At 68.6% G+C, this 55,413-nt stretch carries 55 protein-coding genes and 1 riboswitch (2 of these 56 only partly in view); of the genes, 33 read left to right on the forward strand and 22 right to left on the reverse strand.

Annotated elements, in window-relative coordinates; all coding sequences use genetic code 11:
- Positions 1-192 carry the beginning of a MarR family winged helix-turn-helix transcriptional regulator gene (locus AC1DGE_RS03480; protein WP_476916915.1) on the reverse strand. Its footprint begins 282 nt before the window's first position, so only the first 192 of its 474 coding nucleotides appear in the window; it begins with the start codon at positions 190-192; its stop codon lies beyond the left edge, outside the window.
- A gap of 123 nt (positions 193-315) precedes the next feature.
- On the opposite strand from AC1DGE_RS03480, the gene AC1DGE_RS03485 reads away from it, so the two are divergent.
- The 6 genes from AC1DGE_RS03485 (at position 316) to AC1DGE_RS03510 (ending at position 6,936) form a co-directional block, all read left to right on the forward strand.
- Complete coding sequence (locus AC1DGE_RS03485) at positions 316-1,269, forward strand: SDR family NAD(P)-dependent oxidoreductase (RefSeq protein ID WP_441416592.1); 954 nt, start codon at positions 316-318, stop codon at positions 1,267-1,269.
- Positions 1,266-2,159 carry an amidohydrolase family protein gene (locus AC1DGE_RS03490; RefSeq protein WP_476891900.1) on the forward strand — a complete coding sequence of 298 codons (894 nt, stop codon included), beginning with the start codon at positions 1,266-1,268 and terminating at the stop codon, positions 2,157-2,159. Before AC1DGE_RS03485 ends, AC1DGE_RS03490 begins: the two co-directional genes overlap by 4 nt.
- A 1-nt stretch (position 2,160) precedes the next feature.
- Positions 2,161-3,381, forward strand: a complete 1,221-nt coding sequence (locus AC1DGE_RS03495) for an acyl-CoA dehydrogenase family protein (protein ID WP_476916916.1) — start codon at positions 2,161-2,163, stop codon at positions 3,379-3,381.
- Positions 3,382-3,460: 79 nt separating this feature from the next.
- Complete coding sequence (locus AC1DGE_RS03500) at positions 3,461-3,916, forward strand: MaoC family dehydratase (protein ID WP_441416595.1); 456 nt, start codon at positions 3,461-3,463, stop codon at positions 3,914-3,916.
- A 41-nt stretch (positions 3,917-3,957) separates the two neighbouring features.
- Complete coding sequence (locus AC1DGE_RS03505; RefSeq protein ID WP_441416596.1) at positions 3,958-5,301, forward strand: MFS transporter; 1,344 nt, start codon at positions 3,958-3,960, stop codon at positions 5,299-5,301.
- 42 nt (positions 5,302-5,343) lie between these two features.
- On the forward strand, positions 5,344-6,936 hold the full coding sequence (locus tag AC1DGE_RS03510) for an acyl-CoA synthetase (RefSeq protein ID WP_441416597.1): 1,593 nt from the start codon (positions 5,344-5,346) through the stop codon (positions 6,934-6,936).
- Positions 6,937-6,955: 19 nt separating this feature from the next.
- Here the strand turns inward: AC1DGE_RS03510 and AC1DGE_RS03515 are convergent, their stop codons facing one another.
- The 4 genes from AC1DGE_RS03515 to AC1DGE_RS03530 form a co-directional block, all read right to left on the reverse strand.
- Positions 6,956-7,579 (reverse strand): LysE family transporter, encoded by a 624-nt coding sequence (locus AC1DGE_RS03515; protein WP_441416598.1) that lies wholly within the window; start codon positions 7,577-7,579, stop codon positions 6,956-6,958.
- Positions 7,580-7,639: 60 nt separating this feature from the next.
- A complete protein-coding gene (locus tag AC1DGE_RS03520; RefSeq protein ID WP_441416599.1) occupies positions 7,640-8,191 on the reverse strand; it encodes a dihydrofolate reductase family protein in 552 nt (183 codons plus the stop codon).
- A gap of 86 nt (positions 8,192-8,277) precedes the next feature.
- The gene (locus AC1DGE_RS03525; RefSeq protein ID WP_441416600.1) at positions 8,278-9,093 is read right to left on the reverse strand and encodes a methyltransferase domain-containing protein; all 816 of its coding nucleotides are present in this window, start codon (positions 9,091-9,093) and stop codon (positions 8,278-8,280) included.
- 63 nt (positions 9,094-9,156) lie between these two features.
- Positions 9,157-9,660, reverse strand: a complete 504-nt coding sequence (locus tag AC1DGE_RS03530) for a MarR family winged helix-turn-helix transcriptional regulator (protein ID WP_441416601.1) — start codon at positions 9,658-9,660, stop codon at positions 9,157-9,159.
- Between the two features lie 176 nt (positions 9,661-9,836).
- Here AC1DGE_RS03530 and AC1DGE_RS03535 point away from each other — a divergent pair, with 176 nt between their 5' ends.
- The 7 genes from AC1DGE_RS03535 (at position 9,837) to AC1DGE_RS03565 (ending at position 17,726) form a co-directional block, all read left to right on the forward strand.
- Positions 9,837-12,062, forward strand: a complete 2,226-nt coding sequence (locus tag AC1DGE_RS03535) for an MMPL family transporter (RefSeq protein WP_441416602.1) — start codon at positions 9,837-9,839, stop codon at positions 12,060-12,062.
- A 206-nt stretch (positions 12,063-12,268) separates the two neighbouring features.
- Positions 12,269-12,721, forward strand: coding sequence for a hypothetical protein (locus AC1DGE_RS03540; RefSeq protein WP_441416603.1), 453 nt, complete (start codon positions 12,269-12,271; stop codon positions 12,719-12,721).
- A gap of 324 nt (positions 12,722-13,045) precedes the next feature.
- Positions 13,046-14,905 carry a molecular chaperone DnaK gene (gene dnaK, locus AC1DGE_RS03545; RefSeq protein ID WP_175322345.1) on the forward strand — a complete coding sequence of 620 codons (1,860 nt, stop codon included), beginning with the start codon at positions 13,046-13,048 and terminating at the stop codon, positions 14,903-14,905.
- 2 nt (positions 14,906-14,907) lie between these two features.
- Positions 14,908-15,558, forward strand: a complete 651-nt coding sequence (locus AC1DGE_RS03550; protein ID WP_476909223.1) for a nucleotide exchange factor GrpE — start codon at positions 14,908-14,910, stop codon at positions 15,556-15,558.
- A 94-nt stretch (positions 15,559-15,652) separates the two neighbouring features.
- Complete coding sequence (locus AC1DGE_RS03555; protein ID WP_441416605.1) at positions 15,653-16,636, forward strand: DnaJ C-terminal domain-containing protein; 984 nt, start codon at positions 15,653-15,655, stop codon at positions 16,634-16,636.
- 10 nt (positions 16,637-16,646) lie between these two features.
- A complete protein-coding gene (locus AC1DGE_RS03560; RefSeq protein ID WP_441416606.1) occupies positions 16,647-17,069 on the forward strand; it encodes a heat shock protein transcriptional repressor HspR in 423 nt (140 codons plus the stop codon).
- A gap of 258 nt (positions 17,070-17,327) precedes the next feature.
- Positions 17,328-17,726, forward strand: coding sequence for a hypothetical protein (locus AC1DGE_RS03565; protein ID WP_441416607.1), 399 nt, complete (start codon positions 17,328-17,330; stop codon positions 17,724-17,726).
- Between the two features lie 16 nt (positions 17,727-17,742).
- On the opposite strand, the gene AC1DGE_RS03570 is transcribed toward AC1DGE_RS03565, so the two are convergent.
- Entirely contained in the window at positions 17,743-19,368 is a 1,626-nt protein-coding gene (locus tag AC1DGE_RS03570; RefSeq protein WP_476916917.1) for an FG-GAP repeat domain-containing protein, read from the reverse strand.
- 109 nt (positions 19,369-19,477) lie between these two features.
- Positions 19,478-22,936, reverse strand: coding sequence for a DEAD/DEAH box helicase (locus AC1DGE_RS03575; RefSeq protein ID WP_476909225.1), 3,459 nt, complete (start codon positions 22,934-22,936; stop codon positions 19,478-19,480).
- Between the two features lie 163 nt (positions 22,937-23,099).
- Here AC1DGE_RS03575 and AC1DGE_RS03580 point away from each other — a divergent pair, with 163 nt between their 5' ends.
- A complete protein-coding gene (locus tag AC1DGE_RS03580; protein ID WP_476916918.1) occupies positions 23,100-23,999 on the forward strand; it encodes a DMP19 family protein in 900 nt (299 codons plus the stop codon).
- Here AC1DGE_RS03580 and AC1DGE_RS03585 read toward each other — a convergent pair.
- Complete coding sequence (locus AC1DGE_RS03585) at positions 23,996-24,562, reverse strand: COG4315 family predicted lipoprotein (RefSeq protein ID WP_476909227.1); 567 nt, start codon at positions 24,560-24,562, stop codon at positions 23,996-23,998. The two genes, AC1DGE_RS03580 and AC1DGE_RS03585, sit on opposite strands and share 4 nt — an antisense overlap.
- Positions 24,563-24,715: 153 nt before the next feature.
- Here AC1DGE_RS03585 and AC1DGE_RS03590 point away from each other — a divergent pair, with 153 nt between their 5' ends.
- Both AC1DGE_RS03590 and AC1DGE_RS03595 read left to right on the forward strand, forming a co-directional pair.
- Entirely contained in the window at positions 24,716-25,216 is a 501-nt protein-coding gene (locus AC1DGE_RS03590) for a sigma-70 family RNA polymerase sigma factor (RefSeq protein ID WP_441416612.1), read from the forward strand.
- Positions 25,213-25,887, forward strand: a complete 675-nt coding sequence (locus tag AC1DGE_RS03595; RefSeq protein WP_441416613.1) for an anti-sigma factor family protein — start codon at positions 25,213-25,215, stop codon at positions 25,885-25,887. Before AC1DGE_RS03590 ends, AC1DGE_RS03595 begins: the two co-directional genes overlap by 4 nt.
- An 8-nt stretch (positions 25,888-25,895) precedes the next feature.
- On the opposite strand, the gene AC1DGE_RS03600 is transcribed toward AC1DGE_RS03595, so the two are convergent.
- A complete protein-coding gene (locus AC1DGE_RS03600) occupies positions 25,896-26,714 on the reverse strand; it encodes a DUF1206 domain-containing protein (RefSeq protein WP_476917051.1) in 819 nt (272 codons plus the stop codon).
- 152 nt (positions 26,715-26,866) lie between these two features.
- Positions 26,867-27,790, reverse strand: a complete 924-nt coding sequence (trmB, locus tag AC1DGE_RS03605) for a tRNA (guanosine(46)-N7)-methyltransferase TrmB (protein WP_476916919.1) — start codon at positions 27,788-27,790, stop codon at positions 26,867-26,869.
- 163 nt (positions 27,791-27,953) lie between these two features.
- Between trmB and AC1DGE_RS03610 the strand changes: the two genes are divergently transcribed.
- Complete coding sequence (locus AC1DGE_RS03610; protein ID WP_476892279.1) at positions 27,954-29,234, forward strand: MFS transporter; 1,281 nt, start codon at positions 27,954-27,956, stop codon at positions 29,232-29,234.
- Between the two features lie 25 nt (positions 29,235-29,259).
- On the opposite strand, the gene AC1DGE_RS03615 is transcribed toward AC1DGE_RS03610, so the two are convergent.
- Together AC1DGE_RS03615 and AC1DGE_RS03620 are read right to left on the reverse strand one after the other, a co-directional pair.
- On the reverse strand, positions 29,260-30,549 hold the full coding sequence (locus AC1DGE_RS03615; RefSeq protein WP_476891911.1) for an MFS transporter: 1,290 nt from the start codon (positions 30,547-30,549) through the stop codon (positions 29,260-29,262).
- 24 nt (positions 30,550-30,573) lie between these two features.
- Positions 30,574-31,836 (reverse strand): M20 metallopeptidase family protein, encoded by a 1,263-nt coding sequence (locus tag AC1DGE_RS03620; RefSeq protein WP_476916920.1) that lies wholly within the window; start codon positions 31,834-31,836, stop codon positions 30,574-30,576.
- A gap of 130 nt (positions 31,837-31,966) precedes the next feature.
- On the opposite strand from AC1DGE_RS03620, the gene AC1DGE_RS03625 reads away from it, so the two are divergent.
- The 3 genes from AC1DGE_RS03625 to AC1DGE_RS03635 all read left to right on the forward strand — a co-directional run bounded on the left by AC1DGE_RS03625 (position 31,967) and on the right by AC1DGE_RS03635 (position 36,818).
- Positions 31,967-33,001 carry an Lrp/AsnC family transcriptional regulator gene (locus AC1DGE_RS03625; RefSeq protein ID WP_441416617.1) on the forward strand — a complete coding sequence of 345 codons (1,035 nt, stop codon included), beginning with the start codon at positions 31,967-31,969 and terminating at the stop codon, positions 32,999-33,001.
- Positions 33,002-33,094: 93 nt separating this feature from the next.
- A complete protein-coding gene (locus AC1DGE_RS03630) occupies positions 33,095-34,501 on the forward strand; it encodes an MFS transporter (protein ID WP_476909229.1) in 1,407 nt (468 codons plus the stop codon).
- Between the two features lie 409 nt (positions 34,502-34,910).
- Positions 34,911-36,818: a DEAD/DEAH box helicase gene (locus tag AC1DGE_RS03635; RefSeq protein WP_476916921.1), complete on the forward strand. Its 1,908-nt coding sequence runs from the start codon at positions 34,911-34,913 to the stop codon at positions 36,816-36,818.
- A gap of 113 nt (positions 36,819-36,931) precedes the next feature.
- Here AC1DGE_RS03635 and AC1DGE_RS03640 read toward each other — a convergent pair whose 3' ends face one another.
- The 6 genes from AC1DGE_RS03640 to AC1DGE_RS03665 all read right to left on the reverse strand — a co-directional run bounded on the left by AC1DGE_RS03640 (position 36,932) and on the right by AC1DGE_RS03665 (position 41,100).
- Complete coding sequence (locus AC1DGE_RS03640) at positions 36,932-37,582, reverse strand: MBL fold metallo-hydrolase (RefSeq protein ID WP_476916922.1); 651 nt, start codon at positions 37,580-37,582, stop codon at positions 36,932-36,934.
- 20 nt (positions 37,583-37,602) lie between these two features.
- Entirely contained in the window at positions 37,603-38,613 is a 1,011-nt protein-coding gene (locus AC1DGE_RS03645; protein ID WP_476916923.1) for an aldo/keto reductase, read from the reverse strand.
- Between the two features lie 174 nt (positions 38,614-38,787).
- Positions 38,788-39,162 (reverse strand): DMT family transporter, encoded by a 375-nt coding sequence (locus tag AC1DGE_RS03650; protein ID WP_476916924.1) that lies wholly within the window; start codon positions 39,160-39,162, stop codon positions 38,788-38,790.
- Positions 39,162-39,485 (reverse strand): DMT family transporter, encoded by a 324-nt coding sequence (locus AC1DGE_RS03655; RefSeq protein WP_441416622.1) that lies wholly within the window; start codon positions 39,483-39,485, stop codon positions 39,162-39,164. The genes AC1DGE_RS03650 and AC1DGE_RS03655 overlap by 1 nt, the downstream gene beginning before the upstream one ends.
- A 9-nt stretch (positions 39,486-39,494) precedes the next feature.
- A riboswitch (guanidine-III (ykkC-III) riboswitch) is annotated at positions 39,495-39,562 on the reverse strand.
- A gap of 16 nt (positions 39,563-39,578) precedes the next feature.
- The gene (locus AC1DGE_RS03660; RefSeq protein ID WP_441416623.1) at positions 39,579-40,319 is read right to left on the reverse strand and encodes a cache domain-containing protein; all 741 of its coding nucleotides are present in this window, start codon (positions 40,317-40,319) and stop codon (positions 39,579-39,581) included.
- A 40-nt stretch (positions 40,320-40,359) separates the two neighbouring features.
- A complete protein-coding gene (locus AC1DGE_RS03665; RefSeq protein ID WP_441416624.1) occupies positions 40,360-41,100 on the reverse strand; it encodes a FadR/GntR family transcriptional regulator in 741 nt (246 codons plus the stop codon).
- Between the two features lie 249 nt (positions 41,101-41,349).
- On the opposite strand from AC1DGE_RS03665, the gene AC1DGE_RS03670 reads away from it, so the two are divergent.
- From AC1DGE_RS03670 to AC1DGE_RS03685, 4 genes are read left to right on the forward strand one after another with little or no spacing between them, the layout of a single operon-like run.
- Positions 41,350-42,423, forward strand: coding sequence for an ABC transporter ATP-binding protein (locus AC1DGE_RS03670; RefSeq protein WP_476916925.1), 1,074 nt, complete (start codon positions 41,350-41,352; stop codon positions 42,421-42,423).
- 47 nt (positions 42,424-42,470) lie between these two features.
- Positions 42,471-43,655, forward strand: a complete 1,185-nt coding sequence (locus AC1DGE_RS03675; RefSeq protein ID WP_441416626.1) for an ABC transporter substrate-binding protein — start codon at positions 42,471-42,473, stop codon at positions 43,653-43,655.
- A 1-nt stretch (position 43,656) separates the two neighbouring features.
- Positions 43,657-44,583: an ABC transporter permease gene (locus AC1DGE_RS03680; protein ID WP_476916926.1), complete on the forward strand. Its 927-nt coding sequence runs from the start codon at positions 43,657-43,659 to the stop codon at positions 44,581-44,583.
- A 24-nt stretch (positions 44,584-44,607) separates the two neighbouring features.
- A complete protein-coding gene (locus tag AC1DGE_RS03685; RefSeq protein ID WP_441416628.1) occupies positions 44,608-45,435 on the forward strand; it encodes an ABC transporter permease in 828 nt (275 codons plus the stop codon).
- On the opposite strand, the gene AC1DGE_RS03690 is transcribed toward AC1DGE_RS03685, so the two are convergent.
- Positions 45,432-46,046: a HutD/Ves family protein gene (locus AC1DGE_RS03690; protein WP_476916927.1), complete on the reverse strand. Its 615-nt coding sequence runs from the start codon at positions 46,044-46,046 to the stop codon at positions 45,432-45,434. The two genes, AC1DGE_RS03685 and AC1DGE_RS03690, sit on opposite strands and share 4 nt — an antisense overlap.
- Before the next feature lie 130 nt (positions 46,047-46,176).
- Here AC1DGE_RS03690 and AC1DGE_RS03695 point away from each other — a divergent pair, with 130 nt between their 5' ends.
- From AC1DGE_RS03695 to AC1DGE_RS03710, 4 genes are all read left to right on the forward strand, one after another.
- Positions 46,177-46,776, forward strand: coding sequence for a phosphoribosylanthranilate isomerase (locus AC1DGE_RS03695; RefSeq protein ID WP_476909232.1), 600 nt, complete (start codon positions 46,177-46,179; stop codon positions 46,774-46,776).
- A 154-nt stretch (positions 46,777-46,930) separates the two neighbouring features.
- The gene (locus tag AC1DGE_RS03700) at positions 46,931-47,482 is read left to right on the forward strand and encodes a YceI family protein (protein ID WP_441416631.1); all 552 of its coding nucleotides are present in this window, start codon (positions 46,931-46,933) and stop codon (positions 47,480-47,482) included.
- 76 nt (positions 47,483-47,558) lie between these two features.
- The gene (locus AC1DGE_RS03705; protein ID WP_476891921.1) at positions 47,559-47,960 is read left to right on the forward strand and encodes a YccF domain-containing protein; all 402 of its coding nucleotides are present in this window, start codon (positions 47,559-47,561) and stop codon (positions 47,958-47,960) included.
- A gap of 44 nt (positions 47,961-48,004) precedes the next feature.
- On the forward strand, positions 48,005-48,493 hold the full coding sequence (locus tag AC1DGE_RS03710; RefSeq protein WP_476916928.1) for an SRPBCC family protein: 489 nt from the start codon (positions 48,005-48,007) through the stop codon (positions 48,491-48,493).
- An 88-nt stretch (positions 48,494-48,581) separates the two neighbouring features.
- Here the strand turns inward: AC1DGE_RS03710 and AC1DGE_RS03715 are convergent, their stop codons facing one another.
- Positions 48,582-49,451, reverse strand: a complete 870-nt coding sequence (locus AC1DGE_RS03715) for a DUF4031 domain-containing protein (protein WP_476916929.1) — start codon at positions 49,449-49,451, stop codon at positions 48,582-48,584.
- Between the two features lie 94 nt (positions 49,452-49,545).
- On the opposite strand from AC1DGE_RS03715, the gene AC1DGE_RS03720 reads away from it, so the two are divergent.
- The 5 genes from AC1DGE_RS03720 (at position 49,546) to AC1DGE_RS03740 (ending at position 53,814) form a co-directional block, all read left to right on the forward strand.
- Positions 49,546-49,956 carry a TOBE domain-containing protein gene (locus AC1DGE_RS03720; protein WP_441416635.1) on the forward strand — a complete coding sequence of 137 codons (411 nt, stop codon included), beginning with the start codon at positions 49,546-49,548 and terminating at the stop codon, positions 49,954-49,956.
- The gene (modA, locus tag AC1DGE_RS03725) at positions 49,953-50,723 is read left to right on the forward strand and encodes a molybdate ABC transporter substrate-binding protein (RefSeq protein ID WP_476916930.1); all 771 of its coding nucleotides are present in this window, start codon (positions 49,953-49,955) and stop codon (positions 50,721-50,723) included. Before AC1DGE_RS03720 ends, modA begins: the two co-directional genes overlap by 4 nt.
- Positions 50,720-51,553 carry an ABC transporter permease gene (locus tag AC1DGE_RS03730; protein WP_441416637.1) on the forward strand — a complete coding sequence of 278 codons (834 nt, stop codon included), beginning with the start codon at positions 50,720-50,722 and terminating at the stop codon, positions 51,551-51,553. The genes modA and AC1DGE_RS03730 overlap by 4 nt, the downstream gene beginning before the upstream one ends.
- Positions 51,550-52,599: a sulfate/molybdate ABC transporter ATP-binding protein gene (locus AC1DGE_RS03735; RefSeq protein ID WP_441416638.1), complete on the forward strand. Its 1,050-nt coding sequence runs from the start codon at positions 51,550-51,552 to the stop codon at positions 52,597-52,599. The genes AC1DGE_RS03730 and AC1DGE_RS03735 overlap by 4 nt, the downstream gene beginning before the upstream one ends.
- A 132-nt stretch (positions 52,600-52,731) precedes the next feature.
- Positions 52,732-53,814 carry an SDR family oxidoreductase gene (locus AC1DGE_RS03740; RefSeq protein ID WP_476916931.1) on the forward strand — a complete coding sequence of 361 codons (1,083 nt, stop codon included), beginning with the start codon at positions 52,732-52,734 and terminating at the stop codon, positions 53,812-53,814.
- 7 nt (positions 53,815-53,821) lie between these two features.
- Here AC1DGE_RS03740 and AC1DGE_RS03745 read toward each other — a convergent pair whose 3' ends face one another.
- Together AC1DGE_RS03745 and AC1DGE_RS03750 are read right to left on the reverse strand one after the other, a co-directional pair.
- On the reverse strand, positions 53,822-54,340 hold the full coding sequence (locus AC1DGE_RS03745) for a carboxymuconolactone decarboxylase family protein (protein WP_476909240.1): 519 nt from the start codon (positions 54,338-54,340) through the stop codon (positions 53,822-53,824).
- A 314-nt stretch (positions 54,341-54,654) separates the two neighbouring features.
- Positions 54,655-55,413, reverse strand: partial view of a glycerate kinase gene (locus AC1DGE_RS03750; protein WP_476909241.1) — the 3' portion only. 231 nt of this gene lie beyond the right edge of the window; 759 of the gene's 990 nt are visible here — the last part of the coding sequence; the start codon falls outside the window, past its right edge; it ends in the stop codon at positions 54,655-54,657.

Raw genomic sequence — 55,413 nt, forward strand, 5'->3', positions numbered from 1 at the left:
TCCGCTGTTGGCCAGGGCCAGTACCGAGTAGGAGCGTTCCTTGAGTCCGAATTCGGCCAGTGCCCGGTTGTTGAGGATCGAGCCGGCGGCGTGCAGCTTGGCCAGCAGGAAACCGGCATCCAGGCTGATCGACGCCGCCACGAGCTTGTCCGCGGCCCGGGTGCCCGGCCCTTCGTCTACTTCGGTCGTCATGCCCACTCCAATAGTCCAGAAAATAAATCATTGACATTCTCAATTATCCATACTTTCATGGATGCAGAACAGCATCCCATGCCGAGCGGCAGGATGCACACGGCAGCTAGCAAAGGAGCAGCGATGAGCCTGGCAGGAAAAGTAGCAATCGTCACGGGAAGCGGCCGCGGCCTGGGCCTGGCCTACGCCCGGGAGCTGGCCCGGCAGGGCGCCGCCGTCGTGATCAACGATGTGGATGAAGGTGTCGCGGCCGATGCGGTCCGGACCATTGAGTCCGACGGCGGACGGGCGGCCGCCGTCGTCGCGCCGGTGGGCAGCTCCGAGGTCGCCAGGCAGCTGGTGCAGGCCGCCGTTACTGAGTTTGGCCGGCTGGACATCCTGGTCACGAACGCGGGAATCCTGCGGGACAAGTCACTGCTGAAGATGACCGATGACGATTTTGACGCCGTCATCAACGTCCACCTGCGCGGCACCTTCACCTGTGCCCGGGAAGCGTTCGGCTACTTCAAGGAGAACGGGATCCCCGGCCGGATCATCACCATCGGCTCTCCCACCGGCCAGCGCGGCAACTTCGGCCAGACCAACTATGCCGCCGCCAAGGCCGGAATCGTGGGCATGGTCCGCACCTGGGCGCTGGAGATGAAGAAGGCGGGCGTCACCGCCAACGCCGTCATCCCGGTGGCCGCCACGGCGATGACCAAGACCGTGCCGTACTTCCAGAAGGCCGTCGAGGCGGACGAACGCGGCGAGGCCATGCCGGCCTTCTTCCGCCACGACCTCGGCTTCGGCACCGCCGACGACGTCGCCGGGCTGGTAGCCTTCCTGGCCTCCGACGCTGCCTCCGGAATCAGCGGCCAGGCAATCGGCGCAGGCGGCGACAGGTTGCAGCTCTGGACGCATCCCGAGGCGGCGGCCACCGAGTACCGCGAGGGCGGCTGGGGCTACCAGGACCTTGTCGAGAACTTCGGCGCGCTCTTCGGCGACAAACTGCAGAGCGTGGGGGAGGAGTTCCTGCCGCTGCCGGAGGACCTGCAGCCGGAACCGGCAGCGGCACCTGCGAAGGTCGGCCAGCCATGACCGTCGCACGCTACGAACTCGGCGTCGACGCCGCAAAGCTCGCTGCGATCGACATGCACGTCCACCTCGAGGTCGACGGCCACGGCCACGGCTCCCTGCCGGACCAACTCACCGAAGCCTCGGCCAAGTACTTCAAAGCCGAGGACCGGACGCCGTCACTGGACCGGATCGCGGAGATTTACCGTGAGTTGAACATGGCAGCCGTCATCTTCACCGTCGACGCCCGCACCCAGCTCAAGCACGAACCCAACAGCATTCCCGAGCTGATCGCCGGGGCGGCCCGGAACAACGATGTGCTGATTCCGTTCGGCAGCGTTGACCCGCGCACCGGCGCCGAGGCCATCCAGGGCGCCAAGCACCAGGCCGTGGATCTCGGCGCACGCGGCTTCAAGTTCCATCCCAGCCTGCAGGGCTTCGACCCCTCGAACGAGCAGTTTTATCCGCTCTGGGAAGCCCTCCAGGAACTGGGCCTGCCGGCGATCTTCCACACCGGCCAGAACGGCATGGGCGCAGGACTGCCCGGCGGATTCGGCATCAAGCTCGCCTACTCCAACCCGCTCCTGCTCGACGCCGTCGCCGCAGACTTCCCGGAGCTTCAGATCATCATGGCGCACCCCTCGGTGCCGTGGCAGGACGAGGCCAACTCGATCGCCACGCACAAGTCCAACGTGTTCATCGACCTGTCCGGCTGGTCCCCGAAGTACTTCCCCGAGTCGCTGGTCCGGATGGCCAACTCGGTGCTTCAGGACAAGGTGCTGTTCGGCACCGACTTCCCGCTGATCACCCCGCAGAAATGGCTGGGCGCCTTCGCGGACCTGCCGCTCAAGGACGAGGTCCGGCCCAAGATCCTCAAGGACAACGCCGTCCGCCTGCTCGGTCTGGAGGCCTGAGGTGAGCGTGGACTCGGAACTCGCCGCGCAGGAGCGGCTCTACGGCGTCTGCGATTTCTACGACGCGGAATCCCTGCTCACCCCCGCCGAACGGCGGGTCCTGGGCCGGCTGCGCGCCTTCCTGGACGAAGAGGCCCGGCCGCTGCTCGCCGAGTACTGGGAGCGCGGCGAGTTCCCGGACCAGCTGGCCCGGCCGCTGATCGACCTGGACCTGATGGAGCCCGCGGAACTGACAGGCGCCCCGGGTGCGGGGCAAACACCCGCCCGCGGCATCTACCACGGCTTCCGGATCTTCGAACTCGCCAGAACCGATGCGTCCCTGGCCACGTTCTACACGGCCCAGGCCGGGCTGTTCCGGACCACCATCCGGGTCGGCGCCTCCGCGAAACAGCAGGCCGAGTGGATGCCCAAGGTCCTCGATTTCTCCCTCAAAGGCGTCTTTTCGCTGACCGAACCGGAGTCCGGCTCGGACATCGCCGGCGGGCTCTCCACGAGCGCCCGGCGGGAGGGCGACACCTGGGTCATCAACGGCGCCAAGCGCTGGATCGGGGGAGCAGCCACCGCCGACGTCCTGGCGGTGTTCGCCCGCGACGAGGCGGACGCACAGGTCAAAGCGTTCCTCGTGGACCGTGAGGCCGCCGGGGTGACCCTGGAGAAAATCCACGGCAAGACATCCCTGCGGATGATGCAGAATGCGCACATCACGCTCGAAGAGGTCCGCGTCCCCGAGTCCATGCGCCTGCACAACGTCAACTCCTTCCGGGATGTGGCCGCCATGCTCCGGGCCATGCGCTCGGACGTCGCCTGGATCGCAACCGGCGTGGCCGCCGGCGCGTTCGAGGCAGCTACCCGCTACGTCACGCAGCGGGAGCAGTTCGGCCGGTCCCTGGGGTCTTTCCAGCTCGTCCAGGAGAAGCTCGCCCGGATGCTCGGCAACGTCACCTCGGCCCTGTCCCTCGTGGTCAGGCTGACCGAACAACAAGCCAAAGGCATCTACCGGGACCAGGACTCGGCCCTGGCAAAGATGCAGACTTCCCTGCTGATGCGCGAAACGGTGGCGCTCGCCCGTGAAGTGGTGGGCGGCAACGGCATCACGCTCGAGGCCGACGTCGCCCGGTTCCATGCCGACGCCGAGGCCGTCTATTCCTATGAAGGCACCCACGAAATCAATGCCCTGATCATCGGACGCGCACTCACCGGGCACAGCGCCTTCACCCACTAAGCGTCCACCCTCTTGCCACCAGGCGGTGCCCTCCAGCCGGGTCCGCCGTCGCCCCACCCACCTACACCAGGAGCCAAAGATGCCCAACCTCGTCGTCGACTTCGACAAACTGCTCACCCTCGCCGGCACCGACCTCGGCGTCACCGAATACCGCGAAATCACCCAGGAACAGATCAACAAATTCGCCGACGCCACCGGCGATGACCAGTGGATCCACGTGGACCCGGAGCGCGCCAAGGAGGGGCCCTTCGGCGCCCCGATCGCGCACGGCTTCCTGACGCTCTCGCTCATCATCCCGTTTTGGGGCGAATTGTTCGACGTCGAAGGCGTCACCACCAAGGTGAACTACGGCTTGGACAAGGTCCGCTTCACCTCCCCGGTCAAAGTGGGGTCGCGGATCCGGATGCGCGCCACGATCGCCGAAGTGACCGAGGTCAAGGGCGGCGCCCAGATCAAGGTCTCCAACACCATCGAGATCGAAGGCCAGGAACGGCCCGCCGTCGTCGCCGAATTCCTCGCCCGCTTCTACAAGTAAACCGTTCACCCCCAGTATCCCCACCGCCCCAAGGAACAACGATGTCCCAGATTTCCCAGTTGCAGTCCATGGACGCTGGCACGCGTCGCAGGGAGGCGCGGACCGTCATCGCCTCCAGCTACCTCGGCAGCACCATCGAGTATTACGACTTCCTGCTCTATGCCACGGCTGCCGCCGTGGTCTTCCCCAAGGTCTTCTTTTCCGGCATGGACGATTGGGTGGGCGTCGTAGCCGCCTATGGCACCTTTGCCGCGGGCTACGTCGCGCGTCCGCTGGGCGGCATCATCTTTGGCCACTTCGGCGACAAGCTGGGCCGCAAGGGCATGCTCATCGTCTCGATGCTGATGATGGGGATTGCCTCCACCCTGATCGGGCTCGTACCGGACGCCTCGGTGGCCGGCCCCTGGGGTGCGGTTCTGCTGGTGATCCTGCGGGTGTTCCAGGGCATCGCCGTCGGCGGCGAATGGGGCGGGGCCGCCCTGATGGCGCTGGAACACTCGGAGTCCGGAAGGCGCGGCTTCGCCGCGTCCTTCGTCAACGCGGGCGCCCCCACCGGCGCCGTGCTTGGCACCCTCGTGATGGGCGCCTTCTCCGCCCTGCCAAACGCACAGTTCCTCGCCTGGGGCTGGCGCGTGCCGTTCCTGCTGTCCTTCGTCCTGCTGGGGGTGGGCATGTTTGTCCGGCTCAAGGTCTCCGAAAGCCCGATCTTCAAGGCTGCCCTCGAGCAGGAAATAGCCGAACAGGCCGAAGAGGGCGCCGGGCGCCGCGAAATCCCGCTGCTCCAGGTCCTGCGGCGGCCCAAGGCCCTCATCTTCACCATGCTGGCCGGTGCGGCGGGATTTGCGCTGCAGGTGGTGCTGGCGACCTTCTCCGTGACCTACGCGGTGTCCAAGGGCGCCGACCGGCAGGGCGTGCTCTACGCCTTCGCGGCGGCGTCGTTCGTTTCCATCATCTTCGTGGTCATGGGCGGCCGGCTCTCCGACAAGCTGGGCCGCCGGCCCGTGATGATCGGCGGGCTGCTCCTCTTCATCGCGTACCTCGTCCCGATGTTCCAGCTGCTGTCCTCAAACAACATCGGCCTGATCTTCGTGGCGTTCGCGGTGGGCCTGATGATCCACTCGACGCTGTTCGGCCCGCTCGCGGCCTTTGTCTCCGAACAGTTCGGCACCACCTCCCGCTACACCGGCGCATCGCTGGGCTACCAGCTCGCCACCCTCCTGGGGGCAGGGTTCACGCCTGGGATTGTGGCGCAGATCTTCAAGGATTCCGGCCAGAACACCTCGTCCGTCGTCTGGTACCTCGCCATCATGTCTGTCGTATCGATCGTCTTCATCCTGCTGACGCGGGAGCCGAAGAACAACGATCTGGAAGCCGTCCGGTCCTAACCGGCCCCGCAGGCATTACCGTCTAACTAGAAAGGATTTGCCGTGGAGAATCTTGGCATCGGCTCGTGGCTGCAACGACGCAGACCAAAGTCGAGCACTAAGACTGCCGTCATCGCCGGAACACGGGAGCTCAGCTACGAGGAGCTTGCCCGGCGGGCCGCCCGCCTCGCCAACGCCTTCCGCGATCGCGGGGTGGTCAAAGGTGACAGGGTGGCCTACCTCGGGGAGAACGATCCGTCCTTCCTGGAAACACTGTTTGCCGCCGGGCTGCTCGGTGCGGTCTTCGTGCCGCTCAACACCCGGCTGGCTCCGCCCGAGATCCAGTTCCAGCTCCGGGACAGCGGCGCCGCGCTTCTGGTCCACGCGGCGGCGCTCGCCGGGCTCGCGGAGCGCGGCTCGGCGGCGACCGAGGTGCGTGCCCGCATCGTCGTCGTCGACTCGCCGTTGCCCGACGGGGCAGCGCCCGACGGCGGTACCGAGGGCACAGGGTCCGATTCCAGCAGCGTCGAGGCTTTTGAAGACGTGGTGGCGTCCGGTTCCGAGCTGGCGCCGGATGAGCCCGTGGGCCTCGACGACGGGGCCATGATTCTCTACACCTCGGGAACAACCGGCAACCCCAAGGGGGCGCTGCTGACGCACGGCAACATCACCTGGAACTGCCTCAACGTGCTGGTGGATTTCGATTTCTCCTCCACCGACGTGGCCCTGATGATCTCTCCGATGTTCCACGTGGCCTCGCTGGATATGGGCGTGCTGCCGACGCTCCTGAAGGGCGGCACCGTGGTGCTGGAAGCCAAGTTCGATCCGCGCCGGACGCTGGAACTGATCCAGCAGCACCGCGCCACGACCATCAGCGGGGTTCCCACCACCTACCAGATGCTGTGTGAGCACCCGGACTGGGACGCCACGGACCTCGGCTCGCTGAACAAGCTGACCTGCGGCGGCTCCGCGGTACCGATGCGCGTCCTGGAGGCCTACGAGCGGCGGGGCCTGCGGTTCTCCAACGGCTACGGCATGACCGAAACGGCCCCGGGTGCCACCACCCTGCCTGCCGCGCGGTCCCGGGACAAGGCCGGGTCATCGGGGCTGCCGCATTTCTTCACGGATGTCCGGGTGGCCGACCCCATTGATCCGGAGGCCGGCCCGGCCGCGCCCGGAACGGTCGGGGAGATCCAGATCAAGGGCCCGAACGTCATCCGGGAGTACTGGAACCGTCCTGAGGCCTCGGCCGATTCCTACACCCCGGATGGCTGGTTCAAGTCCGGTGACATGGGCTACAAGGACCCGGACGGCTTCGTGTTCATCTCCGACCGGCTCAAGGACATGATCATTTCCGGCGGGGAGAACATCTACCCGGCCGAGGTGGAGCAAGCGATCGCCGAGCTCGACGCCGTCGGAAGCGTCGCGGTGATCGGCGTGCCGGACGAGAGGTGGGGTGAGGTGCCGCGGGCCGTGGTGTTGCTTCGCGACGGCGCCCGGCTTACCGAAGAGCAGTTGCGCAGCCACCTGGAAGGCCGGCTGGCCCGGTACAAGATCCCCAAGTCCGTGGTTTTCGTGGCCGAAATGCCCCGGACCGCCAGCGGCAAGATCCGGAAGGCAGATCTGCGGAAACTGACTACGGCGAACGGACAGTAGCGGCCCGGGTCCGCGGCGGCTAGTGGATCAGCGCCAGCAGCACGCCGACGGCCATGAACAGCACGCCGAAGGTCCGGTTGAGGATCCGCTGCCCGCGGGCGTCGTGGGTGAAGCGCTGGAAGCTCGTGGCGGCTGCCGCGAAGAAGAACCACATGACCAGGATGTCGATCACGATCACGGTGGCGGACAGCACGAGGTACTGCGGCAGGAGTGGCTGGTCCGGGCGGATGAACTGCGGCATGAAGGCGAGGAAGAAGACGATCGCCTTAGGGTTGAGCAGGTTGACCCACAGGCCGCGGCGGAACATTGAGAGCGCCGGCTCGTTGCGGAGCGCGGCGGCCTTCTCCTGGTCCAGATCGGGTTTGTGCCGGAACTGCTGGATGCCCAGGTAGACGAGGTAGGCGGCTCCGGCGTAGCGGATGATGTTGAAGGCCAGCGGCGAGCTCGCCACCAGCACCCCGACGCCAAGGGCCACGATCAGGATGTGCACCACCAAGGCGGCCTGCTGGCCAAGGATGCCCCAGATGGAACGCCGGAAGCCGGAGTTCAGGGAGTTGCTCATGGTGTTGATGGCGCCCGCACCCGGCGTGAAGCTGATCAGGACGCCGGCGCCGGCCAGGGCCAGCCAGAGGGAAAGTTGCACCTACCAAGTCTACGGTTCCGGCCCCGGCTGCCCTGCCTGATGACGCGGCTCTGCCCGTCGTCAGCCCTCGCGGAGGCCGTAGCTGAGAATCATGTTGCCCTTGCTGGTCTGCTGGGACGACTGCAGTTCAAGCCGCGTCAGGGGATCGCCGTCGTTGAAGAGCCGCCGGCCGCTGCCCGCGATCACCGGATGGACGATCAGCATCAGGCTGTCCAGCAGGCCGGCGAACAGCAATTGGTGGACCAGCGAGATGCTGCTGAAGATGCCGATGTCGCCGCCCTCGCCCTGTTTCAGGTCCGCGACGAAGTCCTCCAAGGGGCCTTCGATCAGCCGGGAGTTTTGCCATTCCAGGTCACCGGTCAGGGTCCGGGACGCCACAAATTTGGGCAGCGGGTTGATGAACCCTGCGAAATCCGCGTCCGCTTCGGCGTTGGGCCAGTACTGCGCCCATTGCTGGTACCCGACCCGGCCCAGAAGCCCGGTGTCGATCCGGCCCATCATCTCGCCCATCCCGGCCCCCAGTTCCTCGTCGAAGCTGTCGAACTGCCACAAGAACGGGTCTTCAACCACTCCGTCCACGGAACTGAACAGGCCGGCCGTCACTTTGCGCATGGTTTCTCCTCGCTGCTGGGTCTTTGAGTGCACCCTAGCGGCAGTTTGGAAAGCAGGGAATGGCTGGCGGGAACCTGCTTTGTGGCTCAGGCCCGGGCGATCACTTCGCCGTTGGGGATCAGGAACCAGCCGTCGTCCGTGGAGCCCCAACGGTGCCAGCCCGCGGAAATCCGGGCCAGGTCCGCTTCGGTGGCGAAACCGTACTCGAGCGCTTGGTCTGCGAAGGCCGAGTGCAGCACGCGCTCGCCCCAGACCCGGGCCTGCCAGCGCCGCTGCTGGCCGGTTGCGTAGAGCCAGTTGCTGCTCGACGGCGCGACGTCGGTGAACCCGGCGGCCTGCGCCCAGGACACGAGCCGCCGTCCGGCGTCGGGCTCGGCGCCGTTCCGTCGGGCGATCCGCTGGTAGAGCTCCATCCACTCGTCCAACTCCGGCACGGCCGGGTACCAGCTCATGCCGTGGAAGTCGGCGTCGCGGACCGCCACGATCCCGCCGGCCTTGGCCACCCGGCGCATTTCCCGCAGGGCGGCCACCGGATCAGTGAGGTGCTGCAGCACCTGGTGCGCGTGCACGACGTCGAACGTCTCGTTCGGGAAGTCCAGCTCGTAGAGGTTGCCGGCGACAAAGCGGACGTTGGCCACGCCGCGCTCCGCGGCCAGGGCGCCCGCGTGGGCGATGACCTCGGGGGAGCGGTCCACTCCGGTGACCTCGCCGGGGGCGACGAGCGCGGCGAAATCGCAGGTGATGCTGCCGGGCCCGCAACCGACGTCGAGCACCGAAACTCCGGGGGTCAAATGCGGGAGGACGAACGCTGCGGAGTTCTCCGCCGTTCGCGAGGCGTGCGCGCGGACCACCGACTCGTGGTGGCCGTGGGTGTAGACATCGTCAGGCTGCTCGGCACTCATAAGGAAACGCTACGCCTCCCGCAGCCGGGGCGGGCCCAACTGACCGGCGCCAGTTGCCGGCGACTACTGCGAGTCAGTCGGGGCCGCGGCGGCTTCCTCGCCGGCGCGGACCGTGGCATCGATCATCGCGTGCAGGAACCGGGTGGCGATTTCCAGCTCGGCCGGGGTGAACTCCTCCAGGGCGGCCCCCATGTGCCGGGCGAGCGGCAGGAACATGGCGCCGCCGTCGCGGTACGCCTTGGGGGTCATCCTGAGCTGGACCTGCCGGCGGTCCGTGCCCTGCCGTTCCCGGACCACGTGCCCGGACTTGTCCAGCCGGTCGATCAGCGCGGTGGTGGCGGGCGAGCTGAGATGGAGCTCCCTACGCAGCACGCCCGGCGTGACCACCTGGTTCTTCGCGGTGTGCTGCATGATCACGGACAACGCGTTGAGGTCGGTGCGGTGCATGTCGTTGCGGGCGCCCGCCGAGTCCGCGTAGCGGTTGGCTTCGAGGCTGAACTCCTGAAGCAGACTGACCAGCGGGGACGGGCCGGCGGCGTCGGGGATTGCCGGCATCTCTGTTGACATTTCACCCTTCCTGCTCGGCGCCTCGGGAGGCCTGCGCGGTTCGCGCCTTCCGGAGTTTACTCCAGCCCGTAAGCCTTCACGGTCAAAATCTTTCTAGGCTGTCACTTATATCGATCATGGAGATAATCTATGATTTACTAAAGTCTACTCCGCACCGCCACCCCGAGAAGGACACCATGAAACGCAACCGGCAAAACTCCACCCGTGTCCCGTTCTGGCTGCGCTGGCTGGTGCCCGTGGTGCTCGTCGTCGCCTGGCTCGCTATCGCCGGGATCGGCGGCCCCACGTTCGGGCGGCTAAGCGAGGTCTCCTCCAACGACCAGGCGTCGTTCCTTCCCGCGGGCGCCGAGGCCACCGAGGCGCAGGACTGGCAGGCTAAATTCCGGGACTCCAAGGAGATCCCGGCCGTTATTGTGATCGAAAGCGATACCGAGTTCACCCGGGCCCAGCTCGGCGAGGCCGCTGCGCTGAAGGGCAAACTCGAAGCCCTGCAGCTTGGCAGCACCGTGATCGGACCCATCCCGTCGGAGGACGCGAAGGCGGTGCAGTTCGTGGTGCCCATCGCGTCCTCCGATGAAGTGAAGACCGTCATCAAGGAACTTCGGGACGAGGTGAAGTCCTCCGCTCCGGAGGGAATGCAGACCTTTGTGACCGGCCCGGCCGGGCTGACGGCGGACCTGGTCAGTGCTTTCGCCGGCATCGACGGCATCCTGCTGCTCGTGGCACTGGCGGCGGTCTTCCTGATCCTGCTGGTCGTCTACCGCTCGCTCTTGCTGCCGATCGCCGTGCTGTTCACCTCCGTGTTCGCGCTCTGCGCCGCCATCCTGCTGGTCTTCGGCATGGCGAAGCTGGGCTGGATCCAGCTCAACGGGCAGAGCCAGGGCATCCTCTCCATTCTGGTGATCGGCGCCGCCACAGACTACGCACTGCTCTACGTGGCACGCTTCCGGGAAGCCCTGACGCACACCGCCAACCGCACGGCCGCGGCGCTCACGGCGTGGAAGGCCGCCTGGGAGCCGATCCTGGCCTCGGGCGCCACGGTCATCATCGCGCTCCTCTGCCTGCTCTTCTCCGACCTCAACTCGAACAAGGCCCTCGGCCCGGTGGCGGCCGCGGGCATCCTGTGCTCGCTCTTCGCGGCACTGACCCTGCTGCCGGCGATGATGGCGCTGCTGGGCCGCGTCGCCTTCTGGCCGTTCCGCCCCAAGCTGCTCCCGGAGACAGAGCGCGAACCCGAACTCGTCACCGGCCTGGAGGGCCAGAAGGGCATCTGGCGCGCCACCGGGTCCCTGGTGTCCCGCCGGCCCCGCACCGTCTGGATCGCCTCCGTACTGCTGCTCCTGGTGGCATCCGCCGGCGTCCTCCAGCTCAAGGCCAACGGGGTACCGCAGACCGACGTCATCCTCGCAGCCTCCAATGCGGTGGACGGCCAGGACGCCCTGGCCCGGCACTTCGACGCCGGCTCCGGCAGCCCCGCCGTGATCGTCGCCGACCAGGCCAAGGCGCAGGAGGTGCTGGACAGGACCAAGACGAGCGACGGCGTCGGGGATGCCTACCTGCTGGCCGAAGGCAACGTGCCGATCATCCCCGGCGCGCAGGGCGCCCCCGGCGCCCCCGCAGCCCCCACCGCCCCGGCGGTCAGGGATGGCAAGGTGCTGATCAACGCCACGCTGAACTACGCCGCGGACTCAAATGAGGCCGAAAATGTCGTGCTAAACCTGCGGCAGGAACTGAAGAGGATCGACGGCGGCGCCCTCGTCGGCGGTGTGACCGCCACGGCCCTGGACACCAACACCACGGCCCAGCGTGACCTCGTCACCATCATCCCGGTGGTCCTCGCGGTCATCCTGGTAATCCTGATGCTGCTGCTGCGCTCCGTGCTGGCGCCGGTCCTGCTGGTCGCCTCGGTGGTGCTCTCCTACGGGGCCGCGATGGGCGTCTCCGCCGTGGTCTTCAACCACATCCTCGGATTCCCGGGGGCCGATGCCACGGTCCCGCTCTTCGGCTTTGTCTTCCTCGTGGCGCTGGGCGTGGACTACAACATCTTCCTGATGAGCCGGGTCCGCGAGGAGTCCCTCAAACACGGCACCCGTCCGGGCATCCTGCGGGGCCTCGGCGTCACCGGCGGCGTGATCACTTCGGCCGGCGTGGTCCTGGCGGCCACCTTCGCGGCGCTGAGCGTCATTCCGATCATGTTCCTGGTGCAGCTGGCCTTCATCGTCGCGTTCGGCGTGCTGCTGGACACCGTCCTGGTCCGGTCCCTGCTGGTCCCTGCCCTGGCCTACGACATTGGCCCGCGGATCTGGTGGCCGAGCAAGCTGGGACGGCCCTCATCCGATGCCGCGGCACGCGAGCTGCCGGCCGCCCCGGAGCCGGAATCCGCCGAGGCGGGGCTCCGCTAGCCGGAACCCGGCGAACCCCCTGCCGCAGCCGCCGTCACCGTCCCTGGCCCCCACCAGGTGCGGTGGCGGCGGCTGCTTCGTTAAGCGGCGCCGGGGGGCAGCCGGGGTGCCGCACGCTCGGGCGGACCCCTGTTGCCTCCCCGCGGCGCTCGATAGACTGCGACTGCGCCCGCGCGGGCGCCCACGCTTGCAGGAGGGATCCAAACATGTCTGAAAACAGTGAGTTTGATCGAACGGCAGCAGAGAAGCAGCACGGCACCGCCCCGGTTCCGGCTGCCGCCGAAGAACCGGCGACCGAGGGCGACGCCGGCCAGTACGTCGAGGGCGACTACGGCCGGGCGGGCGTTGCGGGGGAGAATCCGGCAGCGGCCCCCGAGGGTGAATATGCAGAAGGGGATTACGGCCGGGCCGGAGTAGCCAGCGGCTCCACCGTCGGCGCCGAAGAGGGGGACTACCCCGAAGGCAACTACGGGGCGGCGGGCGCAACCGGTCCGGACGCCGCCGGCGTCGAGGAGGGCGAATATCCGGAGGGCGACTATGGGGCCGCCGGGGCCGCGGGCGCCCAGCGCACAGGCCGCCGCACCCAGGATGCCGCCCACGACGAACCGGCAGGGCGGGATGGCACCGTCCGGGACGATGCGGGCCGCGAGGAGCTCTAGTTCCGCTGCCGCACCTGGCGCGGGCCCGTTCTCGCACAGCGAAATCACGGCTGCGGAGCGTTTGCGCTGCCCTAAATCCGCTCAAATCCGCGGCTTTGCGGCGCTTCCCGGCCCGGAAGCACCACTCGTAACTCCAAGTTGAGTCGAATGGACTCAACTTCGGATTGACATCCATCCCGGGCTGGGTAAAGTTGAGTGCAGAGCGCTCAATAAGTGGGCGCGCCTCGTTTTCGACGGGCTCGATCGCCGGGTATGGCCCGGCCGCCGGGCACCCGCCCGATTGCCGGGGGCCAGCAAGTTTCCAAGGAAAGAAGGAAGCAACACATGTCACGTGCAGTAGGTATTGACCTCGGAACCACTAACTCCGTCGTCTCCGTTCTCGAAGGTGGCGAGCCCACCGTCATTGCCAACGCCGAGGGTGGCCGCACCACGCCGTCGGTTGTTGCATTCTCCAAGTCCGGCGAAGTCCTGGTCGGCGAGATCGCCAAGCGCCAGGCCGTCAACAACATCGACCGCACCATCGCCTCGGTCAAGCGCCACATGGGCACCGACTGGAACGTCGCGATCGATGACAAGAAGTACACCGCCCAGGAAATTTCCGCGCGCATCCTGATGAAGCTCAAGAACGACGCCGAGTCCTACCTCGGTGAAAAGGTCACGGACGCCGTGATCACCGTTCCTGCATACTTCAACGACGCCGAGCGCCAGGCCACCAAGGAAGCCGGCGAGATCGCTGGCCTCAAGGTCCTGCGCATCGTCAACGAGCCCACTGCGGCTGCCTTGGCCTACGGCCTGGATAAGGGCAAGGAAGACGAGCTCATCCTCGTCTTCGACCTCGGCGGCGGAACCTTCGACGTGTCCCTCCTCGAAGTCGGCAAGGACGAAGACGACTTCTCCACCATCCAGGTGCGCGCCACCGCCGGTGACAACCGCCTCGGCGGCGACGACTGGGACCAGCGCGTCGTGGATTACCTGCTGAACCAGCTCAAGGTCAAGGGCATCGACCTCTCCAAGGACAAGATCGCCCTGCAGCGCCTGCGTGAAGCTGCCGAGCAGGCCAAGAAGGAACTCTCCTCCTCCTCGAGCACCAACGTCTCGCTCCAGTACCTCTCCGTCACCCCCGACGGCCCGGTCCACCTGGACGAGCAGCTGACCCGCGCGAAGTTCCAGGACCTCACCAAGGACCTGCTGGAGCGCACGAAGAAGCCCTTCCACGACGTCATCAAGGAAGCCGGCATCAAGCTCTCCGACATCGACCACATCGTGCTGGTCGGCGGCTCCACCCGTATGCCCGCCGTCTCCGAGCTGGTCAAGGAACTCGCCGGCGGCAAGGAGCCGAACAAGGGCGTCAACCCGGACGAGGTCGTCGCCGTCGGCGCCGCACTGCAGGCCGGTGTGCTGAAGGGTGAGCGCAAGGACGTGCTGCTGATCGACGTCACCCCGCTGTCCCTGGGCATCGAGACCAAGGGCGGTGTCATGACGCACCTGATCGAGCGCAACACGGCCATCCCCACCAAGCGCAGCGAAACCTTCACCACGGCGGACGACAACCAGCCGTCCGTGGCGATCCAGGTCTTCCAGGGCGAGCGTGAGTTCACCCGCGACAACAAGCCGCTGGGCACCTTCGAACTGACCGGCATCGCACCCGCCCCGCGCGGCGTGCCGCAGGTCGAGGTCACCTTCGACATCGATGCGAACGGCATTGTGCACGTCTCCGCGAAGGACAAGGGCACCGGCAAGGAACAGTCGATGACCATCACGGGCGGCTCCAGCCTCTCCAAGGAAGACATCGACCGCATGGTCCGCGACGCCGAGGAGCACGCAGCAGAGGACAAGGCCCGCCGCGAGGCGACCGACACCCGCAACACTGCCGAGCAGCTCGCGTACTCCGTGGACAAGCTGATCGCCGACAACGCCGACAAGCTGCCGGAAGAGGTCAAGACCGAGGTCCAGGCCGACGTCGACGCCCTCAAGGCAGCGCTCGAAGGCACCGACGACGCCGCCGTCAAGACCGCGTTTGAGAAGCTGCAGGCTTCCCAGACCAAGCTCGGCGAGGCCATCTACGCCCAGCCCGGTTCCCCCGACGGTGCCGCTGGCGCCCAGGGTGCTCCGGCCGGCGAGCAGGCGGCTTCCGACGAGGACATCGTTGATGCCGAGATCGTTGACGAAGACGAGAAGAAGTAATCATGCCGCACCACGGTAACGAAGAAGAGCACGGCGACGAGAGCCGTGATGACAGCCAGAAGCCGGTGATCCACGACAACCGCAAGGTTGATCCGAAGACCGGCCAGGCACGCCATCCCGACCAGGAGCGCGCCGCCGCAGGGGAGCCCGATTCCGGGGACGCACTGTCCCAGGCCGAGGACATCCTCAATAGCGTCGAGGTTCCGGCAGCGGAGTCCGTGGCGCAGGGCGCAGGTGCCGGGGAGGCGGAGGAACTGAAGAACGACCTCCGCCGCCTGCAGGCCGAGTACGTCAACTACCGCAAGCGCGTTGAACGTGACCGCGCCGTGGCAGGGGAGATGGCCGTCATCGGCGTCCTCAACGCCCTGCTTCCGGTGCTGGACGACGTCGACGCCGCCCGGCAGCACGGCGACCTGGCGGACGGACCGTTCGCCGCGATCGCCGCGAAGCTGGAGAACGCGCTGAAGACGTACGGCCTGGTGCGCATCGATGAGACCGGCGTGGAGTTCGATCCCACGATCCACGAGGCCCTCATCCAGCAGCCCGGCCCGGATGTCGAGACCGACACCGTCAGCCAGGTCCTGCGCTCGGGCTACAAGTCCGGCGACCGGGTGCTCCGCGCGGCCCAGGTCATCGTGGCCGTCCCTGCCTAGCAGCACGTCATCGAGATGACAGTTCGCGCCGGTGTTTCCCGCAAACATTGGCGTGAACTGTCATCTCGGCACACACTTTTGAAAGGAAACGCCATTGGCTAGCCAAGACTGGGTGGACAAGGACTTCTACAAGATCCTTGGTGTCGCCAAGGACGCTTCCGACGCCGACATCAAGAAGGCCTACCGGAAGCTCGCGCGGCAGCATCACCCGGACACCAACGCCGGGGATACTGCATCGGAGAAGAAGTTCAAAGACATCTCCGAGGCCTACTCGGTGCTTTCCGACGCCGACGAGCGCCAGCAGTACGACGCCATCCGGGCCATGGGCGGCGGCGCCCGCTTCGCCCCCGGCGGCGCCGGCGGGGCGGCCGGCGGTGCCGGCTTCGAGGACCTTTTCGGCGGACTGTTCACCGGCGGCGGCGGACGCCACTCCGGCGGCTACAGCACCGCCGGCGGCATCCCGCCCGAGTTCGCCGACCTGTTTGGCGGCGGCGGCTTCGGCGGCGGTGGCCAGTCCTTCCAGCGCGCACCCCAGAAGGGTGCTGACCGGACCGCGTCCACCAGCATCTCCTTCGCCGGGTCCATCCGCGGCACCACCATCGGGCTGCGCGAACCGGACGGCGAAGTCATCGACGTGCGCATCCCGGCCGGCATCAAGGACGGCCAGAAGGTCCGCGTCCGCGGCAAGGGCCAGTACGGTCCGGCCGGCAACGGCGACCTCATGGTCACCGTCACGGTGAAACCGCACGACTTCTACACCCGCGACGGCGACAACCTGCGCATCCATGTCCCGGTCACCTTCGCCGAGGCCGCCCTGGGCGCCGACATCGAGGTTCCGACCATCGACGGGGACAAGGTCAGGGTCCGCGTTCCCGCCGGCACCCCGTCAGGGCGCACGCTCCGCGTCAAGGGACGCGGCGTCAAGCACACCAAGGCCACCGGTGACCTGCTGGTGACCATCGACGTCGCCGTGCCGAAGAAGCTGAGCAAGGACGCCGAGGAAGCCGTGAAGGCTTTCGCCGCGGCCACCTCCGGCGAGGACGTCCGCGCCGGCCTGGCAGCCAAGGCCCGGCTGTAGGAGTCCTGCCATGGACATCGAGTTCGACCAGCCGATCTTCGTCATCTCCGTCGCCGCGGAACTGGCGGACATGCACCCGCAGACGCTGCGCCAGTACGACCGGCTCGGCATCGTCTCGCCCAGCCGCGCCCCCGGCAAGTCCCGGCGGTACTCGCAGCGCGACGTGAACATGCTCCGCGAGGTGCAGCGGCTCTCCCAGGAGGGCGTCTCACTCGAGGGCATCAAGCGGATCCTGCAACTGGAAAACCAGGTTGCGGCGCTGCAGCGCCGGGTCACCGAGCTGACCGAGGAACTGGGCCGGCGCCGGCAGCCGCTGGACTCCCGCATTTTCGCCGCGGGGGCAGCCGGCGACGTCGTCACATTGGCCCGCGGACAGCGGCCCCGCGCCCGTTCGCAGGCCCTGGTGGTATGGCGGCCGCATGAGACGCCCTGACCGCCTCCAAGTAGTCGGCCCGGGCGAACTGAGTACTCGGTCGCAAATTCGGGTGGCCTAATCCGCATAGTCGGGTACCGCCAGGCAGTGACTTCCCGCCTGCGCGGCCGGTTGAATGGTCTTGGCAGCCGGGTGGCCGCCGAGTGGACAGCCGATATGACTCGGCTCCAGTGCAAAATGTCGGGGGGCACAGCACATGCTTCAGTCAACTATTCCGGACGCAGCAGCGCCGGCGTCCGCAACGATCGCGGGCCGGCCATGAACAGCGGACTGTACGCCGTCGCACTCTTCGGACATTCCCTGCCGGGCCTGCTCCTGCTCACCCTTGGCCAATCCGTTGTGGTGGTCTGCGTCTGTTTCGATATGGTCCGGGCAGTCTCGGTGCCGCGCTCCAGGCGGCGCTACGTAGCCAACACCGTGTTCCGGACGCTGGCGCTTCCGTCCATCCTCTGCATGTCCCTCGTTGTGCTGGTCCATGCCGCGTCCGGCGCCTGGGAACAGGTGGCCGCCGGGGTCTTCGTCCTGGTTGCGGTGATCTTCCGCTGGCACCACGACACGGACGAGGACAGCTGGTGGACGGGCAAGGGCAAGGCCCTGGGACGCTGGCTCCGCAAGAGCCTGCCGGCGCCGCGGGCTGTGGCATCCGCCGCCGTGTGATCCCCGGGGCGCCGGCTCAAAAAATCGCGTTGAGGGTGTTCCAGCCGCCTCCGACCCGCACCCGCACCAGCCACGTGCCGCCACTGCTTCGCGGGTAAAGCCAGAGGCTTCCGGCGCTATCGCGGGCCAGGATGTCCGGTGTGCGGTCACCGTTGAGATCCCCGGGACTCATCAGGGCGGTCATGCCGTTCCAGCCGCCGCCGAGCAGCACCCGGGGGAGCCAGCCGCCCGTGCCGCTGCCGCGGTACAGCCACAGCCGGCCGGTGGCAGTCTCCCGCGCCACGACATCCGCGGCGCCGTCGCCGTCGAAATCGCCCGGGGCCACCAGCGCATTAAAGATGTTCCAGCCGCCCCCGACCCGCACCCGCGGGAGCCAGCCGCCGGCGCCGTTGCCCGGGTAGAGCCAGAGGAAGCCGGTCGCTGCCTCGCGGGCCAGCACGTCGACGCGCTGGTCGCCGTTGAAATCGCCCGGGCCGAGGATGCCATTCATGATCTGCCAGCCATTGCCGGCCAGGATACGGCTGAGCCATCCGCCGGTGCCGTTGCCGCGGTACAGCCACAACTTGCCGGTCGCGGCCTCCCGTGCCAGGACGTCCAGGGGGCCGTCGCCGTTGAAGTCCCCGGGAGTCTCGAGGGCGTTGTACGCGGCCCAGCCGGCCCCAATCCGGATGCCCGGAAACAGCCCGCCGCGCCCCGTCCCCGGGTACAGCCGCAGCTCGCCGGTGGCGGCGACCCGGGCCAGGACATCGTTGTTCCAGTTGCCGTTGAAATCCGCGGTCGCCCCCGAGAGCGCGGAGGCCGGCACGGGCAGCGCGGTAAACGCGTAGGGGGCGCAGGTGAGGTCGTAGTCGCGGACGTCGTCGTACCACTGTGACAGGAAGACCCGGCCGCCGGAGAAGCTGGCCTGCCGGCACCGGTCCAGGGCTTCGGACGGGTAGTCGAGGCGCCCGGCGGTGGCCCAGACCGGCACCCCCGGCAACCTCCACGAGCCGGTGATGTCCTGCCAGCCGGAGGCGAAGGAGTAGAGGCCGTAGGAGTATCCCGCGTCCCGGAGGCCCCGCATCAGGCCTTCCACCACGTACCGGTTCTCGCGCCGTTGCACCGCGGTGGCGGCGGGCCAGGGCTGGGCCGGCCGCGGCTCCACATCGATCCAGACGACGGGTGGCCGGAAGCTCACCCGCTGGAGGCTGGCGAGGGCGTAGCGGGCTTCGGCGTAACCGACGTTGGAGAGCTCTCCGGCCCGGGTACTGGCGGACCACGGCCCCTGCGCGCGGTAGGTGGCAAGCTGGGCGGCGGTGGGGAAAGCCGCCATGGTGTAGGCGTGGGCGCGCTTGTTATTGGTGCCGACCCAGGCCACCTGGCTGGCCAGGCACGGGTTCTCGGTGAAGGGCAGTCCCCGGGTCAGGCCCAGCACCACGAACTGGGTAGTCGCCGGAGGAAACGGCAGGCCCAGGCCGCCGACCGCCGTCGGGCATTGCGGCCAGGAGATGTCATGTCCGTACAGGGTGGCCGCCTGCGCCGGCGGAGCGGTGGCCGGCAGCAGGCCCAACACCAGGGCCAAGGCTGCCACCACCGACGCCAGCGCCGATGCGGGCCGCCGCGGGTGCGCCGCGGTGTCAATGAACCTCATACGCGCGGCCATGGCCACCCGCTCCTTCGCCCAAGCTCTTCCCGATACGCACCATTGGACACCCGGATCGACGCCCTCCGCTAGGGCTGGACGCCCCTGCGCGGACGGGCCGGACCAGCCGTCAGTCGGTGAACAGCCCGGCCAGATCCTCCGCCGTCAGTGCGCCGCCGGAGAGGGCGTCGCCTTCCATCACGTCGGCGAACAGCTGGGACTTCTTGGCCTTGAGCGCCATGACTTTTTCCTCGATGGTGTCCTTCGCCACCAGCCGGTAGACCATCACGTTGCGGGCCTGGCCGATCCGGTGCGTCCGGTCCACGGCCTGCGCTTCGGAGGCCGGGTTCCACCACGGATCCAGCAGGAACACATAATCCGCCTCGGTCAGGTTCAGGCCGAAGCCGCCTGCCTTGAGGCTGATCAGGAACACCGGTGCGGCGCCGTTCTTGAACTCGTTGACGACGTCGGTGCGGTTGCGGGTGCTGCCGTCGAGGTAGCAGAACTCGATATTTTCCTCGATGAGCCGTTCGCGGACCTTGCCGAGGAAGCCGGTGAACTGGCTGAAGATCAGCGCGCGGTGGCCCTCGGCCACGAGGTCCTCCAACTGCTCGAACAACACGTCCAGCTTGCTGGAGCGCACCCCCGAGAGCGAGGGGTCGATCAGGGACGGGTCCAGGCTGAGCTGCCGCAGCAGGGTCAGCGACTGGAAGATCGTGAAACGGTTCTTGTTGACGTCCTCGATCAGGCCCAGGATCTTCTGCCGCTCGCGCTGCAGATGCGTCTGGTAGACCTTCTGGTGCCGCGGGTTCAGCACGACCTCGAGGACCTGCTCCTGCTTGGGCGGCAGGTCGTGGATGACCTGTTCCTTGGTGCGGCGCATCATCAGCGGCCGGACCCGGCGCCTGAGCTTCTCCAGCTGTGCCCGGTCCCCGTTCTTCTCCACGGGCTTCTGGTAGTACTCGGCGAAGCGCTTGGGGCTGGAGAAGAGTCCCGGCGCCACGATCGAGGTCAGCGCCCAGAACTCCATCAGGTTGTTCTCCAGCGGTGTGCCGGTGATCGCCAGCTTGAAGGCGGCCGGGAGCTTCCGGGCGCACTGGTAGGCCTTGGATTGGTGGTTCTTTACGAACTGCGCCTCGTCGAGCACCAGCCCCGCCCACTGCCGGGAGGCGTAGGCCTCGTAGTCGATCCGGAACAGCGCGTAGGAGGTGATCACAATGTCGGCCCCGGCCATTGCCTCGGCCGGCACCGAGCCGCTTTTCGCGAAGGTCTCGCTGATGGCCCGCACCGTCAGGCCCGGCGCGAACCGCGCGGTTTCAGCCTGCCAGTTGCCGACCACACTGGTGGGCGCGACCACCAGGAAGGGCGCCCCGCCGGGTGCGCCGCCGGGCGGGCTGACGACGACGTCGGCCGCGGCCCCGGGGGCGACAGTGGCGGCGACGGCGGACGCGGCGGTCTCGGCGGCGGCGACCTTGGCGGCGCAGATCAGCGCCAGCGCCTGGACGGTCTTGCCCAGGCCCATGTCATCGGCCAGGACGCCGCCGAGCCCGTGGCGGTAGAGGAAGCTGAGCCAGTTGAAGCCCTCGAGCTGGTACGGGCGCAGCTCGGCGTCCAGGGTGTCGGGCAGCGGCAGGCCCTTGACGCCGCCCTCGAGCAGCCCGCCGACGGCCTCGCGCCACGCGGCGGCCTGTTCGTCGACGATGCCCAGCTGTGCCAGCTCGTCCCAGAGCCCGGCCTGGAACCGGCTGATCTGCAGCGGCGCGTCCTTGTTGTCCTGCAGTTCCCGCGCCTCTTCGATCAGGGCGCGCAGCTGGTGCAGCTCGGGCAGGTCCAGGGAGAAGTACGCGCCGCTGGGCAGCAGCATCTTGGTTTGGCCCGACGCCAGGGCGGAGAAAACGGCGGCGAAGGACACCGGCTGGCCCTCGAGCGAAATCTGGATGCCCAGGTCGAACCAGTCCCGCTGGTCGGTGGCCTTGGTGGAGATCGACACCACCGGGGCTTCCTCGGCCTCGCGGTAGTCGGCAATCTCGCCGGCCGTGTCCACGGAAACTTCCGAAAGCTCGCGCAGCTTAGGGAGGACCTCCTCCGTGAAGGCGAGGGTGTCCAGGCCGCTGAGCTCCGCGGACGCCGCCAGCCGCGGAGTGCCCCAGCCTCCGGTAGCCGATTCGCCGAGCTTCGGCACCATGTCCCACGGCTGGCCCACGGTTTCCAGGATGCGGGCCTCGGCGGTGTCGTCGCGGTAGCCGTGGTCGCCGGGGTGCCGCCACAGCGGCTGGGCCGTGACCAGGGTTCCGGCCTTGTAGTGCCACTCCCAGTGCAGCCGGACCCGGTGGTCTGCGCCGTAGTTGGCCAGCAGGGACAGGGTGGGGACGGCCAGGGCGGGCAGCTCGACGGATTCGTCGGAGGCGGTCACCCGGGCGGTCTGCTTGAGCTTGGGATAGAACCCGGTGAGGAAGCGCCCCTCGTCCCGGGACGGAATATGCAGCGTGGTGCCGGCGGTGACGAAGGTCAGGAGTTCCTCGCTGAGTCCGGCCTCCAGGGGTGCGAGGGTGATCGCGGAGTCGCCCGGGGCGACGCCGGGCAGCGCGTCGGCGCCGGAGGTCAGGAAGATGCCGTGGGCCGGGCGGCCGATGGTCCCGACCGATGCCGGATCCACCACCGCGCCCTCGACGGTGATCGTCGGTGCGAGCGCCAGCCCGCCGCCGTCGGCCTCCTCGGCGCCGAGCCGGGTCAGGTTGAGTCCGACGGCGGCTGGCTCGTCGGCCAGCCGTACGGGTTCGTCGCCCCGGCCGTGGACCAGGGCGAGGCCGATCTTCCGGGCCTCGGCCAGCAGGCTCCAGAGGTTCTTGCCGGCGTAAGTGTTCAGTCCCAGCCAGGGCGCGGTGCCGGCGTGCTGTCGGTTGGCCAGGGCCGTGTGCGAGGCGAGGAATTCCTGCATCCACTCCACGTGGGCTTCGTTGCATTCGCGCCGGTAGTTCAGGTAGCTCAGGGTGTTCCAGGAGACGTCGCCCCGGATCCACTTGCCCTTGGCCCCCATGATGACGGGCCGGGCCTTGAGCTGGCGGACGCTGCGCAGCGGGTCCCGGCGGCCCGTGTAGGAGAAGTGTGGGGCCGGTTCCTCGATCTCGAACTGCAGTGCCAGCGGCACGCCGTTGGTCGACTGGGTGATCCCAGGCCGGGCGATTAGCGGGCTCAGGGCCTGCTCCCAGTCCGGCAGGTCCAGCGCCGAGGGCTGGCGCGACAGCCGGGAGGATTCCGCGGGCGCGAGCAGCTGGACGCGGGTCGCCGGGTTGTCCTCGGCGGCAAACAGCAGGGCCGCCACGTGCTTGCAGTCCTTGCGCACCGGGCAGCTGCAGACACCGACGGTGCAGCTCCAGCCGCCGCCCTTGCGGACCAGCTTCGCCGTCGTCGAATACGGCACGTCCGCGCCGCCGCGGACCTTGCCCAGCATCAGCCCGGTGGCGGCGTCGAAGGAAATCCCGGAAACCCGGCTCCCCATGGCGTAAGCAAGTCCGGCCGCGAGGGAGCGGTCGTTGATTGCGGGGGTCTGTATTGCCAGTGCCGCACTCTCGTCCGGATGGGATGGCATGTGCGCACTACTTCCAGCAGTTGGTCATCTGATCCATCTTAGCCAGCCTGGCGGTGCCCGGAAACTTCGCCTGACGTTCACCTCGCGCTCGGACGCCCCGGAACCGGGCGGGCCTACCGTGGAAGGGACCGGAGCAGCGCCCGCCACCACCGTGAGGATCCCCATGAGCACCAGCCTGACCCAGAGCCCGACCGCCACCAGCCATGCCCCGGTGCTGACCAGGGAGAGCCTCAACGGCGGCAACGTGGACATCGTGGACAACAACGTCGACGTCGTCAACGCCATGTACGCGGAACTGCTGGATGCCGAGGAAATCGCGGCCAACGCCTTGCGCAGCTATTACGTGGACTTCTATCTGACGCAGTCGCTCGGCGGCGGCTTCGCCCAGTACGTCTTCACCGTGCCGGAGCGCGAGGAGATCGACGAGTACGTCCGCGAAGGGCTGGCCGGCATGGGCGCCGCCGCGCACCTGGACCTGTTCAACCGCAGCGTGGCTGCCTATGACTCGCTCTCGGAGGAGGAAGCGGAGGCCTATCTCGACGGCGACGCCGAGCTGGGTGGTGAAGACGGCGGTGCGGCGGCGGTACCCGAGGCGGTCCAGCTCCTGGAGCAGCTCGACGACGGATTCGAGCCGCTGCTGGAAACCGAGGACATTGTCGCGCTCAATGCCGCCTGGCTCCGCGGCCAGCCGGACCTGCTGGTCCTGGACGAGGACGAACTCGACCGGCACATCCACGAGCGGGTGTCCCGGATCCCGAACCTGTCGGAGCGTCAGGCAGCAGCGGCCGAGGAGGAACTCAGCAGCGCGCCGGAGTTTGAGCTGATCATCCGGGAGCTCTGCGAGCTGGCCGGACACACCTTGCTCAAGATCACCATGGGCGACCCGAACCATGACCACCACGGCGAACGCGTCCTGGCCTGGCACTTCACCACGGACCAGGGCGAGTTCCTCATGCTGGAGGACGACGAGGAGGCGTACATGATCCACCCGGAGACCCGGGAGATCGTGGCCGCCGTCGAGTTCGAGGACGAGTCCGACGACGGCCTCGCGTCCGGGGCCTAGTAGCCGCCGCCAGCGGCGGAAGTGATCATTTCACCGGCAGGGTTGACGAGGTACCAAACGTTCCCGACGCCCTGGCCGGTGGTGTCACCGGGCGCCCGGTCCTTGGCGTAGTAGTACAAGGGCATCCCGTTAATGGTCAGTTGCTTCTTGCCGTCCGGCGTGGGGATGGTGCCCACCTTGCCGGTGACGCCTTCCGCCGCCGGTGCGTCGGAGCCGGCAAGCACCGGCGGCCAGGCGGCGATGCAGGAACCGGTGCAGGCACTCGTGCCGGAGTCCTTGGTGTCCTTGGTGAAGAGGTAGACGCTCATGCCCTTGGCGTCCACGACCACCTGCCCGGCGCTGGTCGCGGCAGTCTTAAGCTCAGCGGCCGACGCCGGGGCGCTGGACCCGGAGGTGCCGGTCGCCGAAGTTGCCGGCGCCGGGGAGGCAGCCGCTGTGGTGGCGGAGGCCGCCGTTGTGCCGGCAGCCGGCGCCGGCGTCGTGGTCCCGCTGCCCCCAGCGCAGCCGGAAACGACGACGGCAAGAGCGAGGGCAGACAGGGTGGCGCCGAAGTGCTTTGTCATTGTTGGCTCCTAGGCTAGGTGCCGGCCATCTCGCTGTCCGGCTAGCTGTTACGACGGCGGCGGGTGAAGAATGGTTCAAGGGTGTTCCGTTGAACTTTCGGGCCGGCGTGTACGTCCTAGTGGGGCAGAGGGACCAAGCCCGGGAGGTGCCGCATGCCGCTGGATGAAGACGTGGTGGCCGCGATCTATCGCGAGCACGGAACGGCGCTGCGGCGGTTCGTCCTGGGCGCGTGCCACGACCCGCAGCTGGCGGACGACGTCGTGCAGGAAACGGTGCTGCGCGTCTGGCAGCAGGCGCCGCAGATCACCGGCAGCCTGCGCAGCTATCTATTCCGGACCGCCCGCAACATCATGATCGACAACTACCGCAAGGCCCAGCGCCGGCCGCGGGAGGCCGCCGAGCGTGAGGTCGCCGACCCTGCGGGCGCCGCGGAACGCGTCGATGAGCTGCTCAACCGGGTCCTGATGGAGGAGGCGTTGCTGCGCCTCAGTGCCGAGCACCGGGACGTCCTGGTCGCCCTCCACTACCGCCGCTTCACCGTCCAGGAAGCCGCCGCGCACCTGAACATTCCAGCCGGTACGGTGAAGTCCCGGGCCTTTTACGCGGTGCGGGCCCTGCGGACGATCCTCGACGAAATGGGGGTGCAGCAGTGAACGGAACCGAACTCCACCAGCTGCTTGGCGCGTATCTGCTCGGCGGCCTGGAACCCGGTGAGGCTGCGGCTTTCGAACGGCATCTGGCCGATTGCCGGGACTGCCGCACGGCCCTTGACGAACTCGCCAGCCTCCCGGCGCTGCTCGACGCCGTCCCCGTGCCCGACGCCGTCGCGCTCACCACACTCACGCGGCCCGCCCCGGCCGCCGAGGCTGCTCCGGTGTCCGTCCCTCGGGGGCTGCTGGCCGCGCTCGCGGCCCGCCGGCGGAAGGCGCGACGGCTGTGGTCGGCGGCGCTGGCGGCGGTTGCCGCGGCCTGTCTGGCGGTAGGTTTCCTGGCCGGGCCGCTGCTGGCACAGCAGCCCCAGCCGGACGCCAGTTATTCCGTGGCGGCCGGCAACGGGCCGCAGTTCACCGTCGGCCTCGTGAAGAAAACGTGGGGCACCGAGTTGGCAGTCGATGGCAGGAGCATGCCAGTGGACGGCACCCTCTCGCTCTGGGTGAAGGGCCGCGACGGCGGCGAGGACCGGGCGTGCGCCTGGACGGCCACCCCCAGCGGCAAGGTGCGCATCACCGGGGCCACGCCGCTGCAGCTGGCCAGCATCGCCAGCATCGAGATGCGTAACGGCCAGCAGCAGACCGTCGCGGTCATCACCGTGCCGCCGCGGTAGGGAAGCCCCTACATCCGGGCGAGCCGGGCCCGGACGGCCAGGAAGATGCCGTAGCAGATCAGGCCCGCGCCGACGGCGGCGAGCATGTACATCCCGAGCGGCTGCTCGCGCAGGGCCTTCAGGCCGCCGTCGAGCCCCGTTGATTCCGCCGGGTTCGCCTTCACGGTGGCGATGACTATCAGCAGCCCGGTCAACAGCAGGGCCACACCCTTGGCGGCATAGCCGGCGACACCGGCGACCGTCACCGCGGTGCGGGTGTGCTCGTTGGCGGGCAGGCGCAGGTACTTGAGGAACGATTTCCGGAAGCCACGGATGGCGTACACGACGCCGGTGACCGCGATGGCAGCGCCGATGACGATCAGCAGCAGCACGCCGCCCGGGGCCTTCATGAGCTGGACCGTGAGGTCGCTGGTGGAGCGGCGGTGGTCTGCGTGGGCCCCGAGGGCCACGGACGCCAGCGTGAGCCCGAACCCGGCATAGACCACGGCCTGGAGGGCGGCCTTGAGCTTCTTGCCGACCTTGTCCTTGGTGGGCAGGCGGTTGAAGTCGAACACCGCGTCGCTGGTCTGCCAGATGGCCAGGGCGACGCAGGCCGCGAAGGCGCTCCACAGCAGCGCCGGTCCAGCCGGCTGCTTGGCGAGTTCCTCAACGGCGCCGCTGACATCAGCCTGCCCCTGCCCGCCCATCGCGAGCCGGATCGCGACGAGCCCGATCAGGAAGTGCAGGACGCCGGAAACGGCGAACCCTGCCCGTGCCGCGTACTCGAGCGGCTTGGAGTTGGTGACGTCCTCGGCGACTTCCGCGGCGTCCTTAAGTTCTTTTTTGATGATCGGTCCTTCGCGTCTTCTGGCTCGGCTGGCGCCTTCGTGCCGCCGCTAGCCATGCATCTTCGGTAATCGTGCCACGGGAACCTGCTGCGCAACAGCACTTGTGCCACGCCGGCCGCTGTCCCGGCACCGGGACCGGGCGGGTGCGTGTGTCAGCGGCGCCGGTAGCAGAGGTCGAAGATCAGCCGGCCCGCTTCGTGGGCTTTGTTCTCGAAGCTCGTCAGGATCCGGCCCTCGAACCGAGGCGCCCAGCCGCCGGTCTCATCGACGCCTTCGTTGGGCCCGGTGTGTTCGGTGCTGACCGGCGCGCGGCCCTCCTTGACCGGGGCCCCGCCCACAACGGACTCCACCCCGGACTCCCAGACCTGCGTGAGCGGGCTGTCAGCGCCGCTGCGCTCGCCCTCGTGCAGGTTCTCGAAGTCGGCGGAGCCGGCCAGGACCTCGCGCACGTGCACGGCGTAGTTGGACCAGTCGGTCGCGATCCGCCAGATACCGCCGGGCTTGAGCGCCCGGGCCGCGAGCTCGGCGAAGGCCGGCTGGATAAGGCGCCGCTTGTGGTGCCGCGACTTGTGCCAGGGGTCGGGAAAGAAGACCCAGATCTCGGTGACCGAGCCCGCCGGGAGCATGGTGGCAAGCACCTCGGGGGCGTTGGCCTCCACCACCCGGACGTTGCTCAGCCCGCGGCTGTTGATCTTGATGAGGGTGTTGGCCAGGCCCGGGGTGTAGACCTCCACGGCCAGGAAGTCCTTGTCCGGGTTCTCCTCGGCCGCGTGGCAGACGGCGTCGCCCAGCCCCGAGCCGATCTCGACAATCAAGGGAGCCGTCCGGCCGAACTCGGCCTCGGCGTCGAACACGTAAGCGGGGTGCACGGACGTGTTGGCGATGTGCCGGGGGACCTCCACCGCCCACCGGTCCGAGTGCTCTTCCCACGCGGCCTGGCGGCGTCCCTGCAGGCGGGTGCCGCGGCGTACGAAGCTGACCGGCCGGCCGCCGTAGGTGCCGAACGATGCCTGGCTGCCGGGAGTAACCGGGCGGGGAGGCTGCGGCGTCTGGGGGGATTCTGGGGATTCGCTCATCACTCCCAGAATAGTGGAGTTCGCGCAGGCCCGACGGACCGGGGAACCACCATACGGCCACGCGGAGGACGGTCCGGGCGTCCATGCGTCGCTCCGCCATTCTTTCGAAGCGGCGCCCCGCGCCTGCCAGAATGGGTCGGTGACGACACCTGGAAACGCACCCGTGCCCGCCCGCACCGCTGCCGGCGGCCACCCGCACCAGCGGCTGGATCCCCTGGTGGACGCGGAGATCGACGACGTTCCCGCCGCGGAGCCCACCCTGCTCGGCAGCCGCCGCGCACTGGCCTATTTGGGCGTGTGCCTGGTGCTGATCGGACTGAACCTGCGCACCGTCTTCTCCAGTTTCGCCGCGGTCCTTCCGGAAGTGACGGCCGACGTCGGCCTGCCCGGCTGGGCCGTCGTCGCGCTGACCACGGCGCCGGTGACCCTGCTTGGTGTGTTCGCCCCGCTCGCGCCGCGGCTGGCCCGCCGGTTCGGGGCCGAACGGGTGCTGCTTGGAGCCATGGCCGTGCTGACCGCAGGCCTGCTGCTGCGCCCCCTGGACGTACCCGGCCTGGGCCACCTGCCCGCGCTCCTGGCCGGCACGGCAGCCTGCGGCGCTGCCATCTCACTCTGCAACGTCCTGCTTCCGGGCCTCGTGAAGCGCGACTTCCCGCACCGGCTCGGCCTGATGGGCGGGCTCTACACCACCGCGATCTGCGCGTCCGCGGCCCTCGGCGCCGGCTTCACCTACCCGCTGTTCAGCGCGAGCGGCCAGTGGACGGCGGCGCTGTGGTTCTGGGCGCTGCCGGCCGGCGTCGTGCTCCTGCTGTTCCTGCCGCTGGCGGCGGCCCAGCGCCACGGGCGGCACCAGATCGCGGCCAGCGGGATCAACGTGTGGCGCTCGGCGGTCGCCTGGCAGGTGACCGGGTTCATGGTGCTCCAGGCCATGATGTCCTTCAGCGTTTTCGCCTGGCTGGCGCCGATCCTGCGCGAGCGCGGGGTCGACGGCGGTACGGCCGGCCTGATCGTGTCCGCCTCGATCGTGCTGCAGATGCTCGGCTCCCTGTTTGCCCCCGCCCTCGCCGCCCGGCTCCGGGACCAGCGCGCCATCAACACGGTGGTGGCGCTGATGACCGGCGGCGGGTTCGCCCTGAGCATCTTCGGCCCCCTGGACCTGGTCTGGGTGTGGACCGGGCTGCTGGGGTTGGGACAAGGCAGCCTCACCGCGGTGGCCCTGACCATGATCATGCTCCGCACCCGCGACGGCCACACCGCCGCCCACCTGTCCGGCATGATGCAGGGGGTGGGCTACGGCGTCGGCTCGGCCGGAACCCTGCTGGTCGGACAGCTGCACCAGGCCACCGGATCCTTCGCCGCGGCGGGCGTGCTCTTCCTGGTGGTCGGCTCGCTGGCCGCCGTGTTCGGGTACCGGGCCGGCAAGGATCGTTTCGTCGGCGACTGACGCAGGCACGCCCTGGTGCGCCACCTCAGAGGGTGAGGTCCTTGCCCTTCGTTTCCGGGATGGTGAAGACGAAGACGGCGGAGATGGCGAGCAGCAGCACGGCGTAGACGTTGAACAGCTGCGGCATCTGCAGGCTGGTTCCGAGCCACTGCTGCAGGTAGGGCGCGGTGCCGCCGAACAGTGCCACACAGATCGAGTAGGGAACGCCGACGCCGACAGTGCGGATGCTCGTGGGGAACAGTTCGGCGTAGACGGCCGGAACGATCGCAGCGCTGGCGGCGATGAAGACCAGCATCACGGACATGCTGACGGCCAGCTGCCAGGCGGAGTCCTTGAGCAGCGCGGTCATCGGGAAGTGCATGATGCCTGCGCCGATCGCCCCGGCCCACAGGACCTTCTTGCGGCCGATCCGGTCTGAGAGCTTGCCCCAGAAGGGCAGTGCCGCGATGAAGACGATGTTGCCGATCACGCCGGCCCACAGGGCTTCGCCGCGGTCAATCTTCAGGGCCGTGGTGGCGTAGCTGGGAGCGACAACACCCCAGATGTAGTAGATCACCGTCAAGCCGACCGTCAATCCGATCACCTGCAGGGCCTGCTTGCGGTGGCGGACGATCTGCGGCCAGATCGGAGCGTGCTTCTCCGCCGAGGCTTCGCCGGCAAAGACGTCCGTTTCGTGCAGCCGGGACCGCATGATCAGTGCGTAGAGGCCCATGGCTGCGCCGACCAGGAACGGGATGCGCCAGCCCCACGCGTTCATCACTTCGGTGCTGAGGACCATGTTCAGCACGGCGCCCAGCAGGGTTCCGAACAGGATTCCCACCGTGCCGGAGGTGTAGATCAGGGTGGCCCAGAAGCCGCGGTGTTCCCTCGGCGCCATCTCGGACAGGTACGTCTGCGACGACGGCAGCTCGCCGCCGTGGGCCAGCCCCTGGACCAGGCGCGCCACCAGGAGCATGAGCGAGGCCCACGCGCCGACCGCAGCGAAGGTCGGCGCGATGCCGATCATCAGGCTGCCCACCGAGGCGAGCCCCACGGCCAGGGTCATCGAAGCCTTGCGGCCGATCCGGTCACCGATCCAGCCGAACAGGAAGCCGCCGAAGGGCCGGGCCACGAAGCCGACGGCGAAAATCGCCAGCGTCGACAGCACCGCCGAAGCGGGATCGGCCTTGCTGAAGAGCTGGCTGGCGATGAATGGCGTGAACGTGGCGTAGATGGCCCAGTCGTACCATTCGACGGCGTTGCCGATGCCGGTGCCGATGATTGTCTTGCGGGTGGAGGTCCGGGTTGCCGTCGGCATGGACGCGGTTGCTGTCATGGTCTTCTCCCTCAGGGGATGGGGCTAGGAAAGGGTTGAGCCGGCGGCCGTGGCCGCGGCGGGGACGTTGGCTGCCGCAAGTGCGGCAAGCCGGGAAATGGCGAGCTCCGCGTAGAGCGCGGCACCGTCGGCCAGCACACCGTCGTCGAACGTCGCGTACGGGGAGTGGTTGAACGCGGCGGTGGCGTGGTCGGCGTCGCGGGGGACGGCGCTCAGCCCGATGAAGGTGCCGGGGACCTCGGCGAGGACCCTCGAGAAGTCCTCGGAGCCGCTCAGCGGGGTGGCCCAGCGGGCGAGCCGGGAGTCGCCGAACAGGCCCTCGATGACGGTTTCCGCGGTGCGCGTCTCGTCCTCGTCGGTGATGGTGAGGGGGTATTCCTGCTGGTAGTCGACGTCGACGTCGAGGCCGTGCGCCGCGGCGATGCCCTTCAGCAGGCGCGGCACGGTGTCCATCATTTTCTGCCGGGACTGCTCGGAGAAGGTCCTGATGGTGGCCTCGATGCGCGCGGTTTCCGGGATGATGTTGCGCTTGGTGCCGGCCTGGAGCACCCCCACGGACAAGACAACGGGGTCGAACATGTTGAACTGGCGGGTGACCATGACCTGGAGGGCGGTGACCATTTCGGCGGCGGCCGTGACCGGGTCCTTGGCGGAATGCGGGGCCGAACCGTGGCCGCCGGCGCCGAGCACGGTGACCATCAGTCCGTCGGAGGAGCTGAGCATGACGCCCGGCTTGGTGCAGAAGGTGCCGTGCGGTTCCAGCGCGGAGAACACGTGCATGCCGTAGGCAGCGTCCACGCGCCGGCCGGCGGCATCGAGCACGCCCTCGCGGATCATGTGGCCGGCGCCGTCGAAGCCCTCCTCGCCGGGCTGGAACATCAGCACGACGTCGCCAGCCAGCCGGTGCCGCCGCTCGGCCAGGAGCGTTGCGGCGCCGGTGAGCATGGCGGTGTGAAGGTCGTGGCCGCAGGCGTGCATGGCGCCGTCGACCCTGGACGTGAAGTCCACGCCGGTTTTCTCCTGCACCGGCAGGCCGTCCATGTCCGCGCGCAGGAGTACCGCCGGTCGGGTATCCACGCCGTTCCCGGCCGCCTGGCCGCGCAGAACCGCGGTGATGGACGTCGTGTCCGTGCCGAGGGTGACCTCGTAGCCGAGCCCGTCGAGTGCCTGGAGCACCTTCTCCTGGGTGCGGGGCAGGGTCAGTCCGATCTCGGGCTCCTGGTGCAGCTCGTGGCGGAACCGGGCAAGGTCAGCCTGCATTTCCCGGGCGTCTGCGGTGATCGGCACATGTTCTCCTATGTGGTGGGTTCGGCTTTCTCGTCTATTCTGAAGTGACGTGGTTCACAGGCGGCCAAAGGGCTGGAAATATGCAGGAACTGATCTGCATCACAGTTTTTGTGCATGAGTGAAGGAGTGAATGGTGGAACTCAGCGAGGACGACCTCGCCCTGATCAACGTCCTGCAGATCGCGCCGCGCCTGAGCTGGGCGGATGCTGCGGAGGTGCTGGGCGTCCACGCCACCACCCTGGCCGCCCGCTGGGAACGGCTGCGGGCTTCGGGCGTCTCCTGGATTACCGCCCACCTGATCGGCGACCCCCATCAGATGTGCCTGGCGTTCGTTGCCGTTGACTGCGAAATGCACCGGCGCGCTGAAGTCACGGCCAGGCTCGCCAGGATGCCGGAAATCATCACGGTCGAGGAGGCGGCCAGCAACCGGGACCTGATGCTGACCGTTATCACGCCCTCCCTGGACGAGTTCAGCACGAAAGTGATCCAACGGCTGAAGGAGATTGACGGCTTGCTCAAATATCAGACCGCGCTGTGCACCAGGCTGCACGCAAGCGGCGGGTCCTGGCGGCTCAACGTGCTCAGCCGCGCACAGCAGGCCGCCGTGAAGGCAATGGCCGGCCCCGAGGCCACCGGCGTCGCCCCGACTGCCGCCAGGGAGAGCCTGCCGGCCAGCCACCTGGCGCTCCTGCCGTTCCTCGCCAAGGACGGCCGGGCGACGGCGGCGGAGATCGCGCGCGGACTGGGCAGGCACCCGGCCACCGTCCAGCGCCAGCTGAACCGGGTGCTCGCGAGCGGGATCCTGTCTTTCCGCTGCGAGGTTGCCCAGAGGTTTTCGGCTTTCCCCGTCACTTGCCAATGGTTCGTCAACGTCCCGGCCGGCCGGCACGAGGCGGCGGCCGCCGAGCTGAAGACGATGCGGAATGTGCGGCTCAGCGCTTCCACCACGGGTCCCACCAACTTCGTGATCATCATGTGGCTGCAGTCCCTGGCGGATGTCATGGGCATCGAGTTGGCGCTTCAGGAGAAGGTGCCCGGGATCGAGCTGGTCGAAAGCGTCGTCATGCTCAGCACGGTCAAACGGGTGGGCTGGATGCTGAATCCGGATTCCAGGGCGAGCGGCGCCGTGGTGGTTTCGGCCCAAGGGCTCGACGCGCCCGGGTGAGCATTTCGGTGATGGCCGGGGACCGCCCGGCGGGCTGGGCGCTCCGTCCCGGCTGGGGCACCCGCCCGGCACCCCTCTAGTAGGCTGTGGCACGTGCCTCAAATAGACCCTCCCGTACCGGGCACTGATACCGCCCCGGATACCGGCGGCATCTTCCACCGCCGCTACCTGCTGGTGACCCTGGGCGCCCTGGCCCTCGTCTTCCTGGCGGCCTTTGAATCGCTGGCGGTAACCACCATCATGCCGCTGGTCAGCCGCGAACTGGATGGCGCCAGCCTTTACGCCCTCGCATTCGCCGGGCCGCTGGCGACCGGCGTCATCGGGATGGTGGCCGCCGGGAACTGGTCGGACCGGCGCGGCCCGGTGGGCCCGCTCTATGCTTCCGTGGCGCTGTTCGTCCTGGGCCTGCTGATCGCCGGATCGGCCGGGACCATGGCCATGCTCCTGGCCGGAAGGCTGGTCCAGGGGCTCGGCGGCGGCGCGGTGACGGTGGCCCTCTACGTGGTGGTGGCCCGCGTCTATCCGCCCGTGCTGCACCCCAAGATCTTCGCCGCCTTCGCCGCGGCCTGGGTCATTCCTTCGCTGGTGGGCCCCTTCGCCGCCGGGCTGGTCGCCCAGTTGGCCAGCTGGCACTGGGTCTTCCTAGGTGTGGTGGGGCTGGTGGTGCCGGCCCTGCTGATGATCGTCCCGGCCCTGCGCGGACTCTCCGGCGGCGCCGAGGACGGCGCGGCGTCGCCCAGACCGTGGGACTACGGCCGGCTGGCCTGGGCCGGCCTCGCGGCGCTCGCCGTGCTGGGGCTGAACCTGTCCGTGGAGCTGCCGGCGGCCGGCTGGGTGCTGGCGGCGGCCGCCGTCGTCGTCGCGCTGGTGGCCGTCCGCCCCCTGGTGCCCAGCGGGACGCTGACGGCCCGCCGCGGCCTGCCCGCCGTCATCCTCGCCCGCGGGCTCGCGTCCGCGGCGTTCTTCGGCGCCGAGGTGTACCTGCCCTATCTGCTGGTGGAGCGCTATGTCTTCTCGCCCACCTTCGCCGGCCTGACCCTCACCGGTGGAGCGCTCGCCTGGGCCGCGGCCTCCGCGATCCAGGGCCGGCTCGGGGCCAGGCTGGACCACCGCCGCGCGATCAGGATCGGCTCGGCGCTGGTCCTCGGCGCCGTGCTGCTGGCGCTGGCGACCACGCTCCTGGCGTGGCCGGCCGCCGTCGCGATCACCGGCTGGATCTTCGCCGGCGGCGGGATGGGGCTGATGTACCCGCGGCTGAGTGTGATGACCCTGGCGCTGTCCACGAAGGACACCGAGGGCTTCAACAGCTCGGCAATGTCCATCTCCGACTCCCTCGGCGGCGCCCTGGCGCTGGCCGCGACGGGGATCGTCTTCGCGGCGTTCACGACGGCGGCCGGCACCGGCGTCGCGCCCTTCGCGGGGGTCTTCGCGCTTACTGCGGCGATCGGCGTGGCGGGCGTGGCGGTCGCTCCCCGGGTGTCCGGATCCGGGCGAGCCTAGGCGCCGCAGGCCCGCCCAACTGACTCGCAATTGTTGTCGTTATGAGCACGCAAAACGACAACAACTGCGAGCTAGTTGGGAGGCCCTGAAAACGGGAGGGCACGCGCAGATGCTAGACTGGAGGAACTTGATGTGCAGTGATGCCCACTTTGGATTCGGTTTGGTCAGCCTCGGTTCACCGGCCGGATCCCCTGCAGGATTCCTCCGGACTCCAAATGCAGGCCGTGGGCTTTATTCATGTGAGAGGCACATCCTGCGTCGATGAACGCGTTCTATTTGGTCCCGGCGGCCTGCAAAACTTTGCAAGCGGCCCGGTTGATCACCTGACTTTTCTTCGGCGAACCCCTGGGCCAACCGGCACCGGGGGCCGATATCCGCTTGGATACCGCCTGAAAGACCTTTGAAACACATGACTACTTTTGCTGCCCTCGGCACGCCCAAGGCCCTCGCCGACACCCTCACCGCCCAGGGGATCGTTGAACCGTTCCCCATCCAGGTCAAGACCCTCCCGGACACCCTGGCCGGACGAGACGTCCTGGGCCGCGGCCGTACCGGCTCCGGCAAGACCATCGCCTTCGCCATTCCGCTGGTGGCACGGCTCGCCGAGCGGGAAGCCGCGCACTTCCGCAAGCCCGGCCGCCCGATGGGCCTGGTCCTGGCGCCCACCCGCGAGCTGGCCACCCAGATCAACGCGACCATCGAGCCGATGGCCAAGGCCATGGGCCTGACCACTACCGTCATTTTCGGCGGCATCTCCCAGGCCCGCCAGGAAAAGGCGCTGCGCTCCGGCGTCGACATTGTCATCGCCTGCCCGGGCCGCCTGGAGGACCTGATCCGCCAGCGCATCCTGACCCTCGAAGCCGTCGAGATCACCGTCCTGGACGAGGCAGACCACATGGCCGACCTCGGCTTCCTCCCGGTGGTCAAGAAGCTCATGGACATGACCCCCAGCCAGGGCCAGCGGCTGCTCTTCTCCGCCACCTTGGACAACGGCGTGGACAAGATCGTGCAGCGCTACCTCTCCAACCCGCTGACCCACGCCGTGGACGAATCACAGGCTGCGGTCACCACCATGGAGCACCACGTCCTGGTCGTCAACGACCAGACCGTCAAGAAGCAGCTGATCGTCGAGCTCGCCTCGGGCGCCGGCCGCCGGGTGCTCTTCATGCGCACCAAGCACCACGCCCGCAAGCTGGCGAAGACCCTGACCGACGCCGGCATCCCCGCGGTCGATCTGCACGGCAACCTCTCGCAGAACGCCCGTGACCGCAACCTCGCCGAGTTCTCCTCCGGCGACGTCCGCGTGCTGGTGGCCACCGACGTCGCCGCCCGCGGCGTCCACGTCGACGACGTCGAGCTGGTCATCCACGTGGATCCGCCCACGGAGCACAAGGCGTACCTGCACCGCTCGGGCCGTACCGCCCGCGCCGGTTCCGACGGCACCGTGGTCACGCTGACCCTGCCGGAGCAGCAGTCCGACGTCAAGAAGCTGATGAAGGCTGCCGGCGTCGAGGTCAACTTCGAGCGCGTCACTGCCAACTCCCCGCTGGTTGCCGAGCTGGTCGGCGAGATGGCCGATAAGATCGATCCGCGCACCCGCGCCGCGCTGCTGGCCACCAAGGCCAAGCAGCAGGGCGGCGGCACCTCCACCGGTGCCAACGCCGAGCGCAAGCGCGCCCGCCGCACCACCCAGGCTGCACCCACCGCGGGTGGCCGTGGCGGCCGTGGCGGACGAGGACGCGTCGGAGCCGAGGCTCCCCGTACCGATCTTCCCCGTGCCGAGCGCCGCGCCGTGGCCTACGAAGGCCAGGCCGCTGCCCGAAACGCCGCAGAGCGCGTCGCGGAAAAGAACCAGGACCGGGCCGACGCCGAGCGCGCCGAGCGTCGCAACGCCCGGGGCCGTGGCCGCACCACGGCCTACGCGCACCACAACGATGTTCCCGCAGCCGGCGGCCGCGCCTCGGCTGGCCGTGGCTCGGACGGTCGCGCTGCGGAGGGTCGTAGCGACTCCCGCGGCGGTTCCGCACCCCGCACCGGTTCGGCACCGCGCACCGGCGGGGCACCCCGCGCCGGTGCAGGCCGTACCGGCGCCTCGGCCGGCGGCCAGCGCGGCGGACGTCCCGCAACCGGCCAGCGTGCCGCGGCAGGCGCCAAGTCCGGCGGCTCCGCAGCGGTTTGGTCCTCCAATACCGGCGGCACCTCCGGCGGATCCTACGCAGGCGGCGGCAACGGCCGCTCCGGCGAAGGCCGTCCGGCCCGCAGCGGCGGACCCCGCCGCGCGTCGGCCCCGGCGTCGAACGAACGCCGCAGCCGCTAAGGCCGCTTGTGCGCTAGATAAAGTAGCTGATGACGCGCAAAATGCCGGTCGCTACGGGAATTCCCGCAGCGACCGGCATTATGCGCAGCGCAAGTCACAACCTCTAGCGCCAGTTACCAGCCGCGGGCGCGCCACTCTTCCAGGTGCGGGCGTTCCGCGCCCAGAGTGGTCGGCTTCCCGTGGCCCGGGTGCACCACGGTGTCGTCCGGATACACGTCGAACAGCCGCTCGCTGACATCCGTGAGCAGCTGGGCAAACCGCTCCGGATCCTGCTGTGTATTGCCCACTCCACCGGGGAACAGCGAGTCGCCGGAGAAGATGTGCGCCGGTCCCTCCGGGTCCTGGTACACGAATGCCACCGAACCCGGGGTGTGGCCGCGCAGGTGCACCGCCGTTACGTCGAACCCGTCGAAGTTGCCGACGTCGCCGTGATCGAGCAGCACATCGACCTTCACCGGCAGTTCCGTGGCGTCATCCGTCCCGGCAGCCGTCTTCACCCCGGTCGCTTCCACCAGGCCCGGCAGCGCACGGACGTGGTCCCAGTGCTGGTGGGTGGTGGCGATCAGAGCAAGTTTCGGCGTCGCGGTGGTATCCGCGGCGGCGTCGGCCAGCAGCCCCTGGATGGCGGCCAGATCATCGGCCGCATCGATCAGGAGCTGCGCGCCGGACGCCTTGGCGGTGAGCAGGTACACGTTGTTGTCCATCTCGCTGACCGAAATCCGGCGGATGGTGATGTCACGAAGTGAATGAATGAGCGAGTCCATGGGCATTAGTCTAGGACGGCCTATTCGCGGCCCTGGGAGACCCAGTTGGGGTCTGCCGAGCGGGAGCCGACGACGGCGTCCGCGGCGGCGTCGAGCCTCTCCAGTTGCGCCGGGGTCAGGTCGAGCGACAGGGCGCCGAGGTTTTCATCAATCCGGGCCGCCTTGCGCGTCCCGGGGATCGGGACCACCGGCAGCCCCAGTTTCCGGGCCTGCGCGAGCAGCCAGGCCAGCGCCACCTGGGCCGGCGTCGCGGCGTGACCGGGGCTGCTGAGCTCCGCTGCGACCGACTGGACCGCGGCGACTACGGCCTGGTTGGCGTCCAACGCGGTCTCGGCGAAGCGCGGGATGTTCCGGCGGAAGTCGTTGCTGCCCAGCTTCGAGGCGTCGACTGTGCCGGTGAGGAATCCCCGGCCCAGCGGCGAGTAGGGCACAAAACCCACGCCAAGTTCGGCGGCGGCAGGAACAACGTTGCGTTCCACGTCGCGGCTCCAGATGGACCACTCGCTCTGGACTGCGGCGATCGGGTGGACGCTGCTGGCGTCCCGCAGTTCCTCGGCCGTCACTTCGGACAGTCCAAGGTGCCGCACCTTCCCGGCCTGCACCAGCTCCGCCATGGCCTCCACGGTTTCCACAATCGGAACGCGGAGGTCGCGGCGGTGCATGTAGTACAGGTCGATGGTGTCGGTGCCCAGGCGCTGCAGGCTGCGGTCGACCGCCTGCTTCACGTAGGCGGCGTCACCGCGGATGTCCGAGTAGCCGGTCGACGGGGTTCCCACCAGGCCGAACTTGGTGGCCAGTTGCACCTCGCCGCGGCGATCCTTGAGCAGCTGGGCGATCAGTTCCTCGTTGCTCCCGCCGCCGTAGATGTCCGCCGTGTCGATGAAGCTCACGCCCGCGTCCACCGCGTGGTGCAGGGTGGCCAGGGCCTCCGCAGGATCCACTTCCCCGTAAACCGGGGTCAGGGCCATACCGCCGAACCCCAGCGGGCTGACGCTGAGTCCGTCGCCGAGCTGGACTGTTGCTGAAGTCATCTTTGATCTCCTATCGCTGCCGGAATTTGCCGTCCCAGCCAAGAACCCCGGCAGGCGCGCGGCTATTCCGGCGCTCCCGCCCAGTTCATGCCGGCGGGCGGTCCGGAGCCGCGGCGTGTCGCCCGGGATTACCCCTCGGGGCACGCATTGACTGGGCGGGAGCGCCTAGGATGCCTAGGATTTCCCGGCCGGCAGCAGCTTCAGCCCGGCCGCGCAGCCCACAATTCCGGCAATAAACACCAGCTTCAGCGGGCTGGCGGGCTCGACGCCGGTCGCCATCGCCCAGCCGACCGTCAGGGCCGCGCCGATCCCCACCCAGACGGCGTAGGCGGTGCCCAGCGGGATGCGCTTCACGGCCAGGCCCAGCCCGGCCAGGCTCAGAGTGGCGGCCAGGGCGAAGATCACCGTCGGCAAAAGGCGGGTGAAGCCGTCTGATTCGCCCAGGGCCGTGGCCCAGACAGCCTCCAGCACGGCGGAGGCGAGCAGGATCAGCCAGGCCAGCGTCGCCGCCGGTGCCTTTGCCGCCGCGGGTGTGCGGTCCGCTGCCATCACGCCACGACCTTCAGGCCGGCCACGCAGACAACAATTCCGCCGAGCAGCAGGATCCGACCGCGGGTTGCCGACTCCACTTTCGTGACCATCGCGTAGACGGCGGTCAGCACGACGCCGACGCCCACCCAGACGGCGTAGGCGGTGCCGGTCGGGATGGACTGCATGGCGATGGCGAGCCCGCCGGTGCTGGCCAGCACGGACACGAGGAAGACGGCGGCCGGCGCGATCCGGCCGCGGCCGGTGGCCTGCGAGGTCCGGTGCAGGGCTGCGGCCCACACGGCTTCCAGCGACCCGGAAAGGATGAGAATCAACCACGACATGACTGCTCCTGTGGCCAGTCTTGTCGCGTGCCGGGTACTGAACCGTCGTCCGGAGGCCGCCGAAGGAGGGGCCTTGATTCCAGCGTAGCAAGCTTAGATACCCGCGGCGCCGCTCCAGATACTGAAGCGTCGGCCCACCCCGAAGACCCGGCATCCCTCAGCGGCGACGGCGAGATCCCCGGCGTCGATATCGGACGCCGCGGACACGATTGCACGGCCGTCCTGGTTGACGAGAGTGGCGCGGTCCCCGATGCGCCTCAGCGCCGGCACTGCACCGCGTTCCAGGCGCTGAACGGTGACGTCCATGCCCACAATGCCTGCCACCGGGCCGTCCGGGCGGCAAAACACCGGGTGGGTGAAAGTCAGGACATTTTCGTCCGTGCAGAGGAAATCAACGTAGGGTCCCGTGACGTGTGGCTGGCCGGTTTCCACCGGAATTCGGAACCACTCGGCCCGCACGTAGCGGCTGATGGCGTTCGGGCTGAAATTGGCCAGGGCGTCCACATGCTCCATCTCGGTTCCCTGCCACCAAGCGATGTAGCTGCGCTCGGGACCAAGCAGCCCGGCATTGGCAAGGAAGCCGGCGCCCGCGGCGTAGCCCTCCGGGGTGCGAACCAGTCCCTCCACCACCGGCCGGATAAGCTTGTCCACCGCAGTTCCGGACACTTTGCCGTCCAGTGCCGCCAAGGCCGCACCTGCCTCCCGGGCCCAGACCGAGAGCCTCGACTCGATTTCGACGACGACGGCGTCCAGCTCGCACGCCGCGGCCCGGGCGGCGTCGTCGGTAGCGGCAGAATCGGCACCGCCGGAGCTGAAAGTGGAGCTATCCGTCATTGGGATCCTTCCCTCGGTCTGGAGATGGCGGCGCAGGCATTCAAATGCGCCTGGCGTGCTCGGCCAGGAGCCAACTAGTCGTTGTCGAAATGAGCGACTTGACTCCGGTTTCCGCCTCGGCCGGCTGGTGTGCCTCGATGGCGCCGGCGGTCCCCTCCAGAATCCGGGCGGACGCGTTCCGGTAGCCGGCGTCGGCGCACGGCAGGAGTGTCAGCGTGCCCAGATCGGCCTGTAGGCGGATGAGTTCGCGGGCCAGTCGTGCGGAGCGGGCTATGGCGGCCACCTCCAGCAGGAACTCCGAGAGCGCCAGCCGCCAACTCAGCGGGTCGGCGTCGGTGGCCGGGATGAAGGAGCGCAGGGTATCCACGTCGGCCGCGTCGGAGCGGCGTGCCGCGAGGCTGGCGCAGACGGAAGCGATGGCCTGATAGTGCAGCCCCAGGTCGCTGATCTGGAGCCGGGTCAGCTCATCGAGTTGCTCCAGGGCGCGTTCCCGGGATGGCAGGACATTGTCAGCGATAAAGCTTCCGCCGCTGCGCCCGCGGACGGTCCGGATGATCCCCGAGGAACGGAGTTGGGACAGGGCCTCGCGGGCTGTAACGGCTGAAACGCCGAGCGCGGAGGCGAGTTCGGTCTCGTTGGGAAGCCGCTGACCGCTGGTGAGCAGTCCGGTCTCGACCGCCTGCTCGATTCTCCCGCACACCTCGTCGACCAGGCCGCGGGACTTGATGGGGGTAAACACCGCTGCAAGGCTGCGGGATGCGCCCTGTGGTGAAAGCAGCATCCGTTCCTCCCTCGCACTCCGGTCTGGCGTCTCCCGTCCGGTCCGCCCGCGGTTTCCGGAAGCGGTGCGGTTGCCGGCCGCGCGGCGGGTGATGCCATCCTATGGCCGCCCGTGGCCAGGGTCTATACACAAAACCTATGAAGTAATAGTATTTGGCCCAATACCGCATTGTGGCGTGAATCACATCACGCGGCGTCACCTTACCGGAGGTCCGGCAACGGTCTTCCGGCAACTGAGTTAGGCATCCACATGACCGAAACGCGCACGGCCGGAACGTCGACCGCCTCCGGCAGCGTCCCGGCTATCCGCCTGCGCAAACTCACCAAGGTCTTCGGAGACACGGTCGCCGTCGACGGCATCGACCTGGACATTCGGCAGGGCGAATTTTTCTCCATGCTGGGCCCGTCCGGCTCCGGGAAAACCACCGTGCTGCGGCTGATCGCAGGATTCGAACTGCCGACCTCGGGGAGCATCGAACTGGAGGGCCGGGACGTCACGAGGCTGGCTCCCTTCGAACGCGACGTCAACACGGTCTTCCAGGACTACGCCTTGTTCCCGCACATGTCCCTCGTGGACAACGTCGCGTACGGCCTGAGGGTGCGGGGAGTGCCGAGGGCCGAGCGCCGTGAACGTGCCCGCGAGGCCCTGGAACGAGTGCAACTGGGCAAATTCGTGGGCCGCAAACCGGCCCAGCTCTCCGGCGGCCAGCGCCAGCGGGTAGCCCTGGCCCGGGCGCTCGTGGTGGAACCCAAAGTGTTGCTTTTGGACGAGCCACTCGGCGCGCTCGACCTCAAACTCCGCCAGCAGATGCAGGTGGAACTCAAGGCACTGCAGCGCTCGCTGGGCATCACCTTCATCTTCGTCACCCACGACCAGGAGGAGGCGCTGACCATGAGCGACCGGATCGGCGTCTTCAACAACGGCAGCCTGGAACAGATCGGTACCGCCCATGAGATCTACGAACGCCCGGCGGGGACCTTCGTGGCCAACTTCGTGGGGACCTCCAACATCTTCGACGCCGCACACGCCCGGCAGCTCTACGGCCGCCCCGAGCCCGTGTGCGTCCGCCCCGAACGGCTGCGCCTGTCCTGGTCGGGCGCGCCGGAGACGGGCGTCGGTGTCACGGCTCGTCCCGGCACTGTGACCTCGCTCGTGTACGTGGGGCACGCCACGCAGGTACGGGTACAGCTCGACGACGGCCCCGTCGTCGTTGTCCTAGAGCCGGATTCGCTGCCGGGCAGCGATGTCGAGCTGCTGGGGCGCCGCGTGTCGGTGAGCTGGGACGACGACGCCGTCGTCTGGCTGCCGTCCGACGTCGCCTGAGGCCGGACCGCAGGTAACTTTCCACCCCGCAACGAAAGGTAAGAATCATGGCTACAAGAATGAAGGCCTCCCTCGTGGCCGGGGTGGCCGCAGCCGCCCTCGCCTTGGCGGGTTGCGGAACCAGCGGCGGCGGCGGGGCCGCCCCGTCGGCGCAGCCGCTCAAAACCGAAATCGGCCAGGGCGAAGGGCAGCTCTCGATCCTCGCGTGGCCCGGCTACGTCGAGAACGGGAGCAACGACCCCGCCGTCGACTGGGTCACGCCCTTCGAAAAAGAGACCCAGTGCAAGGTCAGCTTCAAGCCCTTCGGCACGTCCGACGAAGCGGTGACGCTGATGCGGACCGGCCAGTACGACGTCGTCTCGGCCTCCGGTGACGCCTCCCTGCGCCTGATCGCCGGCAACAACGTGGAGCCGGTCAACATGAGCCTGCTCAAGAACTACGCCGACGTTTACCCGTTCCTCAAGGACAAGGCCTGGAACACGGTGGACGGCAAGAACTACGGGATGCCCCACGGCTGGGGCGCAAACCTGCTGATGTACTCCACCACCAAGGTCACGCCCGCCCCCACCTCCTGGAGCGCCGTCTTTGACGACGCCGACAAGTACACCGGGAAGGTCACGGCCTACGACTCACCCATCTACATCGCCGACGCCGCCGTGTACCTGATGGCGCACAAGCCGGAACTCGGCATAAAGAACCCCTACGCCTTGGACAAGGACCAGCTTGCCGCCGCCGTGGATCTGCTCAAGCAGCAGCGCAAGCACATCGGCGAATACTGGAGCGACGTCGTCAAGGAGGTCCAGGCTTTCGCCGGCGGTAGCACCGTGGTCGGAACCACGTGGCAGGTGGGTGCCAATATCGCCGCCGCTAACGGGACCAAGGTAGCGACCGTGCTCCCGCAGGAGGGTGCCACCGGCTGGTCTGACACTTGGATGATCGGGGCGCAGTCCAAGAACAAGAACTGCGCGTACAAGTGGCTGGACTACATCGCCAGCCCGAAGGCCAATGCTGCGGTGGCCGAATACTTCGGTGAGTCACCAGCAAACCCGAAGGCCTGCGAGCTGACCAAGGATAAGAAGCACTGCGAAACCTACCACTCGGGTGACGCGGCGTACGCAGAGAAGATCTGGTACTGGACCACGCCGGTGGCCGAATGCCTTGACGGCCGCAAGGACGCCAAGTGCACGGATTACTCCGAATGGACCAAGGCCTGGACCGAGATCAAGGGCTGACATGGCATTGCAGACGCTGCACCCGGCGCCCGGCTCGCCGCCGGCCGCCGGCGTGCCGCGGGCACGTCCCAACAAGTTCTCAGCGATGTTGCACCGCTCGCCCGGATTACGGCTGGCGGGGCTGATCACGGCTCCCGCCGGCTGGCTGGTGCTCGTGTACATCGCCGCGCTCGCGGCCCTGCTGATCACCTCGCTGTGGACCGTGGACACGTTCACCGGGAAGGTGTCCACGGTCTGGACAACTGACAACCTGGTGACGGTGGTGACCGATCCGGTCTACCAGCGGATTGCGCTCCGGACTCTGTGGATCGCGGCGGCCGTGACCGTGATCGACATKGTCATCGCGCTGCCGATGGCGTTCTTCATCGCCAAGGTGGCCAGTGCCCGCTGGCAGAAGCTGCTGGTAATCGCGGTGCTGATGCCGCTGTGGGCCAGTTACCTGGTCAAGGCCTACGCCTGGCGCAATGTCCTCGCCGAGGGCGGCCTGCTGGAGTGGGTGGGAGCACCGATCGGCCTGGCGTCGCCCGGCTACAGCGAGACCGCCGTCATTCTGACCCTGTCCTACATCTGGCTGCCGTACATGATTCTGCCCATTTACGCTGGCTTCGACCGTGTCCCGGACTCGCTCCTGGAGGCGTCCGGCGACCTCGGCGCGAAACCTCTGGCGACCATGCGGCTAGTCATGCTGCCACTGCTGGTGCCCTCCATCATCGCCGGGACGATCTTCACGTTTTCGCTCTCGCTGGGCGACTACATCACGGCCCAGATTGTCGGCGGAACCACCCAGATGCTGGGCACCGTGGTGTACGCCAATGTCGGCGCCGCGAACAACCTGCCGCTGGCCGCGGCGGTGTCCCTCGTTCCGATCGTCATCATCATGGCTTACCTGTTCATCGTCCGTCGCTCGGGCGCCCTCAACAACCTTTGACGACCGCCGGAAATAAGGAGCACCGTGAGACTTTCCCGAAGCGCCAAGGCCATCCTCGGCGTCGTCACCGCACTGGTGCTGCTCTTCATTTACCTCCCGCTGCTGCTGGTGGTGGTGAACTCCTTCAACTCGGACCGGACGTTCGGCTGGCCGCCCAAGGGTTTCACCCTGGAGTGGTGGGGCCGGGCCCTCGATTCCACCGGCGTGCGGGAGGCTCTGCTGTCCTCGGTCTGGGTGGCGGTGGTGTCCACTGTCATTTCGCTGGTGCTGGGGACCCTCCTGGCGATCGCCCTGCAACGCTACAAGTTCTTCGGCCGGGACGTCATCAGCCTGCTGGTGATCCTGCCGATCGCCCTGCCCGGAATCGTCACTGGCATCGCCCTAAACAACATGTTCACCACCATCCTCGGCGTATCGCTCAGCCTTTGGACAGTGGTGATAGCGCACGCCACGTTCTGCATGGTAACCGTGTTCAACAACGTTATTGCCCGGCTCCGCCGGATGCACGGCGGCCTGGAGGAAGCCTCCGCTGACCTGGGCGCCGGGGTGTTCACCACCTTCCGGCTGGTGACTTTCCCGCAACTCCGCTCGGCGCTGCTGGCCGGAGGCCTGCTCGCATTTGCCCTGAGCTTCGACGAGATCATCGTGACCACGTTCACCATCGGCGCCGGCGATACGACGCTGCCGATCTGGATCCTGCAGAACCTCTTCCGGCCTAACCAGGCGCCGGTGGTCAACGTCGTGGCCGTTGTGCTGATCGTTGTTTCAATCGTCCCGATCTGGCTGGCGCAGCGGCTCTCGGCCGAATCCGTGGGGGTCGGTGCGGCGAGGGCGAAGGCCGACGAAAGCTAGCCGGTGCCCTCGCCGGCCGGCTCAGCCGGGTCGATTGAAACGACGGCGAGGAAGCCGCGGCCCAGGATTTCCGGGGTGTCGCTGTCGGAGCCGACGACGGCGTCGTACCGGCCGAGCGGTTGCGGCGCCGGGTCGGCTGTGTCACCGACGCTGACGGTGGCCTGTCCCTGCATCAGGATGCCGAACTGGCCGGCAAAGACCGGGTGGGCGCGCTTCTTGGAGAGTTCGATGATGGAGGTGTAGCCCTTGAAGGCGCCCGTGCGGGTGATCACGTTCAGGTCCCGGATGTCGCCGGTAGGCAGGGCGCCGGCGGCATCCGCGTCGCCGGAGAACCGGAACGGCCGGTATTTCTCCAGCGGATGCTCGGAGCCGTCCACGGTCAGGAGCAGCAACTCGCCCTCGACCACCGTGAGCACCCGCTCCATCCCGGCAAAGCGGGAGAAAGCGCCGGCCCGCGCCACCTCGGCGATGCTCACCCGCCAGTCCCAGGCGTCGTCCGCAGCGGCAGCCCGCCCGGCGGCAGATTCCGGGAACCTGGCCAGTTCGCGGGTCACCCCGCCGCCGTTGCTCCAGGGGCGGGGCTTGAGCTCGGCATACCGGATGATCTCCATCAACCCAGCCTAGCCGCCGGCCGCAGGCCCCCGGGAACCCTCCGGCGCGGGGCCCAATGAACGTAACGTCAGCACGGCCGGTGCGGGCTTGCTAACGTCAAAGCAGCGAAAAACAGCGGAGGGAGCCGGAATGTTCGTCAAAGTGTGCGGCCTCAGCACCCCAGAATCGGTGCTGGCCGCGGTCGACGCCGGGGCCGATGCGCTCGGCTTCGTGCTGACCCGCAGCCCGCGCGAGGTGTCCCCGGACCTCGTCCGTGAACTCCTCGCCGCGGTGCCGCGCGGGCTTCCCGCGGTAGGTGTCTTCCGGCACGAGGCGGCGGCCGACGCCGTCGCCGTGGCCCGCGAAGCCGGGCTGGAATGGGTGCAGCTGCACGGCGACCGCACCGCCGATGATGTCCGCACGGTGCACGACGCCGGCCTCAAAATTATCCGCGCCGTCACCATGTCCGCGGCTCCGGACGCGTTTGCGGACTGGGGCGAGGAGCTGCTGCTCATCGACGCGGCGGTTCCCGGTTCCGGTGAGGCCTGGGACTACGCGTCGGTCCGCGCCTTGGGGCTGGATGACCGGGAATGGCTGCTGGCCGGCGGGCTGGACCCGGAAAACGTGGCCGGGGCGGCCGCGGCGGCCGGCGCCTGGGGCGTGGACGTCTCCTCCGGCGTCGAGCAATCCCGGGGGGTCAAGGACCTCGCGAAAATCCGGGCTTTCGTGGCGGCGGCCAAAGGGTTCTGACGGCCAGTTGACGTCCCGACGGCGGCCCGACGGCGTGAGGCGGCACCATCCGGCGGACGGACCTATCGCCGTGCGGGCTTCCTCGTTAGCATGCTTCTTAGGCCCTCCGAATCCAGGCGAGCCCCCTCGTCACCCACGTGAAGGAGAAACGGCGATGACCCTGCCCAATGGATTGACCCCCGGCGTCTGGACGCTGGACATGTCCCACAGTGAGATCGGCTTCAGCGTTCGGCATGCCGGGATCAGCAAGGTCCGGGGCCGCTTCAACGAGGCGTCGGCGGAGGCCCGGGTCCGGGATTCCCTGGCCGATGCCAGCCTGCACGCCACGATCAAGACCGCCAGCTTCGATTCCGGCGACGCCAACCGCGACGGCCACGTGCGCGGTCCCGACTTTTTCGACGTCGAGAACTTCCCCGAGATGACCTTCCGCGCAACGTCCGTCCGGGGCGACGGCGAAGACTACGTGCTCACCGGCGACCTCACCATCCGCGGCGTCACCAAGCCGGTGGACCTGGAAGTCGAGTTCACCGGCGTCGCGGTGGATCCCTTCGGCGCGACCCGGGCCGGCTTCAGCGCCGAGGCGGACATCAGCCGCAAGGAATTCGGCCTGACCTGGAATGCCGCCCTCGAGGCGGGCGGACTGCTCGTCAGCGACAAGGTCAAGATCAACGTCGAAGCGGCCATGGTCAAGCAGGCTGATACCTAAGAACGGTCCGAAGATCAGGGATTGATCAGGGCCAACCCCTGATCCGAATCTGCGGCTCGCGGGAGACAATGAAGCCATGAAGACACTGCTCAACATCATCTGGCTGCTTTTCGGCGGCCTCTGGCTGGCGCTCGGGTATTTCCTTGCCGGCATCGTCTGCTGCCTGCTGGTCATCACCATTCCGTGGGGGCTGGCCTCGTTCCGTATCGCGTCCTACACCCTGTGGCCGTTCGGCCGCATGGTGGTGGACAAGCCCGGCGGAAACGGCGTGTTCACCCTGCTGGGCAACGTCATCTGGCTGCTCGTGGCGGGCATCTGGATCGCGATCGGGCACGTTGTCACGGCCTTCGCCATGGCCATCACGATTGTCGGCATCCCGCTGGCCATCGCCAACCTCAAGCTCATTCCGGTATCCCTGATGCCGCTGGGCAAGCAGATCGTGCCCACAGACCGGCCGTTTGCCGTCAGCTACCGCTAGGGCGCGCCCGGGCCGGACAACCACAGGAAGCCGAGGGAAGAGCAATGCCAGAGCCAACAATCCCGGAGGCAGAGACCAGTAACGATGAACTGATGCTGGTCATCACCCGCGAGTTCCAGGTCCCGATTTCGGCGGTATGGTCCGCCCTGACCGACCCGGAGCAGGCGCCCGCGTGGTGGGGGCCGCGCGGTTTCCATACCCCGCGGGAGAGCATCGATGCCGACCTGGAAATTGGCGGCCTCTACCGCGCCTGCATGGTCCAGGACGCCACTGGCCAGCAGTACTGGTGGAGCGGCGTACACACGGACATCGAACCGCCGAACCTGTTCGTGTTCACCCATGCCTGGGACAAGGCCGACGGCACCCGCGGCTTTGAGACCGAGGTGACTTTCCGGCTGGAGGAGATCGACGGCGGTACCCGGATGACGTTCACGCAAGGACCCTTTGACACGGCGGAGAACCGGGACAGCAACGGCACCGGCTGGCGGGAGTCCTTCGACCGTCTCGCCGACCACCTCCGCAAGGCGGCCTGAAACAACCAAGCATCGCGGGGTCACTTAGCGCCATCCCGAGGGGATTAATAGGCGCTAAGTGACCCCGCGATGTGGTGGCGGGACCGAGTCAGGCAAGTTCGCCCTGCAGGTTCCGGCGGGCCGTGTCCTGCCACAGTTCGCGGCCGCGCGCGGTGTGGAAGAGGGGGTCCAGTTCAAGGAGCTGGCGGACGACGGCGGCGCGTCCGGCGGCGAAATCGGTGTCTCCTATGTGGGCGAAGTCTTCGCGGACGGCCGCAAGATAGCGGGCGTACGCGCCGGGATCGCCGGCCAGGACGGAGAGGTCGGCATCGCTGAGCAGGGCGGCGGGTTCGTCGTCGGGATCCGGCCGATGGTCCGCCGTCATCCTGACCAGCCGCGCGACCTCGTCGACCTCGTCGGCGGGAAGCCCCGCGCGCTCCAGCCGCTCCTCGGCGAGCCGGGCAGACTCCTCCTCGTCTTCGCCGGCGATGCCGAGGTAGACGGCGTCGTGGAACCAGGCCGCGAGCAGCACGGTCCGCGGTGGCCGTGCCGGCGCGGTCAGCCGGTCCAGGGCCTCCAGCACGGCGAGCAGGTGGGTGCGGCCGTGGTACTTACGGTGCTCCTCGCCCCAGCGGTCCAGCAGGTCGAGGAAGAGCGCGTCGTGGCCGGGGAGGGCCTCGTTCCAGCGGGTCAGCAGCGGCAGTTTCAGCGATCCGTTGCGTCGCCGCGCAGGAATCCGCAGGCCGCTTTCGATCAGTTTGCGGACCAGGATCCGGCCCTCGACGGGGACGGCGCCGGCCGCCACCAGGGCGTCGTAGCGGGCCTCGGCCACGTCGTAGTGGTCGCCGTCGAACGCCCGCTCCGGGATGCCCGCGGCCCGCGCGAAGGTGTGGAGCTCATCCAGCGAGCTGTCCGAGATGAGGTGCGAAAAGTGCGTTCCGTGGGCGGGCCAGAGCGGGGGATCGAGGTATACGGCCATGCAGGAAGTCTACGAGGCGGCCGAATTGGGCGGTGACCCGGAGATGAAAAGGAAAACGGCCGGATTCTCCGCAAATGCGGGTTACAGTGTCTCTATGCCTACTTTTCGCGTCTCGGAAGCCGCCCGGTTCCTCGGCGTCAGCGACGACACCGTCCGCCGCTGGACCGAAAACGGGAGCCTCACGCCGCTCAGGGATGAATCGGGCCGGCTCGCCGTGGACGGGCTCGAGCTCGCCACCCTGGCCCGGGAGCAGGCGAAACTGCCCGAGGACCCTGCCCGTGCCGGGAGTTCGGCCCGGAACCGCTTCGTCGGACTGGTCACGGCCATCACGGCCGACACCGTCATGGCCCAGGTGGAGCTGCAGTGCGGGCCCTTCCGGGTGGTGTCGCTGATGAGCAGCGAGGCGGTCCGCGAACTCGGCCTGGAACTGGGCTCCGTGGCCACCGCCGTCGTGAAAGCCACCACGGTGATCATCGAAAGCCCGCATGGAAGGGCCCTCGTATGAGCAGGCTCCGGAAGGCCGCCGCCCTCCTGCTGGCGGGAGCCCTCGCAGCGGGGACCGCCGCCTGCGCCGCACCGGCCGGCGGGGGAGGGGCGGAGAAGAACCTGACAGTGTTCGCGGCGGCCTCGCTCAAGGCGCCCTTCACTGCCCTGGCCCGGGAGTTTGAGGCCGGCCACCCCGGAACCAAGGTGGTTCTCAGCTTCGCCGGGTCCGCCGACCTCGCCACGCAGCTCAGCCAAGGCGCACCCGCGGACGTGTTCGCCTCCGCGGACCTGAAGAACATGGCCAAGGTCGCCGACGCAGGCTTGGTGGCAGGCGCGCCCCGGAACTTCGCCAGCAACGTCCTGGCCATCGCCGTGCCTCCGGCCAACCCCGCGGGCATCGGCTCCTTCGCGGATCTGGCGAAACCCGGGGTCAAAGTGGTGGTGTGCGCGGCCCAGGTCCCGTGCGGAGCGGCGGCGAAGTCGGTCGAGGGGAGGAGCGGCGTGGCCCTGAAGCCCGTCAGTGAGGAATCCTCCGTCACCGACGTGCTGGGCAAGGTCACCTCGGGAGAAGCCGACGCCGGACTCGTCTATGTCACCGACGTCCGGGCGGCCGGGAGCAAGGTCAGGGGGATCCCGTTCCCCGAGGCGGCCGCCGCCGTCAACCATTATCCGATCGCCGCGCTGAAGACCAGCAGAAACCAGGAGCTCTCGGACGCCTTCGTTTCGCTGGTCACCGGAGCCGGGGGCCGGAAGGTCCTCGCCGACGCGGGCTTCGGCAGCCCGTGACGCGCCACGGCTACAGCGGCATTCCGCGCTGGGTGCTGGCCATCGCCGCGGCCGGGGCGCTGTTCGTCCTGCTGCCCCTCGCCGCCATGGTCGCCAGGGTCAACTGGCCGCAGTTCGTCCCGCTGCTCACCTCGGAAGCCTCGCTCACGGCCCTGGGGCTCAGCCTGCGCACGGCGGCGGCGAGTACGGTGCTCTGCGTGCTGCTCGGCGTCCCGCTGGCCCTAGTGCTGGCCCGGGGCGCCTTCCCGGGCCAGCGGCTGCTGCGCTCGTTCGTGCTGCTGCCGCTGGTGCTGCCGCCGGTGGTGGGCGGCATCGCGCTGCTCTACACCTTCGGCCGGCAGGGCCTGCTGGGCCGGAGCCTCGAGGTGGCCGGCATCCAGATCGCGTTCTCGACGACGGCGGTGGTGCTCGCCCAGGCCTTCGTCGCGCTGCCCTTCCTCGTGGTGAGCCTCGAAGGTGCGCTGCGCTCCGCGGGCAGCCGTTACGAGGCGGTGGCGGCAACCCTCGGCGCCCGTCCCACCACGGTGCTGCGCCGTGTCACCGTACCGCTGGTCCTGCCGGGCCTCGCCTCAGGGGCCGTGCTCTCCTTCGCCCGCAGCCTCGGCGAATTCGGCGCTACCCTCACCTTCGCCGGCAGCCTCCAGGGCGTCACCCGAACCCTGCCGCTGGAAATCTACCTGCAGCGCGAGACCGACGCCGACGCCGCCGTCGCGCTGTCGCTGCTGCTCGTCGCGGTGGCGGTCATCGTCGTCGGGCTCAGCTACCGCGGACCGGCCGCGGCCGGCCGCCGGGCGGGCAGCCCCGCGGCCGCCGGGCAGGTGCGGGGATGACGTTCACGCTCGACGCCGCCGTCGCCGCCCGCGGATTCGACGTCTCGCTGAGCCTGGCGGACGCGGAGACGGTGGCCGTGCTCGGGCCGAACGGGGCCGGGAAGTCCACCCTGCTCTCCGTGGTCGCGGGCCTGCTCCGCCCCGATGCCGGGCGGGCGCAGGTGGACGGCCGGATCCTCTTCGAGCTGGGACCCGGGCAGAACACCTGGACCGCGCCGCACCGCCGCGGCATCGCCCTGCTGGCCCAGGAGCCGCTGCTGTTTCCGCATCTGACGGTCCTCGAAAACGTTGCCTTCGGCCCCCGGAGTGCCGGGGCCCCGAGGGCCCACGCAAGGCGGACGGCCCGGCGCTGGCTGGCGGAGGTCGATGCGGCGGACCTCGCCGGACGGCGGCCCGGGGAACTTTCCGGCGGTCAGGCCCAGCGGGTCGCGGTGGCCCGGGCGCTGGCCGCCGATCCCGGGCTGCTCCTGCTGGACGAGCCGATGGCCGCCCTAGACGTCCATGCGGCCCCGCTGCTGCGGCGGCTGCTGAAGCGGGTCCTGGCCGGGCGCCGGGCCATCATCGTCACGCACGATGTCCTGGACGCCTACATGCTCGCCGACCGCGTGATCGTGCTGGAACAGGGCCGGATCACCGAGGACGGCCCCACCCGGGACGTGCTCCAGCGGCCCCGCAGCCGCTTCGCCGCCGGGCTGGCCGGGCTGAACCTCGTGGCCGGCACCGTCACCGCGGCCGGGCTCCGGACGGCCGCGGGCCAGGAATTCGCCGGCCGGCATGAGGATCCGGCGGTTCCCGGCCAAAGCGGCGTGGCGGCCTTCCCGCCGTCGGCCGTCTCAGTCTTCCTCAGCGAAGCACACGGCAGCCCGCGCAACTCCTTCCCGGTCACGGTCACCGACCTGGAACCGCACGGCGACCAGATCCGGGTCCGGGCCGGGGAACTGTCCGCGGACGTCACGCCCGCCGCGTCGGCGGACCTTGGCCTGGCGCCCGGAGTGGGCGTCTACTTCGTGGTCAAGGCGGCGGCGGTGTCGATTTACCCGGCGTAGGGGCACTGGAGTGCCGGCCGGGTCTAGGCCACGCCCCGGGCCCGGCGCCTCTGGGCCACGCCCCGGTATCAGCCGGGCCGGCCCCACGGCCTAGGCTGGAGAGAGGCCCGCCCCGCAACCAGGAGGAATCTCGTGCAGAACAACCCAGCCCCAGCCCATGGACGCACCGCACTGGTGGTCGGAGCCAGCGGCATCGCCGGGTCCGCCCTCGTCACCCTCCTTGGGGAAGCAGGCTGGGACGTCTTGGCCCTGTCCCGCGGCGTCGTTGCCCGTCCCGGGGTGCGGCCCGTTAGTGCGGACCTCAGCTCACCGGAGAGCCTTACGGCCGCGCTGGCGGGCGAAAGCCCGACCCACGTGTTCTTCACCGCCTGGTCGCGGCAGGACACCGAACGGGAAAACATCGAAGTCAACGCCGCGCTGCTGCGGAACCTGCTTAACGCCCTGCGCGACAGCCCGGTGGAACACGTCGCCCTGATGACCGGGCTGAAGCACTATCTGGGCCCCTTTGAGGCCTACGCCGCGGGGGAAATGCCGGACACGCCCTTCCATGAGGAGGAACCGCGGCTGCCGGTGCCCAACTTCTACTACGCCCAGGAGGACGAACTGTGGGCCGCGGCCGAACGCCAGGGGTTCAGCTGGTCGGTTCACCGTGCGCACACGGTCATCGGCCACGCGGTGGGCAACGCCATGAACATGGGGACGACCCTCGCGGTACAGGCGTCACTCTGCAAGGAGCTGAACCGGCCGTTCATCTTCCCCGGCTCGGAGACGCAGTGGAACAGCCTCACCGATATGACCGACGGTGGACTGCTGGCAGAGCACATGCTCTGGGCAGCCACCGCGGAGTCGGCAGGCAATCAGGCGTACAACATCGTCGACGGCGACGTCTTCCGCTGGCGCTGGATGTGGCCGCGCCTTGCCGCATATTTCGGCGTCGAAGCCGTTGGCTTCGAGAACGAACCCAGGCCGCTGGAAGAGCAGATGCGGGGCATGGAAACGGTGTGGGCAGATTTGGCCGCCCGGCATGGACTCGCCGAACCGGACCTCGCGCGGGTCTCCTCGTGGTGGCACACCGACGGCGACCTGGGACGCAACATCGAGGTGCTGGCCGACATGAGCAAGAGCCGCCTCGCGGGCTTCACCGGATACCGCCGGACCCTGGACTCGTTCACAGTGCTCTTTGACCGGCTCCGGGCGGACCGGCTGATCCCGTAGCCGCCGGTTACTTGGGTTGGGTTTCCTGGTCCTTGCTGCCCTGGGCCTTGTTCCGCACCGGGTGCTGGCTGACGATCGAGACGCGGTTGAAGGCGTTCATCGTGATCGCCAGCCAGCTGATGGCGGAGAACTCGACGTCGGTGAGGTGCCTGCGCGCCCGGCCTCCGTCGCGCTCGCGGGCCTCGGCGTCGGAGATGTTGGTGATCGCCTCGGCCAGAGTCAGGGCCGCACGTTCCTTTTCGCTGAAAAGGGTGGTGTCGCGCCAGGCCGGGAGCACCGCCAGGCGCTGGGCTGATTCACCGTTCTTGACCGCGTCCCCCACGTGAAGGTCCAGGCAGAAGGCACAGCCGTTGATCTGCGAGATGCGGACGTTCAGCAACTCGATCAGCGTCTGGTCCAGCCCTGCCTCCTCCGCGGCTTCCTTGGCCTTCAGGCCCAGGCCGTTGAGCGCGCGCCACGCGGCGGGGTGCGCCTTGTCCAGGAAAACGCTGCGGGTGCTGTGCCCGGGTGCCGGAGTCTCATCCATGACTCCCAGATTACAGAGGTCCGGCCAGTACCGCCCGCGCGTCATGTGACAAAGTTGTCAAACGTGTGACAAGCTTTGCGTGTAGCCATAATTCGATCCGGTGGTCGGTTCCTTGGGGGAGCCGACCGCCGGATCGCTTCTTTTTTGCGGGACATGTCCAACCCTCGACGCCTGCCGCCGCGCATGCCCCCTCTCCCCGCGGCCGCCCCGGGGACATGCCCAACCCTTGGCACGAAGAATGGACATAGTGGGATTATGCCCACCGTTCGAGGCCGGGGATGGGCATGTCCGTCCTCCGGGGGAGCAGCCCGGGGTCAGGGCAGGGCGTGTCCGGCGATGCGTGCCACTTGCGACCCCGCGGCCACCAGGGCTTCCGCATCGCTGGCCACGATTACGCCGGCAAAGTTGTCGGCATAGTCGCCCAGGTCCTCGTGGACGGAGCCGACGACGGCGTACACGGGCGTCGTGCCGCTGCGGGCCAGGATGGCGGCGATGATCTTGCCTTGGCCGGTCTGGGAGTCCAGCCGGCCCTCCCCGACCACCACCGCGGTGCTGGCGGCGGCGTGGGCCTCGAAGCCGAGCAGGTCCAGCACATGGTCGGCGCCTGAGACCAGGCTGGCCCCGTACTTCGCCCACATGCCGCCGGAGAAGCCGCCGGCGGCCCCGGTTCGCTCCAACGGCCGGGGGTCACGGCCCAGTTCGCGGGCAAACCCGTCCGCCAGCTCGTCGAGCCGCCACGTGAGTACCTCCACCGTGGCCGGGTCCGCGCCCTTCTGCGGGCCGAAGACCCGGGCGGCGTCGGCGAAGCGGGTGGTCACGTCGCTGAGCACCACCACCTCGGCGCCGTCCAGGCCGCCGCGCTCCTCGATGGCGGCGATGGCCCCGGCCCCGCCGTCGGTGGTCGCGGAGCCGCCGGCCGCCACCAGCACCCGCCGGCCACCGAGCCGGACGGCCTCCGCCATCATCACCCCGGTGCCGTACGTGCTGGCGCGGAAGGGGTCCCGGTCGCCGGTGCTGGGCAGGTTCAGGCCGCTGGCGAACGCGAGCTCGACGACGGCGGTGCCGTCCGGCGC

This window comes from Arthrobacter sp. 05N425, assembly GCF_056397125.1.

Bases quoted from the DNA above. Each gene is read 5' to 3' on its own strand.
- trmB (WP_476916919.1), bottom strand. From the start codon at position 27,790: ATGAGCGAATCCCCAGAATCCCCCCAGACGCCGCAGCCTCCCCGCCCG.
- AC1DGE_RS03575 (WP_476909225.1), bottom strand. From the start codon at position 22,936: ATGCCATCCCATCCGGACGAGAGTGCGGCACTGGCAATACAGACCCCC.
- AC1DGE_RS03720 (WP_441416635.1), top strand. From the start codon at position 49,546: ATGCCTACTTTTCGCGTCTCGGAAGCCGCCCGGTTCCTCGGCGTCAGC.
- AC1DGE_RS03715 (WP_476916929.1), bottom strand. From the start codon at position 49,451: ATGGCCGTATACCTCGATCCCCCGCTCTGGCCCGCCCACGGAACGCAC.
- AC1DGE_RS03735 (WP_441416638.1), top strand. From the start codon at position 51,550: ATGACGTTCACGCTCGACGCCGCCGTCGCCGCCCGCGGATTCGACGTC.
- AC1DGE_RS03745 (WP_476909240.1), bottom strand. From the start codon at position 54,340: ATGGATGAGACTCCGGCACCCGGGCACAGCACCCGCAGCGTTTTCCTG.
- AC1DGE_RS03570 (WP_476916917.1), bottom strand. From the start codon at position 19,368: ATGGCCGCGCGTATGAGGTTCATTGACACCGCGGCGCACCCGCGGCGG.
- AC1DGE_RS03585 (WP_476909227.1), bottom strand. From the start codon at position 24,562: ATGACAAAGCACTTCGGCGCCACCCTGTCTGCCCTCGCTCTTGCCGTC.
- AC1DGE_RS03655 (WP_441416622.1), bottom strand. From the start codon at position 39,485: ATGTCGTGGTTGATTCTCATCCTTTCCGGGTCGCTGGAAGCCGTGTGG.
- AC1DGE_RS03700 (WP_441416631.1), top strand. From the start codon at position 46,931: ATGACCCTGCCCAATGGATTGACCCCCGGCGTCTGGACGCTGGACATG.
- AC1DGE_RS03710 (WP_476916928.1), top strand. From the start codon at position 48,005: ATGCCAGAGCCAACAATCCCGGAGGCAGAGACCAGTAACGATGAACTG.
- AC1DGE_RS03560 (WP_441416606.1), top strand. From the start codon at position 16,647: ATGGACATCGAGTTCGACCAGCCGATCTTCGTCATCTCCGTCGCCGCG.
- AC1DGE_RS03505 (WP_441416596.1), top strand. From the start codon at position 3,958: ATGTCCCAGATTTCCCAGTTGCAGTCCATGGACGCTGGCACGCGTCGC.
- AC1DGE_RS03550 (WP_476909223.1), top strand. From the start codon at position 14,908: ATGCCGCACCACGGTAACGAAGAAGAGCACGGCGACGAGAGCCGTGAT.
- AC1DGE_RS03530 (WP_441416601.1), bottom strand. From the start codon at position 9,660: ATGTCAACAGAGATGCCGGCAATCCCCGACGCCGCCGGCCCGTCCCCG.
- dnaK (WP_175322345.1), top strand. From the start codon at position 13,046: ATGTCACGTGCAGTAGGTATTGACCTCGGAACCACTAACTCCGTCGTC.
- AC1DGE_RS03690 (WP_476916927.1), bottom strand. From the start codon at position 46,046: ATGGAGATCATCCGGTATGCCGAGCTCAAGCCCCGCCCCTGGAGCAAC.
- AC1DGE_RS03590 (WP_441416612.1), top strand. From the start codon at position 24,716: ATGCCGCTGGATGAAGACGTGGTGGCCGCGATCTATCGCGAGCACGGA.
- AC1DGE_RS03695 (WP_476909232.1), top strand. From the start codon at position 46,177: ATGTTCGTCAAAGTGTGCGGCCTCAGCACCCCAGAATCGGTGCTGGCC.
- AC1DGE_RS03485 (WP_441416592.1), top strand. From the start codon at position 316: ATGAGCCTGGCAGGAAAAGTAGCAATCGTCACGGGAAGCGGCCGCGGC.
- AC1DGE_RS03640 (WP_476916922.1), bottom strand. From the start codon at position 37,582: ATGGACTCGCTCATTCATTCACTTCGTGACATCACCATCCGCCGGATT.
- AC1DGE_RS03635 (WP_476916921.1), top strand. From the start codon at position 34,911: ATGACTACTTTTGCTGCCCTCGGCACGCCCAAGGCCCTCGCCGACACC.
- AC1DGE_RS03500 (WP_441416595.1), top strand. From the start codon at position 3,461: ATGCCCAACCTCGTCGTCGACTTCGACAAACTGCTCACCCTCGCCGGC.
- AC1DGE_RS03705 (WP_476891921.1), top strand. From the start codon at position 47,559: ATGAAGACACTGCTCAACATCATCTGGCTGCTTTTCGGCGGCCTCTGG.
- AC1DGE_RS03525 (WP_441416600.1), bottom strand. From the start codon at position 9,093: ATGAGTGCCGAGCAGCCTGACGATGTCTACACCCACGGCCACCACGAG.
- AC1DGE_RS03675 (WP_441416626.1), top strand. From the start codon at position 42,471: ATGGCTACAAGAATGAAGGCCTCCCTCGTGGCCGGGGTGGCCGCAGCC.
- AC1DGE_RS03625 (WP_441416617.1), top strand. From the start codon at position 31,967: ATGGTGGAACTCAGCGAGGACGACCTCGCCCTGATCAACGTCCTGCAG.
- AC1DGE_RS03535 (WP_441416602.1), top strand. From the start codon at position 9,837: ATGAAACGCAACCGGCAAAACTCCACCCGTGTCCCGTTCTGGCTGCGC.
- AC1DGE_RS03665 (WP_441416624.1), bottom strand. From the start codon at position 41,100: ATGCTGCTTTCACCACAGGGCGCATCCCGCAGCCTTGCAGCGGTGTTT.
- AC1DGE_RS03650 (WP_476916924.1), bottom strand. From the start codon at position 39,162: ATGGCAGCGGACCGCACACCCGCGGCGGCAAAGGCACCGGCGGCGACG.
- AC1DGE_RS03565 (WP_441416607.1), top strand. From the start codon at position 17,328: ATGAACAGCGGACTGTACGCCGTCGCACTCTTCGGACATTCCCTGCCG.
- AC1DGE_RS03660 (WP_441416623.1), bottom strand. From the start codon at position 40,319: ATGACGGATAGCTCCACTTTCAGCTCCGGCGGTGCCGATTCTGCCGCT.
- AC1DGE_RS03670 (WP_476916925.1), top strand. From the start codon at position 41,350: ATGACCGAAACGCGCACGGCCGGAACGTCGACCGCCTCCGGCAGCGTC.
- AC1DGE_RS03615 (WP_476891911.1), bottom strand. From the start codon at position 30,549: ATGACAGCAACCGCGTCCATGCCGACGGCAACCCGGACCTCCACCCGC.
- AC1DGE_RS03490 (WP_476891900.1), top strand. From the start codon at position 1,266: ATGACCGTCGCACGCTACGAACTCGGCGTCGACGCCGCAAAGCTCGCT.
- AC1DGE_RS03520 (WP_441416599.1), bottom strand. From the start codon at position 8,191: ATGCGCAAAGTGACGGCCGGCCTGTTCAGTTCCGTGGACGGAGTGGTT.
- modA (WP_476916930.1), top strand. From the start codon at position 49,953: ATGAGCAGGCTCCGGAAGGCCGCCGCCCTCCTGCTGGCGGGAGCCCTC.
- AC1DGE_RS03580 (WP_476916918.1), top strand. From the start codon at position 23,100: ATGAGCACCAGCCTGACCCAGAGCCCGACCGCCACCAGCCATGCCCCG.
- AC1DGE_RS03645 (WP_476916923.1), bottom strand. From the start codon at position 38,613: ATGACTTCAGCAACAGTCCAGCTCGGCGACGGACTCAGCGTCAGCCCG.
- AC1DGE_RS03540 (WP_441416603.1), top strand. From the start codon at position 12,269: ATGTCTGAAAACAGTGAGTTTGATCGAACGGCAGCAGAGAAGCAGCAC.